The organism is Gracilibacillus salinarum (assembly GCF_022919575.1).
Lineage (GTDB): Bacteria > Bacillota > Bacilli > Bacillales > Amphibacillaceae > Gracilibacillus > Gracilibacillus salinarum.
This window is the reverse complement of the sequence record NZ_CP095071.1, coordinates 1,095,759-1,153,429: the sequence shown is the minus strand read 5'-3', so window position 1 is coordinate 1,153,429 and position 57,671 is coordinate 1,095,759. Positions and strand designations below refer to the sequence as shown.

47 protein-coding genes, 3 rRNA genes, 2 riboswitches and 1 other annotated feature (1 of these 53 only partly in view) are annotated in these 57,671 nt (G+C 39.8%); of the genes, 35 read left to right on the top strand and 15 right to left on the bottom strand.

Annotated elements, in window-relative coordinates:
- Positions 1 to 366 precede the first annotated feature (366 nt).
- From MUN87_RS05680 to MUN87_RS05650, 7 genes are all read left to right on the top strand, one after another.
- Positions 367 to 1,143 carry an alpha/beta fold hydrolase gene (locus MUN87_RS05680; RefSeq protein ID WP_244746704.1) on the top strand — a complete coding sequence of 259 codons (777 nt, stop codon included), beginning with the start codon at positions 367 to 369 and terminating at the stop codon, positions 1,141 to 1,143.
- 2 nt (positions 1,144 to 1,145) lie between these two features.
- Positions 1,146 to 2,717, top strand: coding sequence for a UDP-N-acetylmuramoyl-tripeptide--D-alanyl-D-alanine ligase (locus tag MUN87_RS05675; RefSeq protein WP_244746702.1), 1,572 nt, complete (start codon positions 1,146 to 1,148; stop codon positions 2,715 to 2,717).
- 37 nt (positions 2,718 to 2,754) lie between these two features.
- Positions 2,755 to 3,933 (top strand): D-alanine--D-alanine ligase family protein, encoded by a 1,179-nt coding sequence (locus tag MUN87_RS05670; RefSeq protein ID WP_244746700.1) that lies wholly within the window; start codon positions 2,755 to 2,757, stop codon positions 3,931 to 3,933.
- Positions 3,934 to 4,979: 1,046 nt separating this feature from the next.
- Complete coding sequence (locus tag MUN87_RS05665; protein ID WP_244746698.1) at positions 4,980 to 5,237, top strand: hypothetical protein; 258 nt, start codon at positions 4,980 to 4,982, stop codon at positions 5,235 to 5,237.
- Positions 5,238 to 5,283: 46 nt separating this feature from the next.
- Positions 5,284 to 5,949, top strand: a complete 666-nt coding sequence (locus MUN87_RS05660) for an NUDIX hydrolase (protein WP_244746697.1) — start codon at positions 5,284 to 5,286, stop codon at positions 5,947 to 5,949.
- A complete protein-coding gene (locus MUN87_RS05655) occupies positions 5,930 to 6,388 on the top strand; it encodes a GNAT family N-acetyltransferase (RefSeq protein WP_244746695.1) in 459 nt (152 codons plus the stop codon). The genes MUN87_RS05660 and MUN87_RS05655 overlap by 20 nt, the downstream gene beginning before the upstream one ends.
- 31 nt (positions 6,389 to 6,419) lie before the next feature.
- Positions 6,420 to 6,644, top strand: a complete 225-nt coding sequence (locus tag MUN87_RS05650; protein WP_244746694.1) for a hypothetical protein — start codon at positions 6,420 to 6,422, stop codon at positions 6,642 to 6,644.
- A 17-nt stretch (positions 6,645 to 6,661) separates the two neighbouring features.
- On the opposite strand, the gene MUN87_RS05645 is transcribed toward MUN87_RS05650, so the two are convergent.
- Complete coding sequence (locus tag MUN87_RS05645) at positions 6,662 to 7,528, bottom strand: AraC family transcriptional regulator (protein WP_244746692.1); 867 nt, start codon at positions 7,526 to 7,528, stop codon at positions 6,662 to 6,664.
- Positions 7,529 to 7,670: 142 nt separating this feature from the next.
- Here MUN87_RS05645 and MUN87_RS05640 point away from each other — a divergent pair, with 142 nt between their 5' ends.
- The gene (locus tag MUN87_RS05640) at positions 7,671 to 9,947 is read left to right on the top strand and encodes a glycoside hydrolase family 127 protein (protein WP_244746691.1); all 2,277 of its coding nucleotides are present in this window, start codon (positions 7,671 to 7,673) and stop codon (positions 9,945 to 9,947) included.
- Between the two features lie 74 nt (positions 9,948 to 10,021).
- Here MUN87_RS05640 and MUN87_RS05635 read toward each other — a convergent pair whose 3' ends face one another.
- The 4 genes from MUN87_RS05635 to MUN87_RS05620 all read right to left on the bottom strand — a co-directional run bounded on the left by MUN87_RS05635 (position 10,022) and on the right by MUN87_RS05620 (position 13,115).
- On the bottom strand, positions 10,022 to 10,153 hold the full coding sequence (locus MUN87_RS05635; protein WP_244746689.1) for a YjcZ family sporulation protein: 132 nt from the start codon (positions 10,151 to 10,153) through the stop codon (positions 10,022 to 10,024).
- 369 nt (positions 10,154 to 10,522) lie between these two features.
- Complete coding sequence (locus MUN87_RS05630; protein WP_369414005.1) at positions 10,523 to 11,314, bottom strand: HAD family hydrolase; 792 nt, start codon at positions 11,312 to 11,314, stop codon at positions 10,523 to 10,525.
- A 23-nt stretch (positions 11,315 to 11,337) separates the two neighbouring features.
- The gene (gene lipA / locus MUN87_RS05625; RefSeq protein WP_244746687.1) at positions 11,338 to 12,285 is read right to left on the bottom strand and encodes a lipoyl synthase; all 948 of its coding nucleotides are present in this window, start codon (positions 12,283 to 12,285) and stop codon (positions 11,338 to 11,340) included.
- An 11-nt stretch (positions 12,286 to 12,296) separates the two neighbouring features.
- Positions 12,297 to 13,115, bottom strand: a complete 819-nt coding sequence (locus tag MUN87_RS05620; protein WP_244746685.1) for a lipoate--protein ligase family protein — start codon at positions 13,113 to 13,115, stop codon at positions 12,297 to 12,299.
- 180 nt (positions 13,116 to 13,295) lie between these two features.
- On the opposite strand from MUN87_RS05620, the gene MUN87_RS05615 reads away from it, so the two are divergent.
- From MUN87_RS05615 to MUN87_RS05605, 3 genes are read left to right on the top strand one after another with little or no spacing between them, the layout of a single operon-like run.
- Positions 13,296 to 14,207 carry an AEC family transporter gene (locus MUN87_RS05615; protein WP_244746683.1) on the top strand — a complete coding sequence of 304 codons (912 nt, stop codon included), beginning with the start codon at positions 13,296 to 13,298 and terminating at the stop codon, positions 14,205 to 14,207.
- 37 nt (positions 14,208 to 14,244) lie between these two features.
- Positions 14,245 to 15,048, top strand: a complete 804-nt coding sequence (locus tag MUN87_RS05610; protein ID WP_244746682.1) for an SDR family NAD(P)-dependent oxidoreductase — start codon at positions 14,245 to 14,247, stop codon at positions 15,046 to 15,048.
- 31 nt (positions 15,049 to 15,079) lie between these two features.
- Positions 15,080 to 15,826 (top strand): sulfite exporter TauE/SafE family protein, encoded by a 747-nt coding sequence (locus tag MUN87_RS05605; RefSeq protein WP_244746681.1) that lies wholly within the window; start codon positions 15,080 to 15,082, stop codon positions 15,824 to 15,826.
- 356 nt (positions 15,827 to 16,182) lie between these two features.
- Here the strand turns inward: MUN87_RS05605 and MUN87_RS05600 are convergent, their stop codons facing one another.
- Both MUN87_RS05600 and MUN87_RS05595 read right to left on the bottom strand, forming a co-directional pair.
- Positions 16,183 to 17,358, bottom strand: a complete 1,176-nt coding sequence (locus MUN87_RS05600) for an aminotransferase class I/II-fold pyridoxal phosphate-dependent enzyme (RefSeq protein ID WP_244746680.1) — start codon at positions 17,356 to 17,358, stop codon at positions 16,183 to 16,185.
- Positions 17,359 to 18,444 carry a methionine biosynthesis PLP-dependent protein gene (locus tag MUN87_RS05595; protein WP_244746679.1) on the bottom strand — a complete coding sequence of 362 codons (1,086 nt, stop codon included), beginning with the start codon at positions 18,442 to 18,444 and terminating at the stop codon, positions 17,359 to 17,361.
- A 76-nt stretch (positions 18,445 to 18,520) separates the two neighbouring features.
- Positions 18,521 to 18,622, bottom strand: a riboswitch (SAM riboswitch).
- A gap of 164 nt (positions 18,623 to 18,786) precedes the next feature.
- A riboswitch (SAM riboswitch) is annotated at positions 18,787 to 18,888 on the top strand.
- 122 nt (positions 18,889 to 19,010) lie between these two features.
- Between MUN87_RS05595 and cysP the strand changes: the two genes are divergently transcribed.
- Both cysP and cobA read left to right on the top strand, forming a co-directional pair.
- On the top strand, positions 19,011 to 20,108 hold the full coding sequence (cysP, locus tag MUN87_RS05590) for a sulfate permease (protein ID WP_244746678.1): 1,098 nt from the start codon (positions 19,011 to 19,013) through the stop codon (positions 20,106 to 20,108).
- Positions 20,068 to 20,826 carry a uroporphyrinogen-III C-methyltransferase gene (gene cobA, locus MUN87_RS05585; protein WP_244746677.1) on the top strand — a complete coding sequence of 253 codons (759 nt, stop codon included), beginning with the start codon at positions 20,068 to 20,070 and terminating at the stop codon, positions 20,824 to 20,826. The genes cysP and cobA overlap by 41 nt, the downstream gene beginning before the upstream one ends.
- A gap of 188 nt (positions 20,827 to 21,014) precedes the next feature.
- Here cobA and MUN87_RS05580 read toward each other — a convergent pair whose 3' ends face one another.
- Positions 21,015 to 21,326: a hypothetical protein gene (locus MUN87_RS05580; protein ID WP_244746675.1), complete on the bottom strand. Its 312-nt coding sequence runs from the start codon at positions 21,324 to 21,326 to the stop codon at positions 21,015 to 21,017.
- Between the two features lie 120 nt (positions 21,327 to 21,446).
- Here MUN87_RS05580 and MUN87_RS05575 point away from each other — a divergent pair, with 120 nt between their 5' ends.
- Positions 21,447 to 21,878 carry a cell wall hydrolase gene (locus tag MUN87_RS05575; protein ID WP_244746673.1) on the top strand — a complete coding sequence of 144 codons (432 nt, stop codon included), beginning with the start codon at positions 21,447 to 21,449 and terminating at the stop codon, positions 21,876 to 21,878.
- A gap of 313 nt (positions 21,879 to 22,191) precedes the next feature.
- On the opposite strand, the gene MUN87_RS05570 is transcribed toward MUN87_RS05575, so the two are convergent.
- Positions 22,192 to 23,670: an MDR family MFS transporter gene (locus tag MUN87_RS05570; protein WP_244746672.1), complete on the bottom strand. Its 1,479-nt coding sequence runs from the start codon at positions 23,668 to 23,670 to the stop codon at positions 22,192 to 22,194.
- A 143-nt stretch (positions 23,671 to 23,813) separates the two neighbouring features.
- Here MUN87_RS05570 and MUN87_RS05565 point away from each other — a divergent pair, with 143 nt between their 5' ends.
- Entirely contained in the window at positions 23,814 to 24,965 is a 1,152-nt protein-coding gene (locus MUN87_RS05565; RefSeq protein ID WP_244746670.1) for a serine hydrolase domain-containing protein, read from the top strand.
- A gap of 14 nt (positions 24,966 to 24,979) precedes the next feature.
- A complete protein-coding gene (locus MUN87_RS05560; protein WP_244746668.1) occupies positions 24,980 to 25,756 on the top strand; it encodes an alpha/beta hydrolase in 777 nt (258 codons plus the stop codon).
- A gap of 235 nt (positions 25,757 to 25,991) precedes the next feature.
- On the opposite strand, the gene MUN87_RS05555 is transcribed toward MUN87_RS05560, so the two are convergent.
- Positions 25,992 to 26,996 carry an LLM class flavin-dependent oxidoreductase gene (locus tag MUN87_RS05555; RefSeq protein ID WP_244746667.1) on the bottom strand — a complete coding sequence of 335 codons (1,005 nt, stop codon included), beginning with the start codon at positions 26,994 to 26,996 and terminating at the stop codon, positions 25,992 to 25,994.
- Between the two features lie 205 nt (positions 26,997 to 27,201).
- Between MUN87_RS05555 and MUN87_RS05550 the strand changes: the two genes are divergently transcribed.
- From MUN87_RS05550 to MUN87_RS05535, 4 genes are read left to right on the top strand one after another with little or no spacing between them, the layout of a single operon-like run.
- Positions 27,202 to 28,917 (top strand): pyruvate oxidase, encoded by a 1,716-nt coding sequence (locus tag MUN87_RS05550; RefSeq protein ID WP_244746666.1) that lies wholly within the window; start codon positions 27,202 to 27,204, stop codon positions 28,915 to 28,917.
- A gap of 14 nt (positions 28,918 to 28,931) precedes the next feature.
- Positions 28,932 to 29,627 (top strand): cytochrome c oxidase subunit II, encoded by a 696-nt coding sequence (coxB, locus tag MUN87_RS05545; protein WP_244746665.1) that lies wholly within the window; start codon positions 28,932 to 28,934, stop codon positions 29,625 to 29,627.
- A gap of 32 nt (positions 29,628 to 29,659) precedes the next feature.
- On the top strand, positions 29,660 to 32,134 hold the full coding sequence (locus tag MUN87_RS05540) for a cbb3-type cytochrome c oxidase subunit I (RefSeq protein WP_244746664.1): 2,475 nt from the start codon (positions 29,660 to 29,662) through the stop codon (positions 32,132 to 32,134).
- A gap of 16 nt (positions 32,135 to 32,150) precedes the next feature.
- Positions 32,151 to 33,725 carry an FMN-binding glutamate synthase family protein gene (locus tag MUN87_RS05535; RefSeq protein ID WP_244746663.1) on the top strand — a complete coding sequence of 525 codons (1,575 nt, stop codon included), beginning with the start codon at positions 32,151 to 32,153 and terminating at the stop codon, positions 33,723 to 33,725.
- A 52-nt stretch (positions 33,726 to 33,777) separates the two neighbouring features.
- Here the strand turns inward: MUN87_RS05535 and MUN87_RS05530 are convergent, their stop codons facing one another.
- Positions 33,778 to 33,978 carry a cold-shock protein gene (locus tag MUN87_RS05530; protein WP_018934369.1) on the bottom strand — a complete coding sequence of 67 codons (201 nt, stop codon included), beginning with the start codon at positions 33,976 to 33,978 and terminating at the stop codon, positions 33,778 to 33,780.
- 335 nt (positions 33,979 to 34,313) lie between these two features.
- Between MUN87_RS05530 and rlmN the strand changes: the two genes are divergently transcribed.
- The 7 genes from rlmN (at position 34,314) to rrf (ending at position 46,921) form a co-directional block, all read left to right on the top strand.
- Positions 34,314 to 35,387, top strand: coding sequence for a dual-specificity RNA methyltransferase RlmN (rlmN, locus tag MUN87_RS05525; RefSeq protein ID WP_244746662.1), 1,074 nt, complete (start codon positions 34,314 to 34,316; stop codon positions 35,385 to 35,387).
- A gap of 191 nt (positions 35,388 to 35,578) precedes the next feature.
- Positions 35,579 to 35,790: a binding site (T-box leader), on the top strand.
- Between the two features lie 76 nt (positions 35,791 to 35,866).
- Positions 35,867 to 38,284, top strand: a complete 2,418-nt coding sequence (gene leuS, locus MUN87_RS05520; RefSeq protein WP_244746661.1) for a leucine--tRNA ligase — start codon at positions 35,867 to 35,869, stop codon at positions 38,282 to 38,284.
- A gap of 207 nt (positions 38,285 to 38,491) precedes the next feature.
- Entirely contained in the window at positions 38,492 to 39,775 is a 1,284-nt protein-coding gene (locus MUN87_RS05515; RefSeq protein ID WP_244746660.1) for an IS110 family RNA-guided transposase, read from the top strand.
- Between the two features lie 461 nt (positions 39,776 to 40,236).
- Positions 40,237 to 41,550, top strand: coding sequence for an IS91 family transposase (locus MUN87_RS05510; protein WP_244746659.1), 1,314 nt, complete (start codon positions 40,237 to 40,239; stop codon positions 41,548 to 41,550).
- A 486-nt stretch (positions 41,551 to 42,036) separates the two neighbouring features.
- Positions 42,037 to 43,599: ribosomal RNA gene (locus MUN87_RS05505) — 16S ribosomal RNA — on the top strand.
- 216 nt (positions 43,600 to 43,815) lie between these two features.
- A 23S ribosomal RNA gene (locus MUN87_RS05500) occupies positions 43,816 to 46,728 on the top strand.
- A 76-nt stretch (positions 46,729 to 46,804) separates the two neighbouring features.
- Positions 46,805 to 46,921 (top strand): 5S ribosomal RNA (rrf, locus tag MUN87_RS05495).
- The 16S, 23S and 5S rRNA genes sit together here, the layout of an rRNA operon.
- A gap of 244 nt (positions 46,922 to 47,165) precedes the next feature.
- On the opposite strand, the gene MUN87_RS05490 is transcribed toward rrf, so the two are convergent.
- A complete protein-coding gene (locus MUN87_RS05490) occupies positions 47,166 to 48,425 on the bottom strand; it encodes a BaiN/RdsA family NAD(P)/FAD-dependent oxidoreductase (RefSeq protein WP_244746658.1) in 1,260 nt (419 codons plus the stop codon).
- A 148-nt stretch (positions 48,426 to 48,573) separates the two neighbouring features.
- Here MUN87_RS05490 and MUN87_RS05485 point away from each other — a divergent pair, with 148 nt between their 5' ends.
- The gene (locus MUN87_RS05485; RefSeq protein ID WP_244746657.1) at positions 48,574 to 50,199 is read left to right on the top strand and encodes a putative polysaccharide biosynthesis protein; all 1,626 of its coding nucleotides are present in this window, start codon (positions 48,574 to 48,576) and stop codon (positions 50,197 to 50,199) included.
- An 18-nt stretch (positions 50,200 to 50,217) separates the two neighbouring features.
- On the top strand, positions 50,218 to 50,919 hold the full coding sequence (locus tag MUN87_RS05480) for a pseudouridine synthase (protein WP_244747895.1): 702 nt from the start codon (positions 50,218 to 50,220) through the stop codon (positions 50,917 to 50,919).
- Positions 50,920 to 50,968: 49 nt separating this feature from the next.
- Here MUN87_RS05480 and MUN87_RS05475 read toward each other — a convergent pair whose 3' ends face one another.
- A complete protein-coding gene (locus MUN87_RS05475; RefSeq protein WP_244715884.1) occupies positions 50,969 to 51,187 on the bottom strand; it encodes an HTH domain-containing protein in 219 nt (72 codons plus the stop codon).
- Between the two features lie 141 nt (positions 51,188 to 51,328).
- Here MUN87_RS05475 and MUN87_RS05470 point away from each other — a divergent pair, with 141 nt between their 5' ends.
- The 4 genes from MUN87_RS05470 (at position 51,329) to MUN87_RS05455 (ending at position 54,768) form a co-directional block, all read left to right on the top strand.
- Positions 51,329 to 52,342, top strand: coding sequence for a potassium channel family protein (locus MUN87_RS05470; RefSeq protein ID WP_244746656.1), 1,014 nt, complete (start codon positions 51,329 to 51,331; stop codon positions 52,340 to 52,342).
- A gap of 4 nt (positions 52,343 to 52,346) precedes the next feature.
- On the top strand, positions 52,347 to 52,901 hold the full coding sequence (gene thpR, locus MUN87_RS05465; RefSeq protein WP_244746655.1) for an RNA 2',3'-cyclic phosphodiesterase: 555 nt from the start codon (positions 52,347 to 52,349) through the stop codon (positions 52,899 to 52,901).
- Positions 52,902 to 52,905: 4 nt separating this feature from the next.
- Positions 52,906 to 53,817: an NERD domain-containing protein gene (locus tag MUN87_RS05460; protein WP_244746654.1), complete on the top strand. Its 912-nt coding sequence runs from the start codon at positions 52,906 to 52,908 to the stop codon at positions 53,815 to 53,817.
- A 147-nt stretch (positions 53,818 to 53,964) separates the two neighbouring features.
- Positions 53,965 to 54,768: a phosphotransferase gene (locus tag MUN87_RS05455; RefSeq protein WP_439649660.1), complete on the top strand. Its 804-nt coding sequence runs from the start codon at positions 53,965 to 53,967 to the stop codon at positions 54,766 to 54,768.
- Here MUN87_RS05455 and MUN87_RS05450 read toward each other — a convergent pair.
- The gene (locus MUN87_RS05450) at positions 54,749 to 55,033 is read right to left on the bottom strand and encodes a YtzH-like family protein (protein WP_244746652.1); all 285 of its coding nucleotides are present in this window, start codon (positions 55,031 to 55,033) and stop codon (positions 54,749 to 54,751) included. The two genes, MUN87_RS05455 and MUN87_RS05450, sit on opposite strands and share 20 nt — an antisense overlap.
- A gap of 164 nt (positions 55,034 to 55,197) precedes the next feature.
- On the opposite strand from MUN87_RS05450, the gene trmB reads away from it, so the two are divergent.
- The gene (gene trmB / locus MUN87_RS05445) at positions 55,198 to 55,839 is read left to right on the top strand and encodes a tRNA (guanosine(46)-N7)-methyltransferase TrmB (RefSeq protein WP_244746651.1); all 642 of its coding nucleotides are present in this window, start codon (positions 55,198 to 55,200) and stop codon (positions 55,837 to 55,839) included.
- 352 nt (positions 55,840 to 56,191) lie between these two features.
- Here trmB and MUN87_RS05440 read toward each other — a convergent pair whose 3' ends face one another.
- Positions 56,192 to 56,506, bottom strand: coding sequence for a PepSY domain-containing protein (locus MUN87_RS05440; protein WP_244746650.1), 315 nt, complete (start codon positions 56,504 to 56,506; stop codon positions 56,192 to 56,194).
- A gap of 170 nt (positions 56,507 to 56,676) precedes the next feature.
- Here MUN87_RS05440 and MUN87_RS05435 point away from each other — a divergent pair, with 170 nt between their 5' ends.
- A protein-coding gene (locus tag MUN87_RS05435; RefSeq protein ID WP_244747893.1) for a M42 family metallopeptidase crosses the window boundary here: on the top strand, positions 56,677 to 57,671 show its 5' portion. The gene runs 70 nt beyond the window's last position; only the first 995 of its 1,065 coding nucleotides appear in the window; the start codon lies at positions 56,677 to 56,679; the stop codon falls past the right edge of the window.

The following is a 57,671-nucleotide window of genomic DNA, read 5'->3' as shown; positions in this document are numbered from 1 at the left end:
AGTCGAACATAACACGAAAAACAGACATCGTGTTATGTTCGACTTTTCTCTTATATTTGTAGTATTTATGTGGTGAAAAAGTGTGGAATTAAAATTTGAGGGGAAATCTATCCAGTATACTTGCTTTAGGCAAGTTCCATCATTTTAAAACTGTCATAGAATAGTTTGACGTCAATTGACTAAGAATTAGAGGCTGTTCTGAAAGAAATTGCTTGATTCGTATATTTCAGATATAATATTCTGTGCATTTTATGATATGATTAAAGATGTGTTTCTGAAATTATTTTCTAAATAACGAGTTAACGTCATATAGTAGAAGTGATGTACGAATGTTATAAGTTGAGATTGAAAAGGGAGCGTTCAATTGTGTTTATCGAAGTTGATCAATTAAATATACATTATAAACAAACAGGAGAGGGTCGTCCAATTGTGATGTTGCATGGTTGGGGAACGAGTCTCGATTTATTTGATGACCTGCAGCAGAAGTTGAGTAACCAATTTCAAGTTACTTCACTTGATTTTCCTGGATTCGGGGCAAGTGATGACCCCAGTGAATCATGGAATGTTGATCAATACACAGATTTTTTAGAGAAGTTTTTGCAAAAATTACAAATAACAAATCCAATTTTAATTGGTCACTCTTTCGGAGGGCGTGTATCGATAAAATATGCTGATCGCCATCAGCAAGGTGTGCACAAAATCATCTTGATTGGCAGTGCCGGTATTAAGCCGAAACGAAAATTAGATTATTATGTAAAAGTATATAGTTATAAAACGTTAAAAAAAGTACTTAGTTTACCTGGAATCAACCGTTATAAAGACGATATAATTGCAAAGTATCGCGGAAAAGCTGGTTCTGCTGACTATCAAAATGCTTCTCGCGTAATGCAGCAAACGTTAAGTAAGGTTGTGAATGAAGATCTGCAAAATCATATGCCAAATATTAAAGCACCTACTTTGCTTATTTGGGGAGAAAATGATACCGCTACGCCTGTTAGTGATGCAAAGGTGATGGAACAATTAATCCCTAATGCGGGTCTGGCTGTCATCGAAAATGCTACCCATTACGTGTTTCTTGAGCACAAGCAGCGGGTAGCCATTATTATAGATACTTTTTTAGAAGAAGATAAAGGAGCAGTATGATCATGCAAATCGTTTTAAGCTTATTAAGTGTCATATGGATCGCCTATTTGTATTTTCGAGTTAAACAGGGCCTTCATATGTTGCAATTGAACAGTTATTTTAATAATCGTTTATACAGGTGGATGACAGGGCACCGGATGCGTGTTTTTCCTGTCAATGAATGGCTGGCGCTAGCCGTTGCCATCATTTATTATTTTACGGAAAATTGGATTGTTTTTTTGATCGTGTTATTAGGACTTTTCGTACCAAGAAACAAACAAGAGAAGAAAAAGCTTGTTGTAACAGCCCGGGTAAAACGTCTGATCATTACAATAGCCATTATTTATCTCTTTTTGATTGCTACTAGCTTGCATTTCATCTGGAATAATTATCCATTAAGCTATGCAGTATTCGTGATCGTATTAGGATCATTGTTTACATATGCTATTATTTTATTAGCTAATCTAATAAATCGTCCGATCGAAAATAGAATTAAAGAGCACTATTACCAGGATGCAAAACGGATTATTGATAGTGCCAAAAATACAAGAAAAGTTGGTATTACAGGAAGTTTCGGGAAAACAAGTACAAAATTCATCCTGGATACGATCTTATCTTCTCATTTTAATACATTGAAAACACCGAACAGTTTCAATACAAAAATCGGGGTTACGATTACTATCCGTAATTCATTGAAACCATACCATGATGTATTCATTGCAGAAATGGGAGCAAAAGAGCCTGGCAATATTCAGGAAATCTGTGAGCTTGTTGGTCATAAATATGCGATTCTTACAGCCATTGGCGAACAGCATCTAGAGACATTTAAAACATTAGAAAATATTAAAAAGACAAAATTTGAAATTGTTGAAACATTACCAGAGGATGGTATCGCCTTTTTAAATGGTGATGATGAGAATATTATGTCTTATACACCAAAGAATCCTTGTCGCAAAGTTTATTTTGCGATTGATGATCAAAAGGCTGATTATGTGGCTTCTAACATACGTTTCCACAATAAAGGGACGACATTCACCGTTTCAAATAAAGCAGGAACATTGCATGCTGATTTTGAGACGAAATTGTTAGGGAAGCATAATGTTTACAATATTTTAGCAGCGATAAGTGTTGCTTGGGAAATGGATGTACCGTTAAATAAACTGCAGTTAGGTGTAAAGAAAATTCAGGCAGTTAAACACAGAATGGAAATAAAAAAAGGTTTCGGTAATTTAACAGTAATCGACGATAGCTTCAACTCTAATCCGACTGGTTCAAGAATGGCATTAGAAGTATTAGGTACAATGGAAGGCTTTAAAGTACTTGTGACACCAGGTATGGTTGAGCTGGGCGATAAAGAGTATGAGTATAACAAAATGTTTGGACAGTATGCAGCTGATGCCTGTGATTATGTTATACTAGTCGGTGCTAAACAAACTAAACCTATTCAGGATGGGCTTCGTGAGAAGAATTATCCAGAGGATCAATTGTTTATCGCTACCGATTTAAATCATGCAATATCCCAAATCCAGGCGTTGAATCGTCAAGACGCTATTATTTTATTAGAAAACGATTTGCCGGACACTTACAATGAGTAAGCATACCCGGTCATGAGATTGAAGGAGGAAAAGGACTGTGAAAACAAAAGTAGCCGTCATTTTTGGTGGTGTATCAGTAGAGCACGAAGTATCGGTTATTTCGGCTCTGCAGGCAATTAATGCCATGGACTCATCTAAATATGAAGCAATTCCAGTATATATAAGTAAATCACGTGAGTGGTATACAGGTGAGGTATTAAAAGATATTGAGAATTATAAAAATCTGGATCAGCTGTTTAAAGATGCTGACAAAGTCGTGTTTGAACAGGAAAATGAGAATACGATTGTTTTAAAGAAAAAAGAACGTTCCATGTTTTCAAAAGGGGTAATTACAGACATCGATGTAGTTTTTCCAGTTATTCATGGTACGAACGGGGAAGACGGTTCTTTACAAGGCTATTTGGAATTATTAGGTCTGCCGTATGTAGGCTGTGATGTAGCTTCATCTGCGGCCGGAATGGATAAAGTAATGATGAAGCAAATCTTAAGGGACGCTGGTGTTCCAATCGTAGATTATCAATGGTTTTATGCTAGTCAGTGGCATGAAGACCAGGAGAAAATCAAGCAACTAGCGGAACAAGTAGGCTACCCGGTTATTGTGAAGCCTGCTAACTTAGGTTCAAGTGTGGGTATATCCAAAGCAGCTAATGCGGAAGAATTAGAAGAAGCTGTAGATTTGGCTGTTTCTTATAGTTTCAAAGTAATCATCGAGAAAATGGTAACAGATTTAACAGAAGTAAATTGCTCTGTTATCGGAGATTACGAACAGGTTGAAAGCTCAGTATGTGAACAGGTATTAAGCACAGATGAAATTCTCTCTTATGCTGATAAATACCAAAGCGGAGGGAAAACGGGTGATACTAAGGGAATGGAAAGTGTCAACCGGGTTATACCTGCAGAAATTTCTGAAGAGGCAACGACTAAAGTAAAACAATTAGCTGAACAAACTTTTAAATTATTAAATGCTAGCGGCGTATCACGAATTGACTTTTTACTGAATCCCGACGGTGAAGTATTCGTCAATGAAATCAATACCATCCCTGGTTCCTTGTCATTTTATCTGTGGGAACCAAGCGGAAAGAACTTTGAACAGCTGACGGATCAATTGATTCAGCTTGCCTTAAAGAGGGAAAGAGAACGTCAATCGATTCAATTCTCTATCGATACCAACCTTTTCTCTCTTCATAGCAAAAATGGCGGATCCAAAGGAAAATAAAACGGAGCACAGAAAATCAATATGGATTTTCTGTGCTTTTTTATCATAAGTCAAGAAAGTATAAATTTTGGGCTATATGATGTTCGCTGACAGAAACGGCCACGTCCGGCTCCAGCGCCCAGAGACTAGGCGAATTCCTGCACCGCTCTATGATAAAGAAGATAAAGTTGAGTTCCTATAATATGGATTATGTTAACTAGCCGCTTTATGCTTAGTGTTAATTTTGAAATGATTTATGTGCTTGGATACCGCTCCGTCCAACCACTCCGCGTCCTGCGGGGCACGGCTGAAGCTAACTTTGTGAAGAAGGGCGCTTCACAAAGTGGATCTTCAGCGCCTGCATAATCCCGCGGGAGTCTCCGTGGTTGGCCTACGCTAGAATTGGGATTCTACAATTTTTGGTAGAGCTAGCATATTGATCGTATGCATAAATAATAGTTATTGAAAAATGCCTAAAACCACTGCTTTTTGCAGTTACATCCGTTGTAGCACTTTCCTTAAGCGTAGGAAATAGGCGGAGACTCCAGTGGAATCAGCGCGAGCTGAAGATCCACTTCATTTGTGCCTGTGTCTGCAAGCATTGCTTCGAAGTAAGCTTCCTCGGCACAAGGCAGCAAGGAAGCATTTACAGGTAGTAGCCTAGCTGAAGCCGTGCCCACAGGACGCGGAGCCTATTTCCGGAGCTCTGCTAAGCAGATAAACGATATCAAAATGACCATCTTGAAATACAGCCTTTGTTAACACAATCCATATTATAGGAAGTTGTTTATTAATTAAGTCAATTAGGACCGGGTGGTTTATGCCCGATTTTTCTTATATTTCAAAAAAAGATTAAAAGATGCTTAAAATATACAGTTTAGTTGTGCGGGGATGTCAATCCGTCCGCCTTGCAGGACGTGGGGTATATTTCCGTAGCTTTGTTTCACACATAAAACATTTCAAGATTACCACTAAGTCATACAGTTCTAACATAATCCATAATATAAGAAGTTTAGCGGAATGGATATTTATGTTAAAATATGCTTATGAATGAAAAAGGAGTTTGTATGATGCTGCAAATTATTTTGATTATAGCAATGATTGTTTCCTTCGTGTATACGGTCCGTCAAAGAAAAAAAGCAAGTATCACAGGGTTTAAAACTTACCTGACGCCACTTTGTTTCCAGTTGAATGCAGTTGTCTACCTGTGTGCCTATTGGTTTGACGTTATTGGCATTATCAGCTGGATGCTTATGATTTTTCTATTCTTATTGGCTGCATACTTTATGAAATATTCGGCAGCAGTTACCAGTAGTGAAAGTTAATTAACATAATTTGGAATCGTGTGTGTTGAAAGGAGACGGATAGCTTATGGAAGACGAAGTGTTAAATGTGTTCGACGATAAAGGAAGTTGTACAGGTGTAGCCACTCGTGCAGATGTACATACCTATGGTTATTGGCATGAAGTATTTCATTGCTGGTTTATTAGTAGAGAATCGAATGCAGATTACGTATACATACAATTACGGAGTGACAGCAAGAAGGACTATCCAGGGCTTTTTGATATTACTGCAGCAGGTCATTTGCTGGCAAATGAAACGGTAGAAGATGGTGTTCGAGAAATTAAAGAAGAGTTAGGCGTCACGCTTCGTTTCGATCAATTAAATGCCTTAGGAATCATTACGTATACGAATGTAGTGGAGAACTTTATTGATAAAGAAATGGCAAATGTATTCTTGTACTGCAGTTCCTTGGATTTCGAGGATTTTACGCTTCAGGAAGAAGAGGTAGCCGGCATAGTAAAGGTCACTTTTCAGGATTTTTTCGATTTGTGGGTAGGAGACAGAGAGCAGATCCATATGGAAGGATTCACTGTGAAAGAAAAGAAGAAGAAGTGGATCGAAGGGAACATTGGAACAAACCATTTTGTACCACATCAAACTATGTTCTATCAGTCTGTTGCGGAACGTATTAAAAATTATATTTCGTTTATAGACGTGAAAAGAGGCGAACGACTTGGATATCAAAAAAGATAATTTGCAAGGGGAAGAAATAAAAGAGTTAATTATAGATCATTTAAACAGTATGACTTTGCATTCCCCTCCAGAGAGTATCCATGCTTTGAACCTGGATGAATTACGAAAACCAGAGCTTACATTCTGGACGGTGTGGGAAGGAAGTGAATTACTTGGATGTGGGGCCTTAAAGGAGCTGAGTGCGACGGATGGTGAAATAAAATCGATGAAAACATCGCCTCAGCATTTGCGTAAAGGTGTTTCAACTTGTTTATTGCAATTTATAATCGATGAGGCGAAGCAGAGAGGATATACACGACTTAGTTTAGAGACTGGTTCTATGGCTGCATTTGCCCCCGCGAGAAAGCTCTATGAAAAATTTGGCTTCCATTATTGTAATCCATTTTCCAATTATAGAGAAGATGAGAACAGTGTTTTCATGACAAAAGAAATTTACTGATTAGTAAGATAACATTCATAAGGGTGATTGCATGTTGAAATTAGTACGTCAAATTATCGCAGTTATTGTTTTGTTCATCTGTATTTACGGTTTTTTTTCTAGTATTCAGCCAGTGATGCCTTACATACTGTTTGGTTTGGCCATTATTTTGTTATTGATGGGTGCAGAGGAATGGCGTGAAGGAAAAGCTAAGGCATGCCTCTACTTTGCTACCTCTATTCTTACTATGATTGTACTGATCCAGGTTATTTACTAACATGTAATGACACACCACTATCCCCGATAGATTTGCTTCAAATAAACAGAAGGAGACATTCCAGTAATTTTCTTAAAAACACGACTGAAATAAAAAGGGTTTGCAAAACCTAATAAATCGCTAACCTCTGATACATTATAATTTTCTTTTCGGAATAAATGAATCGCTTTTTCGATTATCCGCTCATTTTGATATTGGGTAACGCTTTTACCTGTCTGTTCTTTAAAAATGGTAGAGAGATAGGCATAATTCATCCCCAGTGTATCAGCGATTTCATCACTGGCTAGTTTATGATCATCATGTTCATCCATTAATTGAATCATTTTCGCTACCATGCGATTCGATTTTTTATTAGTGTAAGCTTCAAGACGCTGTGTGTATAATTCTAAGAAAAATTGGTGAGCATGCATGGATAAGAGCATTGGTCTCATTGGATGCTGCGATTCATACCATTCCATTAACTGGTCAAGCTGTGCTTCCGCGTATCCAGTATGTGCTACTTTACCACTTTTTGGCATCGTTACTTTGGTATGGTATTCATCCTGGTGAATCAGCGACGTTTTTCCAAAGATATTATATTCAGGTAACGATTCTGATGAAGCATTATCATAAAAATGAATATAAAACCAATTGGATCCAGATTGATAAAAGTCATCCCCCCAATGATGAACATTCTTTCTAAGAAAAAGATAGTTACCTTTTGTGAGAATGAATTCCTCGCCATCTTCGATAACTTGAAGCCTGCCCCTTGTTACATAAACAAATACATGTAAATCTGGCATTACACGATCTGGGTGCTTTAAGACCCCATCTCTGTCCTCCATCCGACCGATTTCTTGAATTAATGAAAGAGAATGATTGCAGATTGCTACAGAATGATCCATGAATACCACCCTTTCTTTCGTTGTTAATGTTAGTTTATCATAATTCCAAAAAAAAGATATGTAATTAGATTAATAATGAATGTACTTTTGGAGCTTTTCACTTCATACTAGAGGCAACGTTTTCATTTTGGAGGTAGGTATCATGCAAAACATTCGATTATTAGAAGGTATGTTTAAACAATCTCAACTTAAAGGAAAAGAGTATTTACTCTATTTAGATGTAGACCGTCTTATTGCGCCATGTTACGAAGCTGCTGGTCAACAAGCGAAAAAATCGCGTTATGGTGGATGGGAAGAAAAAGAGATAGCAGGTCATTCGCTTGGTCATTGGCTATCAGCAGCTGCTGCTATGTACCATGTTACACAAGATTTGCAATTGAAAGAAAAAATAGATTACGCATTAACGGAGTTAGCGTATGTTCAATCCTTTGATAAAGATGGCTATATCAGTGGTTTTCCAAGAGACTGTTTTGACCAGGTCTTTACCGGTGAATTTGAAGTAGGCCATTTTAGTTTAGGAGGTTCATGGGTTCCTTGGTATTCAATTGATAAAATATTTGCAGGATTAATCGATGTGTATCAATTGCTAAAGGATGATCGTGCACTGGAAATCGTAAAAAAGCTAGCTGACTGGGCTTATAGCGGATTAAAACATTTGACTGAAGAACAATTTCAAAAGATGTTAATCTGTGAGCACGGTGGGATGATGGAGGTTTTTGCAAATCTATATGTCATAACAGAAGATAAAAGATTTCTAGAATTAGCTGAAAGATTTTATCACCAGGCAGTATTAGATCCATTAGCTAATAAAGAGGATGATTTAGAGGGGAAACATGCCAATACACAATTCCCTAAAGTTATCGGTGCAGCCAAACTGTACAATATTACTGGACAAGATAAATATAGAACGATAGCAGAATATTTCTGGAATCAAGTTGTAAATTACAGAACCTATGCAATCGGGGGCAATAGTATCAGAGAACACTTTGGCCCGGAAAATGATGAAGAGTTGGGGATTCTGACTACAGAAACTTGTAATACTTATAACATGCTGATATTGACAGAATTGCTATTTGAATGGAATCATTCTGCTCATTACTATGATTATTACGAGCGGGCGTTGTATAATCATATATTGGCTTCTGAGGATCCGGATTCGGGGATGAAAACATATTTTGTTTCGTCACAGCCTGGCCATTTTAAAGTATATCATTCACATGATCACTCTTTTTGGTGCTGTACGGGAACAGGAATGGAAAATTCGGCAAGATACAATCGGCGTATTTTTGAAAAGATTGCCGATCGTTTATATGTCCATTTATTTATTGCGGCGGAATGGAATGATGGTGAGCTGATTGTTAAACAACAAACAAAGTTCCCGTATCAAGAATCTACGACCATTCAAATTGAGAAAACAGAGGAGGGAATCAAAGAAATAGCAATTCGAAAACCGAACTGGGCGGCTAAAGATCTAACCATCACGGTTAATGGGCAAGAAGTGGCAACTACCGAAACAGGAGGCTATTTGTTGATTAACTACGATTTTCGTGCTGGCGATCAGATCGACTGTTCGCTCCCAATGAATCTGCATCGTTATGATGCTAAAGATGATGAAACTAAACAGGTTTTGATGTATGGTCCGGTTATTCTAGCTGGTGCATTGGGAACAGAAAACTTTCCTGAGACAGATATTTTGAATGACCACCTTTCCTTGAATCATCATCCATTGATTGACGTACCTACTCTTGTTACAGACAGTGCACTGGAAGGTCAGGTAACTTGCACAGATTCTGACCGACTATATTTCGAAACAGATGCGATTGGATATCCTGGCCAGCAACGAATGAAGTTGAAACCTTTCTATGATATTCATCATGAGCGTTATACGATTTATTGGTACGTAATGTCTCATGCGCTCTATAAAGAACGTGGTGATGCAGAATTAAAGCAAAAGGCGAAAGAGCAGGCGATTATTGTGGATGAAGTGACTCCTCATGAACAACAGCCAGAGGTTGAACATCACCTGCAAGCAGTTCATTCAACATCTGGCTATAACAATGATGTCCACAGTGGGTGGCGTGATGCACGAGATGGTGGATTTTTTAGCTATCAATTGAAAGTAGAGCAAGATCGAGATATGTATGTATATGTTACGTATAACCGGAGTGATTTTACCATAGAGGAAAATGGTCGAGAGTATCAACGCCATTTTGATATACTGGTAGAGGGAGAAGTAATTGCAACGGAGCACTTTACAACGCCAAACATTGGAGCACTTTACGGAAAAAGCTATCCCGTGCCAGCAGCTCTAATGAAAGATAAAGACGCCGTAACGGTGACATTTACTGCAAGGGAAGATGCTGTTGCGGGAGGAGTTTATCATGTTCGTATGCTAAACGAAGCATCTTTCTCATCATAAGAAAATAAGAAGATCCCCTTAATAAAAGGGGATCTTCTTTTTAGGTGGAGTAGGGTACCCTGCCTCTATTTATATTAGCTATAGAAAGAAGCACCAACAATAATTAACAAAATGAATAGTACAACGATTAAGGCAAAACCGCTGCCGTATCCACCGCCATATCCACTACCATACCCACCGCATGGATTGCATCCGTAGTAACTCATCTAAAATCAACCTCCTTGTGTGTTATCACTATATAATGTATGTATGTCATGGAAATAAGTTAGGGTATATGACCATATTTTTTAAAAATGGGCGGTGAATAAGCCTGAAAAAAACATTGTTAGATATATTAACAAAAGAGTATTGGCATGCAGGAACCTTTGTTATATTATATGTAACTTATTAATTAGTGAATGTGGAAAGTTCATTAATTAATACAATACATGTAAGCCTAAAATTTAGTCCACTTTAGCCTGCTTATATGTATGATAGCTTGTTGCTCCCCTATCCATTTAAGGTGTCTGTTTTCACAAAACACAAAGAAACCAGCTTTTTAAAAGCTGGTTTTTTTGTGTTCATGATAAATTTCTCTACACAATACCAAGCTTTGCTAGTCCGTTGTGAATGCCGGAGTCTTCAACGGAGGTTGTCTTGTGTTTCGCATAGGCAAATAATTCCTGATTGGCATTTCCCATGGCAAAGCTGTGTTCGACTGCTTGTAGCATTTGTTTATCGTTCAGGCCATCACCAAATGCAATGGCCTGTGAGGGTTCGATAGCTAATTGCTTTAACGTATGCTGAATGGCATGGCCTTTATTGACACTTTCGCGGATGACATCATAGTTGTGTTCAAGACCCTGAACATTGACCTGAGAAAAATAGATGCTCTCGTTAGGCAGCTCATATAGCACTGGTTCTTGAGGTTTCACGTTCATAACGGTAATTCCCAGAATATCATCGCGATAACGTTGATCATACAGTTGATAATCTTTAAGATGGAAGTAATCGATAAATTCCTTCACATAATCTTTTGTCCTATTGGTTAAAAGATTCAACTGATTTGTATACAAGATCATTTCATGCTGCTGTTGCTTGGCCACTTCCAGATAATGATCAATTATTTCACCATCTAACGGTTCATTAACAATAGTTTTGCCATTATAAACAGCATAAGCACCATTGTAACCAATTAATGACTCAATTTGTAAGGTCTCGGCAATTTCATCAATTTCATGAAGTGGGCGACCAGTCGCAAGGAAAACTTCAATACCTTGCGACTGAGCTTGTTTTACTGCTTCTATCGTTGAAGCTTCGATCGAGTGATCCTTCCTTAAGATCGTGCCATCAATATCTAAAAATAAAGCTTTAAAGTTGTTCATCATTTTCCCCTCAATTGTTGGATGTACTAAAATGTAAAGTTCTTTAACTGCTCTCCGCTCGATTCTTCATAGCCTTTCATATATTTGATGCGACGTTGCGCGGATGATTGGTTGACCTGTTCATCAGCATGGTAGGAAGAACGGACAAGTGGTCCTGCTTCACAATGCTTAAAACCTTTTGTTAAAGCGATCTGTTTTAATTCCTCAAACTCATCGGGGTGATAGTACCGTTCTACATTCAAATGTTTCTTTGTTGGCTGCAGGTACTGACCGATAGTCATGATATCTACGTTGTTTGCACGCAGATCATCCATTGTTTCAATGATTTCTTCTTTTGTTTCTCCTAATCCTACCATAATACTTGATTTTGTTGGTGTATTAGGAGCTATTTCCTTCACGCGGCGTAATAATTCCAAAGAACGATCATACATGGCAATAGCCCGTACTCTTTTTGTCAAACGTCGAACGGTTTCAATATTATGATTAAAAATATCTGGAGCACTGTCCATTAATGTATGTAAGCTTTCATAATCTCCCTTCATATCAGATGGCAGAATTTCAATTGTACATCCTGGCACCTTCGCTTTGATTTGTCGGACTGTTTCAGCGAAAACAGCAGCACCACCGTCTTTTAAATCATCACGTGCAACTGCAGTTACAACTACATGCTTTAATTCCATAATTTCAACAGATTCAGCAACTCTAGCAGGCTCTCCCCAGTCTAACTCGTTAGGAAGACCAGTTTTTACTGCACAGAATCGGCAGCCTCTTGTACAAGTATCGCCTAAAATCATAAATGTAGCGGTTTTTCTTTCACTCCAGCATTCATGTATATTCGGACATCTTGCCTCTTCACATACAGTATTTAATCGTTTATCTCTCATTAAATGCTTCAAGCGGTTATAGGATTTGTTGGTATTAATTTTAATTTTCAGCCAATCAGGTTTACGAACATGTTCTTCTTTCTTTGCCATGTTGCTCACTCCTATCTCGAAAGATTCCAATCATTTTGTAAATATTTTTCATGCAATAACGTATCGATTTTCTGTTGCTGTTCTTCATTAAAATGAAAAGTTCTCAATTGTATATCCAAGCCTTTTTCGAACCCATTCTTAAAAGCATTCTGCGCCTCACTCATTGAAATAGTACGTTTTGCTGCATCATTTAATGAGATTGCTTTTCCTTGAAATGCTTCTCGTGCTCTTTGTTTGACTTGTTCATTCCGGTAAATAAATAGATCATAGAGCTGGTGGTTATCGACCGTGAGAGGGATCGAACCATGCTGTAAGATCACACCATTTTTTCTTGTTTGGGCACTTCCGGCGGCTTTCTTATTATCGACTACTAATTCATACCAGGAAGGTTCTTCGAAACAAACAGCAGATTGGGAGGATGACCTTTTGTCTTTAGGTATCGAAAAATCTGCTTCAATTCCTAATTCTTGAAAACCATTTAATAAGCCTTTGGAGAGCACTAAGTATGCCTCTTTAACCGATCGAGGCATTTTAGGGTGATCTTCTGAGACTATAATGCTGTAAGTTAATTCATTATCGTGCAGCACTGCTCTGCCACCAGTAAGTCTTCTGACTAATCCTATGTTGTGACGATTGACGGCTTCCAGATCTATTTTATTCGTTGTCTTTTGGAAATATCCAATCGATAACCCAGCGGGCTTCCATTGGTAAAACCGAATAATGGGCGGAAGCAGCTTTTCACTGTGCCATCGTAATAAACATTCATCCACTGCCATGTTATATGCTGGTGATTGTTTGCCTGTATCAATAAAGTACCAAGTCTCCGTCATCGTATTTTTATTTTTTCTCCAAAAATATAGAGAAAAAAATGTGCCTCCCTTCCTTTAATTATCAAATAATTCCATAATTTATGGTACATCCTTGATAAGATTCTGTCAAAAGATTGCGATCATTATGAAAATAAAGTCAATATGTTATAGTGAAAGAGTCAGAGATGGGAGATAGAGAAGATGAGCGGCTTTAATGAACAATTTTTTATATCGATTGTTATCATTGCAATTGGTTATGTATTAAAAAGAATGAACATTGTAAAAGAAAAAGATGGGGAAGGCATAGCGCGAGTGATTTTTAATTTGACATTACCTTGTCTTATTATTGTCACTTTTAGTGATATGGAATTTACAGCTTCTTTATTTTATTTAATTGTTATCGCCTTTATTTATGGGATCCTCAATGCGTTTGCAGGACTGTTTGTTTTCCGAAAACATAGTAAGGAGATGAAAGGTACTTTTGGCATGATGGTACCTGGTTTGAACATCGGTTTATTTGCTTATCCACTTGTGGAAGGCTTATTTGGCTTTGAAGGACTTCAATATTTTGGTATGTTTGATGTGGGGAACGCCTTTATTGTATTTGGTCTAAGCTATATCATTGCAGGTGTCTATGCCGGGAATGCGGGGATGCTGGAGACACGATCGATTATTTTGAAGTTAGCTAAATCGATTCCACTGCAAACGTATCTCATTATGTGTTTGCTTAATATTTTCGACTTTTCCTTACCGAACGCGGTATTAGATGTAACAAGTGTTATTTCTGTGGCAAATATGCCGCTTTCCTTATTATTGCTAGGACTTTATTTGAATTTTTCTTTTGCTAAAGGTTATGGTAAGTTGCTTAGTAAATTTTTGTTAACTAAATATGGTATTGGATTAATTACCGGGTTCGCTTGTTATCTATGGCTGCCGGTCGACGATATGTTTAAGTTCACATTATTAATCGGTTTTATCTTACCCACGCCTGCATCGGTATTGCCCTATGCGATCATGTTTGGCTATAACCAACGAATGGTTGGTACTGCTTCTAACCTGACAATGATGATTAGTTTTGTGTTAATCTGGTGCATCGTGAATATTGTAGTTTAATAGGTTCGTGGAATAATGAAATCCGGAGGTGAAGAGGATGAAACAAAAGCGTATTATTTTCATTACTGGTGCGACAAAAGGAATAGGACGTAACATGGCGATTTATTTTGCCAAGAGAAACTATATTGTAGTAGGAGCAGGCCGTGATGAACAGTTGTTGAATGAAGTTAGACAGCAGCTCCTGATGTATTCGGAAGAACATCGTATGGTAGCCATGGATGTGACGAACCTGGAGGAGGTTCATACTACGCTATCTTATGTATTGGACACTTTTGGCAAGATTGATGTATGGATTAATAATGCTGGATCTTTTCATGCAATAGGACCAACATGGGAAGTGAACCCTAATGACTTCACGCAGGATATGATGACGAATGTGATAGGGACGTATTATTGCACTTCGGTTATTACACCAGTTATGATCGATCAACAAGCTGGTAAGATCGTTAACCTTGTCGGTGCTGGTACGTTTACAGATTTTCCTTATGGAAATGGTTATAGTACATCAAATACGGCTATTGCAAGATTCACAGAAAATTTAGCAGCTGAATTAATGGATACAAATGTAGAAGTATATGCTTTCGATCCGGGCTTGAATGATACCGATATGACCAAGCATATAAGAGTTAGTGAAGAAGGGAAACGGTATTTATCAAAGGTTAGTGGATGGTTTGCCGAAGAGAAAAATGTGTCATGTGAAGCAGCACCTGCTTGGATAGAGAGAATAGTAGATGGTCAAGTAGTCGCATTTCAAGGCAGAATTATTTCTGTTTATGATGAACCGGAACAGCTACTCGAAACCCTGAAGAAAAACGAGGCGAAATACCGGTTGTTAAGATAGTGTCTCAAAAGTAACTAGTGAGGTGTTGTACATGTTTGATTTAACGGTTATGGAATGGATTATTATTATTTTTTCTGCTTTATTAATTGGGTTTGCCAAAGCGGGTGTAGCAAGTATGGGAATTCTGGTAGTTACCATATTTATGATGCTTTTCCCTGCGCGTGAGTCAATAGGCATATTGCTGCCATTGCTTATCGTTGGTGATTTATTCGCGGTGATCTATTATCGCAGAAACGTTGTATGGCGATATTTATTTTCCCTTGTTCCTTGGGTATTGATCGGAATACTGCTTGGATATGGTGTATTATTTTTCATTAGCAGTTCACAATTAAAGCCATTGATTGGGGTACTAGTACTTGCATTAATTGTCTTACATATAAGTCGTGAGAAAATGGGTGAGCGGTTCGTGGAACTGCTCCCAGAATCCAGGCTCTTTACTTTCCTAATGGGGATAACAGCTGGTTTTGCCACTATGATTGGTAATGCGGCTGGAGGGGTTATGGCGATTTATCTGATTGTGAAAGGGTTACCGAAGAAAGAATTCGTCGGTACCGGCGCATGGTTCTTCTTATTTGTGAATCTAGTGAAATTACCTTTTTATTTATCATTAGGAATCGTTACATGGGAAACATTATCGTTTAACAGTAAGCTTATCCCAGCCATCATTATTGGGGCGCTAATAGGAGTTAAGGTAATCAAAATCATGCCGCAAAAAGTGTTTCAAGTACTTGTATTAGTATTTGCTGCATTGGGTGCTATTCGGTTGATCATGGGATAAGGGTGACTGGGCGGATTATGATAGGATTTTTTAACAACGGAAAAGCTCTACGTAGTGAAAATTTAGTATTACTAAGTAAAAGAAAAACTCGGCATTCGCTAATAGATGAAGCGAATGCCGAGTTTTTTCATAAGTCAAGAAAGTATAAATTTTAGGCTATATGATGTTCGCTGACAGAAACGGCCACGTCAGGCTCCAGCGCCCAGAGACTAGGCGACTTCGCGAAATCGCCCTACGATAAGTCATTATCGATTCGCAAGCTCACCGTGATTCCTTTATCTCAGTTGATTCGCTCCACTTGCTACGTCTCTAAACGGGCGCTTGCGCCTTTGTTCATGTATCCAGTATGTCTTGGATTATTTTGAAATTGATTCTTTCACACTTGCTTTCAGACTGTTGGTGATGTCTGCTAGTAAATCGTTGACGTCTTCTACCCCTACCGATAAGCGGAATAATCGATCACTGATACCTCTGGCTTCTCTTTCATGTGGAGGCATTGCTGCGTGTGACATGGTGGCCGGATGGGACAAAATTGACTCGACTGCACCTAAACTGACAGCGAAGACAGGTATTGTCATATTGCTTACAAATTGTTCTGGATCGATTTGTTCGTGTAAAGTAAACGAAAGTACAGCTCCTGCGCTTGTAGATTGGCTGGCATGGATGTCTGCTCCAGGATGGTTCTTCAATCCAGGATAATAGACATGTTCAATGCCTTCGAGTTCTGTTAAGTTAGATGCAATTTTTTCTGCTGAACTGGCGCTTTTTTGAAAACGTGGTTCTAAGGTTTTCATTCCTTGCAGTAATTGATAACAATCCTTTGCACCTAAGATAGCGCCGTACGTATTTTGGACAAATTTCAGTCTGCCAGCGAGTTCTTCGCTTTTTGTCACAGCTAAGCCCGCTACAATATCACTGTGTCCGGATAAGAATTTTGTAGCACTGTGTAACACGATATCGACACCTAAGTCTAAAGGCTGCTGATATAAAGGTGTCATAAAAGTATTATCCAAATAAGTGAAACAGTCGTTTTCTTTCGCTAATGATACAACAGCACGAATATCTGTTATCTGTAATAAAGGATTAGCGGGTGTTTCGATGTATATCACTTTCGTGTTTGGCTGGATTGCTTCTTCCACCTCTATTATATTTGTCATGTCGACAAATGTATGATCAATCGAAAATTGCGCTAATAATTTGGTGACAAACCTGAAGGTACCACCATATACATCTTTACTGATGACTATATGATCTCCTGTTTCTAACAGCATAAAGGCAGAAGATATAGCCGCCATTCCGGAAGAGAACGCAAAGCCGGCAATTCCATTCTCCAACTTGGCAATCGTTGCTTCAAGCTGATCACGAGTTGGATTACCTGAGCGGCTGTAATCATATGGACCGAATTCGTGTAACTCTTGCTGGTGGTAAGTGGAAGATACATAGATTGGCGGATTTACTGCTCCTGTATATTTTTCATGATATCCTTGCTGATTTCCTCCATGTGCTAGTAACGTTTCTTTTTTATGTGTCATTTATTTCCCTCCTAATGCTTGGTCTAAATCTGCTTTAAGGTCTTCGATATTCTCAATCCCTACGGAAAAACGTAGTAATGTGTCGCTAATTCCACGACGCTCTAATTCATCTTTGGGGATATCCGCATGTGTCTGGGTGGTTGGATAGGTGATGAAACTCTCCACACCACCGAGACTTTCGGCAAAAGAAATGACTTTTAATTGTTCGAGAAATGGTGCAATTAAACTGTTATCAGTAACCCGAAAACTGATCATTGCTCCTTTGCCTGGATATAAGACATCATTCACTTGACTGTGCTCCCGCAGGAAAGCTGCTAAAATCTGAGCGTTTTGTTGTTGACGTTCTAAACGTAACGTGAGGGTTTTCATACCTCTAATCAGTAACATACTATCCAGGGGAGATAACACGGCTCCTATCGCATTATGTAAATAGAAGAGCTTCTCGCCAAGTTCATGGTCCTTGACGACGACAAGTCCAGCTAAGACATCGTTATGCCCGCCAAGGTACTTCGTTGCAGAATGTATTACTATATCTGCACCTTCCGTCAATGGCTGCTGTAAGTATGGCGTATAGAACGTATTATCGACAATTAACAGGACATCATGCTTTTTGGCAATGGCAGCCATATACTGGATGTCAATCTCCATTAATAATGGATTAGTTGGAGTTTCGATAAAGATTGCTTTCGTATTTTGGGTGATATGTCGTTCCATATTCTCTGGACTGACATATACTGGTGTAACACGATAAGATTGCTGCAAGTGTTGAAATAATCGGTAACTGCCACCGTATATGTCTTCCGTTACGAGAATCTCGTCTCCATGTTTAAATAAGGAGAACACTAATTGGATGGCCGCCATACCTGAAGAACAGGCAAATCCTTGAACGCCTTTCTCCAGTGACGCAATTGCTTCTTCGACAATTTCCCGTGTGGGGTTGGCGGTACGCGTATAATCGTATCCAGTCGACTGTCCAAGCGTTGGATGCTGATACGCAGTAGATAAATAGATTGGTGCTTCTACTGCACCTGTTCGTGGATCTTTTCTGTTGCCAATTTGGGCAAGAATAGTTTCAATTTGATTCATATTATGTACATCCTTTCTATAAATAAAAAAAGAGGTCTTCGATAAGTAGAAGACCTCCTTTATATCAGGCAGCATTCTCTTATCTTTGGCAAAAACCATCTGGAATTAGCACCATACAATATGCTTGCTGGTTGCTGAGGTATCATCGGGCCAGTCCCTAAACCTCTCTTGATAAGATTATATTTTTAATGGAAAATTAATACATTAATTGTACCTTATTTAGGAAGAAATTACAACAGTAATACAAAAAAATATTTTTATGGAATCCATTGACAATCCTTGTTCTATCTATTATAGTAAGTACAACACAAATTCAGTGGAAAATTATGAAAATAGTATAGCATCTTATCGAGAGAGAAGGAGGGAACTGGCCCTGTGAATTCTCAGCAACAGGCTTTATACGCACTGTGCTAAATCCAGCAGGTATATCTTGACAGATAAGTGGAACAGCCTCCTACTTCATCGTCAAGTAGGATTTTTTATAGGTATTAATCCGAGTTTTCAGATGGGTAATAGTGTAATAGTAATAAAATTTGACAGACAATAGCTGAAAGTTGGGATGAAAGATGTTAACGATAGTAGCGGTTTTAGCTGCATGTTTGTTTGCTTTTAATATTGGAGCAAGCGGATCAGCAGCAAGTATGAGTATTGCTTATGGATCAAAAGTAATAAAAAAGCGGAAGCATGCATTATGGATTGCTGGAGCAGGTGCCATAACAGGTGCTGTTTTAGGAGGAGAGCATGTAACGAAGACGCTCGGTAAAGGAATTATTCCGGAATCAATATTGGATGTGAAAGTAGCCTGTATTATATTAGTCGTATCTGCTTTCACATTACTCATTACAAATTACATCGGCATCCCGCTATCAACTAGTGAAGTGACTGTAGGAGCTATTATTGGTGTTGGGATAAGCTATCAACAATTGCATTTCCAGAACATATTGATGATTGTTTCATTCTGGTTGATTGTTCCTTTAGCAGCTTTTTTGATCACATTATGCTTAGAAAAATTAAGAAATAAAATTGCCAAACGATTTACGATTCGGCCACCGGTAAAGGTATTAGCCTTTTTATTGATTATAACTGGTGCGATCGAAGCAGTTGCAGCCGGAATGAATAATGTTGCAAATGCATTAGGCCCGCTAGTGGGGGCAGGTATTGCATCTATGGAAACAGGCTTACCATTAATGGCGCTAGTTGTAGCGTTGGGAAGTATTTTTTTCGGTGGCAGAGTGATCGAAACCAACGCAAAAAAGATTACTTCCTTGTCACTGGGAAATGGTGTTGTCATTTCAGGAGCTACTGGTGGACTCGTCATTGGTGCTTCGTTACTCGGTATTCCGATTCCGATGACACAGGTAACGACATCCGCGATTGTAGGTATTGGAGCAAGCAAAGATGTTTCCTCCGTTTGGAAGCAAAAGGTGATTCATCAAATTGCGAAAGTATGGGTCACTTCACCGATTGTCTCTCTAGTTATCTCTTTTATATTGACAGAGATTCTTGTACAACAAAGTTTTGAACAGGTCGTATTAGTAGTATTAGCGATCGTAGCAACTTATATTTTAGTAAGATACAGAGAAAAACCTGCAAAAGCAATGACAGGAAAAGGATGGGATCAACATGGGGAAAGTGTATTTAGTGGGAGCCGGACCAGGAGATGAAGAATTAATTACAGTAAAAGGCGTTCGAGCGATTAAAGAAGCAGATGTGATTCTGTATGATCGACTCGTTAATCATTCATTATTAGATTATGCCAAAGCAGATGCTGAACTGATTTTTTGTGGAAAGATGCCTCGAAAACATGGATTGATACAAGAAAAAATAAACGAGCAATTGATTTACCATGCCGGAAAAGGAAAAACGGTTACGAGATTAAAAGGAGGGGACCCCTTTATCTTCGGACGTGGAGGGGAAGAAGCACTGCATTTAGAAGAACATCAAATAGCGTACGAGGTAGTGCCAGGCATTACGTCTGCTATAAGTGCTGCTGCTTATGCAGGGATCCCGCTTACCCACAGGACAATCAGCGGTTCAGTCAGCTTTATCAATGGTTCTGATCCAGATGGAAAAACCGATGAAGAATGGCGTCACTTAGCACTGGGTGCTGATACACTTTGTTTTTATATGGGTGTGAGAAAATTTCCGATTATTTGTGAGAAATTAATGCAAGCTGGTCTGAAAGAAACAACGCCAGTATCGATCATTCACTGGGGAACATTCTCGCATCAAAAATCAATTGTAGCTGATTTGATTACGGTATCTGACAGGTTAGATGAGATTAGTAATCCGTCAATGATAGTAGTTGGGGAAGTCGTACGATTAAGAGAAAAAATCCGTTGGTTTGAAGAACAGAAGGAATCGATTCAATCTTTCAGTTAAAAAGGATGACTAGTGATTTTATCATTACTAGTCATTTTTTTGATAAGTCAAGAAAGTATAAATTTTGGGCTATATGATGTTCGCTGACAGAAACGGCCACGTCCGGCTCCAGCGCCCAGAGACTAGGCGACTTCGCGAAATCGCCCTACGATAAGTCATCATCGAATCGCAAGCTCACCGTGATTCCTTTATCTCAGTTGATTCGCTCCACTCGCTACGCCTCTAAACGGGCGCTTGCGCCTTTGTTCTGCATTTCTAAGTTGTTCCTGGTCTTTATCCCAGTTCCATGTTGGATTTAGTCTTTCAATTAGCTGCTGGAGCTGTGCTTCTGTTAAATCCTGTTGACCGGTGGAATGATTAAGATAGGACTTTAATTCCCATTCTCCGCCTTTCTTATTTTCGAGTGCTTTCCACTTTACTGTAAATACATATTCCTGATTGGCAATGATGGCGTGGAATAGTAAGATGTCATTATGCAGAATAAAATTACTTAATTCCATCTAAAACACCTCCTTATCATCAGTATAGCATATACCGGAACCGATTACATAGGAAGTTGGCCATTGGACATTCATCATTTTAGCACCCTTGAATATAAAGGGAATAGAGGAGGTATTCTAATGGCAGTAATTAAGGCGAATGATGCAGACGTCAAGTTGTTGGCAAGATTAATGAGAGCGGAAGCTGAAGGTGATGGCCAGCTTGGCATGTTAATGGTTGGTAATGTTGGCGTTAACCGTGTAAGAGCAGCTTGTTTAGATTTCACTGACATTAATTCGATTAATCGGATGGTATATCAGAGTCCAGGAGGATTTGAAGCGACGCAGAAAGGCTATTTTTATCAAAGAGCCAGGGAGAAAGATATTCGCTTAGCAAGAAGGTCTATCAATGGCGAACGTACACATCCCGCTTCTAACTCTCTGTGGTTTTTTAGACCTGAGGGGAGTTGTCCCGAGCAATGGTATGGTCAATGGAATACAGGCCGGTATAAAAGTCATTGCTTTTTTTCGCCAACCAATGCCGATTGCCCAACTGTTTTTCAAACATTTTAAATGTAGAACTGGGATACGCCAATCCCAGTTCTTTTCGTCAGTCAGAAAGTATATAAGCACAGTCACAGCAGTGATCATATGAACATGGAGCTGAGTTCCTGTAATATGGATTCTGTTAACTAGGTCTGTATGGCAAAATGGTCATTTTGATATAGATTATCTGCTTAGCAAAGCTCCGGAAATAGGCCCCGCAGGACGTGGACGCTTGGCTGAAGCGGTATCCCAGTATATTAAATATCTCAATATGGATGCTTGGCTAGCGATGGCTAGACATAATCTATATTATAGGAAATTGTATTGAGAGCTCCTTTATTCAAGATGATTTATTTACGTTGACGTGAGGGAAAAACCAGAGAATAATGAAGGTTAACGTTCCGATCACGAATAATCCTGTATAAACAGTATGTAATGCATAAGTTAAACCTTCTTGCATCGCTTCAAGTGTGTCTGCAGGAATGGAATCGCGCATACCTTCATCTAACAATACATCTGTACTGGCAATTTCGAGCTCTTCTCCTTTTTGCTGATAGTAACTTTTTAATTGAATGTTTAGAATACCACCTAGTAAAGCTGCGCCAACTGCACTGCCGATAATTCGCATAAACATATTAAGGCTTGTTGCCACTCCACGAGCACGCCAGGAAACGGTATTTTGAATGGAGACAATGAAGGTGGTAGACGATAACCCCATTCCAACACCGACGATAAAGGAACTTATTCCAGCATAGATAGGCCCCTTGTCTGCATCTAAAAGAAAAAACAGGAATGTGCCAATAAATAATGCGAGTCCACCTGCGAATGCTGTAAATCGAAAGCCTATTTTAAGTACGAGATGTCCTGCCAGCGTCGCTGAAATGGGCCAGCCAATTGATAGTGTGCTTAATGTAAATCCAGCCACAATAGCTGACTCTCCCATAACACCTTGTACATATGTTGGAAGAAAACTGGACAAACCTAGAATAATCATTCCTGATAATAACGTGGCCAAATTAGCGATTACAATCAATTTATTTTTCCATAAATAGAGCGGCATCATCGCGGCCTTTGCTCGTCGCTCTTGCCATATAAATAAGCAAATAGAAAGGAAAAACAAGATGATCAAGCTAATATTTTCAATTGATAACCAAGCCCAGCCTGAACCTGCTTGTACAAAGACGATAATTAATGCAGAAATGGCCACGAAAAATAGACTGGAACCAAGATAATCGACATCCTTCTGTTCGCTGTCCACCTTCTCATGAAAGAATAACACTACACCGAGTAGACCTATTATTCCGATCGGAATGTTCATCCAGAAGATCCAAGCCCAATCAATAAATTGTACGATAATACCGCCGATTAAAGGCCCCACTACTGAGGATATGCCCCAAACACTAGCGAGATAACCTTGTACTTTTGCTCTTTCTTCGACGGTATACATATCACCGACAATGGTTGTAACAATAGGCTGAATGGCACCGGCGCCGAGTCCTTGTATAAGACGAAAAACGATTAGTGCTCCCATGGTCGGGGCGAAACCGCATAAAATAGTTCCAATTAAAAAAATAAGTACACCAATGATAAATACAGGTTTTCTGCCAAATAAATCTGCTAGTTTTCCATATATCATAGTCGTTACTGCCTGCATTAACAGAAAGCTTGAAAACACCCAGCTGTACAAGCTGAATCCACCAAGATCCGCTACAATATTAGGCATTGCCGTTGCGACAATGGTACCTTCAATAGCAGCCATAAACATGGATAACACCAGTGAAGCAAGTACCAATGGTCGTTTTGTTTGCTGATCTACCATTAAGCATCTGTCCTTTATTTATAGTCTTTTTCTATTGTAACAGAAATTCACCAATATATAGCTGTTGAAGTAATTTAAAGGCTATGCAGGAAAGATTTATGATATGATAAAGAAAGCGATATCAAAGAAGAGGAAGGATACATATGTTACAGACACGATTAGACGATTTACTGAAGAAATTTGTTGCGAACGGCCCAACCGGTGTCGGTTTATCTGTTCAAAAAGAAAGTAAGATCATGTATGAGAATTATGTCGGTTATGCGAATCTGGATAAAGAAAAAAAGATCAATGCTCAAACGATTTATCGAATTTATTCTATGTCCAAAATTGTAACTTGTGTAGCAGCACTTCAACTGTGGGAGAAAGGTGAATTTCTGTTGACAGATCCGTTATCGGATTATTTACCAGAATTTAAAGACATGAACGTAATGGAGGGTGACAAGCTAGTCAAAGCGGAAAGCCCGATAACGATTAAAGATTTGTTTATGATGACATCCGGTATTACCTATGGCGGAAATGGAACAGAGGTGGAGCGGATGACAAGCCAAGTTATGCAGGAAGCACATGCTGCCGAACAGACAAAAGGAGTATCACAACTGCGGTTATTTGCTGAAAAAATCAGTAGTAATCCACTTGCTTTTCATCCTGGTACTCATTGGAGGTATGGCTTAAGTCACGATATTTTGGGGGGGTTGATTGAAGTGATAACAGGGCTATCCTTTGCGGATTATTTACATACGTACATTTTTACGCCACTGCAAATGAAGAACACATTCTTTCGGGTGCCGGTTGAAAAGATGCATCAGCTTGCGACTTTCTATCAGCGTAATGAGCAAGGCATTCTAATAGAAAATACTTGGATTGATGAGCAAGCAGAGCCTGTGCCTATTGCGGAAAGTGGTGGGGCGGGCCTTCATTCCACGCTTGGTGATTATCAAAAGTTTGCTCATTGCCTAGCGCTTGGAGGTAGTTATAATGGAATAAGAATTATAAGCAATGCGACGCTCGATTTAATGGCGCAGAATCACTTACCCGAAGAGATGTTACCTGAATTCGGCCTTCATTATCAACATGGCTATGGCTATGGACTTGGTGTACGCGTGATGATTGACCAGACAAAGGGCGGCAGCAATAGTTCAATCGGTGAATTTGGTTGGCCTGGTTTTGCAGGGACATATACGTTTATCGATAGAAACAAACAAGTGTCAGCTGTCTATATGCAACAAATGCTCCCAAGTCTGGAATTCTATCATCAGCCAAGGATTCGCAATGTGATTTATAGTGCAATAGAATAAAAGGAGGATATTAAATGGCTCTATTAAAATGTGATTTTTTCTCAGAAGTATTAATGATAAGTACGTCAATGACAGTGATATTACCAGAAAACACGGACAATCAGATTGGTTTAAATAATAATAAATACGCTGGTAACATTCCTGTACTCTATTTGCTTCATGGTTTAAGTGATGATCATACAATCTGGACCAGAAGAACTTCGATCGAACGGTATGCTGCAGAATATGGAATTGCGATCGTCATGCCACAAGTTGATCATAGTTTCTATACTGATATGGCATTCGGGAAGCAATATTGGACCTTTCTTTCCGAAGAATTGCCGAAAGTCGCGCGATCGTTCTTTCCGATTTCTGCGGCACGCGAGGATAACTTCGTGGCAGGATTATCGATGGGAGGATATGGCGCGTTTCGTTGGGCATTGCGCAAACCAGAACAATTTGCAGCCGCTGCCAGTCTGTCTGGCGTAATGGATATAGCTTCTCATGCAAAGTCCAAACAACCGGATGAAAACCCGGTGGCGAATGTGATGTATCTGGCATTTGGCGAACGTGATCTAGCCGGTACAGACCACGATTTATTTGCTTTAGTAAGAAAAAAAGAAGATTTGCCTGCATTATTTCAGGCTTGCGGGACAGAAGATTTCTTGTGGGAGGAGAATAAGAAATTCGCTCAATTCACAAAAGATCATCATATCCCTGTAGCTACATCTTTTTCAGCTGGAGCACATGAATGGGGATTCTGGGATGACAAGATTCAAGAAGTACTGGCATGGTTACCTTTGAAACAGTAAGCGGTTTTTATTCGTGAGGAGACTGGACCCCAGGACGCGGAGCATATTTCCGAAGCTTTGTTACGCACTCTAGGAATGTCAATATTTCCAAATCGTGATACAGATCCAACACAGCACATGTTACAGGCATTTTTATTATATAGTTAAACTATTGATGTACAGAGTATACGAAAAACATCGGACTCGCTAAGACGAAGCGAATTCCGATGTTTTTCGTTTTTTAGCGATCAGCTGTTTATTTTTCGTTAAAAATATCTGCGACAATCTGATAGGAGTTTTTTCTTGCCTCATGATCATAAATTTGAGAATTAACGATTACTTCATTTGCTTCTGTTTCTTCAATGAAAGCAGCCAGTTTTTCTTTTACTTGCTCCTTATCACCAATAATCGTCGATTTACTGTTCACGGATTTTTCTACAGATGCTTTTTCGTAAATGGACCATTCGTCGTCAATATTATCAATAGGAGGCATTAGTTTGGATGGGGCACCTCTGATTAATGATAAAAATTGCTGTTGCTGTGACGTTGCTAACCATTTTGCTTTCTCTTCTGTTTCGGCAGCGATAATATTTACGCCTACCATTGCGTTCGGTTTGCTTAGCTGGTTAGAAGGCTTAAAACGGTCGCGATACAAGCGTAGAGCCGGTATCGTATAATCTGGTGAGAAATGGCTGGCGAATGCAAATGGTAAGCCTTTTTCAGCGGCAAGTCGTGCACTGAAATCACTGGAGCCCAATAACCATAACGGTACATTTGCCCCCATGCCTGGAACGGCCTTCACTCGTGCTTCACCAGCAAAATATGCTTCAAGCTCTTCCACTTGATTTGGAAAATCATCTGCACTGCTATTTAATGTTCTTCGTAAAGCGTAGGCTGTTGCTTGGTCACTTCCTGGAGCACGACCTAGTCCTAAATCAATCCGGTCCGGGTACAAAGCATCCAGTGTTCCGAATTGTTCTGCGATTACTAATGGTGCGTGATTTGGCAGCATAATACCACCAGAACCAACACGGATTTTACTGGTATGACTGGCGATATGACTGATGATCAAAGAAGTAGCGGAACTGGCAATACCAGGCATGTTATGGTGTTCTGCTAACCAATAGCGGTGATAACCCAATGCTTCTGCGTGTTGCGCAAGATCAGCACTGTTTTGGAAGGATAATCCTGGTTCATGTCCTTCGAGCACAGGGGCTAGGTCTAACACAGAAAATGTTACATTTGAAAAAGGATGAGACATTATGATCACTCCTTATCGATGAATTGTATATAGTATGAAACTTTTACATTGTAATTTGTCTCAATGTAAAAAATGATACGCCTGTTTCGATTCTTCGTCTAACAATCTGCTTGATCCCGTTGTTCATAAATGTTTTATACCACATGAAACGGGTACAGCTTATATATCAATCTAATAAATTAATGCTCAGACAAGGAGAGGTAGAATGAAAGCATCAGAAGCTGTAATTGATATATTCAAAGAATGGAATATTAAACATGTATATGGGTATCCAGGTGACTCGATTAATCATTTAATTGAGGCTTTGCGTAAAGCAAAGGATGAGGTGAAATTTATACAAGTTCGCCAGGAAGAGGTTGGTTCGCTTGCTGCATCAGCAGAAGCAAAATTAACCAATCAAGTTGGTGTCTGCTTATCAATTGGAGGACCTGGTGCTATTCACTTATTGAACGGAATGTATGATGCCAAAGAAGATGGGGCTCCATTAGTAGTTATTACCGGACAGGTTTCCCACGATTTAGTAGGAACAGAAAATTTTCAAGAAGTTAATTTAGAAAGAATGTTTGATGATGTAGCAATTTTTAACAAAAGGGTAACATCACCTGAATTAGTACAGCCGCTGTTAAAGCAAGCCTTCAAAGAAGCCTATACCCAAAAAGGGGTAGCGGTACTAAGTATTCCAGACGATGTATTTAGCCAAACCGTTAAAAAAGATAAATTGCGTTCGAATGTGCATAGTAATTATCGGCTGTTTCCAGATAAAGAGGATGTAAAACAAGCTGCTATGCTTCTGCAACAAGCTAAAAAGCCAGTAATTCTAGCCGGAAAAGGAGCGCTATCGGCACGTAAAGAGTTAGCCGAATTCGCTGAAAAAATTGCTGCGCCTGTTGTTGTTTCACTACGAGGAAAAGGTGTTTTACCTGATGAACACCCCTATAATTTAGGGAATTTAGGCCAGATAGGGACCAAGCCAGCTTATGAAGCAATGGCTGAAACAGATTTGCTGATTTTAATTGGTACGGCCTTTCCATACCGTGAGTTTCTACCAGATGATGTATCAGCTATCCAAATCGATATTGATCCAAGTAAAATTGGAAAATGGTATCCAACTGATGTAGGGCTTGTAGGATCTTCTAAAGAAATATTGGCAAGGTTTAATGAGCAACTTTTTTATACAGAGAATCGTTCATTTTTAGAAGCTTGCCAAGAGAATATGGCTAATTGGTGGAAGCATTTAGATGGAATTGTCGCTGACAAAGAAGGAAAAACATTGCAAGGTCCTCAAGTTATTCACCAATTACACGATTTTGTGGAAGATGATGCCATTCTTTCTGTTGATGTAGGAAATGTCACTTCATGGTCTGCACGATTCCTTAGGATGACTAATCAACAGTTTGTTATTTCAAGCTGGTTGGCTACCATGGGATGTGGATTGCCTGGTGCTATATCTGCAAAATTATCAGAACCTGAAAAACAGGTGTGGGCAATATGTGGAGATGGCGGATTTTCGATGGTCATGCAAGATTTTCTGACGGCTGTCAAATACCAGTTACCTATTACAGTTCTTGTACTAAACAATGAAAAAATCGGTATGATCAAATACGAGCAAGAGCTAATCGGTAATATTCCGTATCAGACAGATATTGAACCGATGAATTATGCCGCATTTGCTGACATTTGTGGTGGAAAAGGTTATAGAGCAAGTACTCAAGACGAACTGCGGTCTGCGCTCGCAGCGTCAAAAGAAAATCAAGTACCAACCATTATTGATGTGGAAATTGAAGATCGTGCTCCATTACCAGGAAAAATTGATTGGAATCAAGCAAAGGGTTATTCCAAACATCTGTGGAAAAAGCTTGTCGAACGTGAAGGAGATTTGGATATGCCTTCATTAAAAACAGTACTGAAGCGATTATTTTAAAGAGGAGTAATGAAATGAAAAGCTGTACTTATCTTTTGTTCATTACCAGTCTATTAGTAAGTGGCTGTGACATTCGCGTTTTAAATCCACAAAGTGATACAGCAGAGGCGCAAAGTAATCTGATTTACTTCAGCTTTCTGCTTATGCTTCTGGTTTTGATCATTGTATTTGTTATGATGTTCCGTTTCGTTTCCAAGTATCGCGAAGAAAAAGTATCCTATGAAATCCCGAAGCAAGAGGAAGGTAATCGAAAACTGGAGTTAACCTGGACGATTCTTCCTGTCCTATTACTAATCATCTTGGCTGTGCCAACGGTTATTGTAACCTTTAATCAGTCTCCCAATGGTGATGTGCAGGACGGACAATATAAAGATGCCGTTCATATCGAAGTAACAGCTAAAAGATATGAATGGCAATTTACGTATCAAAATGGAATGAAAACTGTGAATGAATTATATCTGCCTGCAGAGGAAACAGTAGTTTTTCACTTGCGTTCAGAAGACGTTATTCATTCATTTTGGGTTCCCTCGCTCGGTGGGAAAGTAGATGTTCGACCTGATCAGGAAAATACACTGGTGTTAACTAATATGAAGCCAGGAAGTTATAGAGGGAAATGTGCTGAATATTGCGGTACAAATCATACACTAATGACGTTTACGACAGAAGTAATGCCGGAAGATGAATTTCAGAATTTTGCAGAGTCTTCATAAACCATAATAAAGAAGGAAGGTATTGGCATAGTATGGAAATCGCTGGGCAATCTTTATATCAACAATCAGATGTGATCGCTGCATGGGCGTTCTCCATTATCGGTTTTGCATGTATACTTTACTACCTTACAAAAAAGAGAAAATGGGGTATGATATGGGGCTATGTAACGACTACGAATCATCGGAAAATTGGGATGATGTATTTGCTTAGTGGTGTTATTTTCTTTTTGCGAGGCGGGATCGACGCTTTATTAATACGAACGCAATTAATAGCTCCTGAGATGAACTTTTGGGTTTTTCAAGGTGATAAATACAATGGGCTTTTTACCACGCATGGTACTATTATGATCTTTTTTGTGGCAATGCCTTTGTTAATTGGCTTAATGAATGTTGTGATACCGCTTCAAATCGGTGCTAGTGATTTAGCTTTTCCGGTGATGAATTCCTTAAGCTTCTGGCTTTTTTTTAGTGGGGCGGTACTTTTTAATTTATCTTTTTTCTTTGCTTCACCTCCTAATGCAGGGTGGACAGCATATGCACCCTTAAGTGTTACTGAATTTACTCCTGGAGCTGGTAACAGTTTCTACATATTCAGTCTGCAAATTTCAGGTATAGGTACACTGTTAACTGCCGTTAATATGATGGTTACCATCTTAAGGTTAAGGGCTCCGGGGATGAAAATGCTTCGTATGCCATTATTTACGTGGGCGACTTTTGTGACATCTGCGTTAATTATTATCGCTTTTAGTGCATTATCTGTTGCGCTCTATTTATTGATGTTTGACCGAATGTTTGGTACAAGCTTCTTCGGATCTGATGAAGGTTATCCTCTATATTGGCAGCATTTGTTTTGGATTTTTGGTCATCCGGAAGTATATGTATTGGCTCTTCCTGCTTTTGGAATATTTTCGGACGTTATATCGACATTTTCAAAAAAACAGATTTTTGGCTATTCGTCCATGGTTCTCTCTATTATTTTAATAGGGTTTTTAGGATTTATGGTCTGGGTTCATCACATGTTCACAGTAGGACTGGGACCAATGGTAAATACTTTCTTTGCGATTACAACAATGTTAATTGCAGTACCCACGGGTATTAAAGTATTTAACTGGTTATTTACAATGAGAAATGGAAGGATTCAATTTACTGTGCCCATGTTATTTGCTATTGGCTTTATCCCGTCCTTTGTGATGGGTGGGGTGACTGGTGTAATGCTAGCAGTTCCAGCAGCGGATTTTCAGTTTCATGACAGCTATTTTGTAGTAGGGCACTTTCACTATACTATTCTAGGCGCTACTATTCTCGGGATTTTTGCTGGCATTTATTATTGGTATCCTAAAATTACCGGCAAAAAATTAAATGAGACATTAGGAAAATGGCATTTTTGGTTATTTGTGATCGGTTTTCATTTAACTTTTTTCCCGATGCATTTCTCTGGATTGCAAGGGATGCCACGTCGAGTCTTCACTTATACAGAGGAAGATGGACTGTTTATATTTAATTTCATCAGTACAATCGGTGCATTCTTGATGGGAATAGGCATGTTGTTTTTTGTCTGGAATATTTATAAAACCTATCAATCTGAGAAAAACGTACAAGCTGATTGCTGGGATGGACGAACGTTGGAGTGGACAGTTCCATCACCGCCTACTGAAAAAATATTTGATCCACCACCAGTTGTGTCTGCAATTGATCCGCTATGGGAGAGTAAAATCAATAACAAACCATTATTTCAAGCTGATCAGATGCGTCCAAGTCCTGTCTCATCAGGAACCATGATTCCCCCGTTACTGGCAGGGATGCTTTTTGTCTTCAGTCTCTCCATGATTTATCACTGGTTTTATCCAGCTATTCTGACAGCAGCAGCGACATTAGCTGTGATCATTATCTTGTCATGGAAGGACAAACGTAAACAGGTATTCAAAGAAATGAACAGAGATGATAATAAGGAATTGTTCCAGGATAAACGAATTGGTTTCTTTTTATATCTCATAATTGATGTCACAATGTTTGTGATGCTATTTGCTACTTATTTTATCTATACGCCAGGATCCACTGGGCCAAAACCTGAAGAGGTGTTTGAAATAAAAACAGTGGTGCTTTCCAGTATCTTTCTACTGTCCAGCAGTGCTACATTGTACTTTGCTGAAACGCAATTTAGAAAGAAACAGAGTAGGCATTTTTATATAGGCTGGTCGCTGACAGTATTATTAGGCTTAGCTTTCTTAATAGTGGAGATTGGTGAGTTTTATAAATATTGGACAGAGGGCTATCAACTAGACAGCAATGTGTTTTTAGCCTCCTTCTATGTGCTGGTTGGACTGCATGCTGCACACGTAATGTTTGGTTTAGGGTGGATGTTACAGCTGTTTATCCAGTGGAAGCAAAAGAAATTACCTTCAGGTTTATACAAGGAAAAGCAGATAATTATCGGTTATTATTGGCATTTTGTAGATATTATTTGGGTGTTTATTGTGTTGATTGTTTATCTGCCATATCTTATTTGAATGGAAGTGAAAAAAATTGAAAACTGTACTTACGATTATATTAATTTGCCTCTTCATTATCATAATTGCTATTCCTGCTGTCATGTTAATCCGGTTATATTTACATGATAAGAAACAAGAGGAACATTCTGTCTTGCAAAATTATCCTATTCTCGGGAAAATGCGCTATATCCTGGAGAAGATGGGACCTGAATTAAGACAGTACCTGTTCAACAATGACAGGGAAGGAAAGCCATTTAATAGAAAACAATTTGAATACGTCAGTAAAGCGGGGAAATATCAAACGAGTTTAATGGGCTATGGAGCGGAAAGAGATTTTGATCAAGATGGTTACTATCTTGTGAATCATATGTTCCCGAGCTTGGAAGAGGAAATGAAAATAACACAGGAACCTACTATTACAACAAAAGTATATGAGATTAGTGAGGAGAATTTATTCAGCAGAAAGGAACAGTCGCAAGAGATCGAAATAAATCCAGCATACTTGGCTGATGAAGATATGGTTGTACTTGGCAAACACACGGTTCGCCAACCATTTTGGCTAAAAGGGATAATCGGTCAATCTGCCATGAGCTATGGATCACTTGGCGAGCATGCTATTACGGCATTGTCAGAAGGTTTAGGAATGGCTGGCGGTACGTGGATGAATACAGGTGAAGGAAGTGTTTCCCCTTACCATCTAAAAGGGAATGTTGATATTATTATGCAAATTAGTCCTGGATTGTTTGGTGTGCGAGACCACGATGGTCATTTCTCTTGGGAGGAATTCAAGCATCATGCTAATACGGAACAAATAAAAGCATTTGAACTTAAATTAGGGCAAGGTGCTAAAACGCGCGGAGGACATGTTGACGGTGATAAAATAACAGAAGAAATTGCCGAAATTCGTAAGGTGGAAGTGGGGAAAGATATTAATAGTCCGAATCGCTTTCCTGGAATTAGTAATCCGGAAGAACTACTTTCATTTCTGCAACAACTTCGAGAAACAGGAGGAAAACCGGTAGGTATCAAAATTGTCGTCGGTAATCAGAAAGAAGTGGAACAGCTTGTGCAGGCAATGAAAGAAACAGATATTGTGCCTGACTTTATTACGATCGATGGCGGTGAAGGAGGAACAGGAGCTTCTTTTTATGCACTTGCCTATTCAGTAGGATTACCTGCGTTTGCAGCGATACCTATGGTCGATGATTGTCTGACAAGGCATCAGTTGAGACACCGGACAAAAATAATAGCATCGGGCAAATTAATAACGCCTGACAAAATTGCAATGGCACTTTGTCTTGGTGCAGATCTTATTAATATCGCAAGAGGATTTATGATCAGTGTAGGTTGTATTATGTCGCAAGTATGCCACAAAAATACTTGTCCAGTAGGAGTAGCAACTACTGATGAATCTTTACAAAAAGCCTTAATCATTGATGAAAAGAAATACCGTGTATGTAATTATTTAGTGACACTTCGGCAAGGATTATTTGACCTGGCGGCCGTCGCTGGTTTGGATAGTCCGACTAAATTCAATCGACAGCATTTAAACTATCAGGCAGATTTTAAACAATTTAATGATTGGCATACAATAGAAACATCAACATAAAGAAAAAAGCACCGATGCATTGCATCGGTGCTTTTTTGTATTAGCTACATAATTAGTTTTTAACTACGTTAGCAGCTTGTGGTCCACGGTTACCTTCTTCGATATCGAAAGTTACACTTTGACCTTCTTCAAGTGTTTTAAAGCCTTCGCCTTGGATAGCAGAGAAGTGTACGAATACATCGTCTTGTCCTTCTACTTCGATAAATCCAAAACCTTTGTCAGCGTTGAACCATTTTACTGTACCTTGTACCATATTAATTTCCTCCTAGTGTGAACCGTTCACACAAATGTATTACTATTCTTGCTCTTGCCCCAAAACGAAAACTTAACGTTACGATACTTGAAGGTGTCATCGAACAAAATAGCTAAGGCAATTATAGCAAGCGTAATATTAAAATGCAAGTCTATGTTTCACAAAATCGTAATTTTTTCCTTTTAATAAGGCGAGGATTGGAACTGGCAGTATGTCTCAAGGTGTATCTTAAAAAATCAATTCCCTGTAGCTGTATAAATCATCTTGCCAATGCCTATTATTTTTAGTATGATGTTATGATGGAAACAAGAGCTAACATGAAATGAGGGATTGTAATGAAAAGCTCCATTTACTCGTTGACTTTTGATCGATTACAAGAATGGCTGGTAGAACATGGACAGAAGAAATTCCGTGCAAAGCAAGTCTGGGATTGGTTATATAAGAAAAGAGTCGATACATTTGAAGAAATGTACAATTTAAATAGAGACTGTCAATTAGTGTTAGAAGAGAATTTTTCGATGGGGACGTTAGAACAAGAAATCAAACAGGAGTCAAAAGACGGTACGATTAAGTTTCTGTTTAAATTGACAGATGGAAACTTGATTGAGACGGTATTAATGAAGTTTAACTACGGCTATTCCGTTTGTGTGACAACACAGGTAGGTTGTAATATCGGTTGTTCATTTTGTGCGAGTGGATTGCTGACAAAGAATCGTGATTTGTCTTCAGGTGAAATTGTTGAGCAGATAATGAACGTACAGAAACACTTGGATACCAAAGGTAAAGAAGAGCGTGTTAGTCATATTGTTGTAATGGGGATAGGAGAACCGTTTGATAATTATGATAATACAATGGATTTTCTGCATATCGTAAATGACAAACAGGGATTATCGATCGGTGCTCGACATATTACAGTATCCACCAGTGGTCTGGCGAAGCGGATTTATGACTTTGCTGATGAGAATTTGCAAGTAAACCTTGCTTTGTCACTTCATGCTCCGAACAATGAGTTGCGTACAAGAATTATGAAAATCAATAAAGCATTTCCACTTGAGAAATTGATGCCTGCCATCGACTATTATTTAGAGAAAACGAACAGGCGAATTACATTTGAGTATATATTGCTTAAAGATGTGAATGACCATAAAGAAGAAGCGCAGCAACTAGTGAAGTTATTAAAAAACAAACGTCACTTATCCTATGTCAATCTGATTCCGTATAATCCTGTCGATGAACATAACCAATATGACAGAAGTGAGAAAAAGGCTATTTTGGATTTCTATCAAGTGTTGCTAGAGAACGGAATTAATTGCGGTGTCCGTGTAGAACATGGTACAGATATTGATGCAGCATGTGGTCAATTACGGAGTAAACAAATCAAGAAAAATAAGGACAAACAAACTGTTTAAAAAGCATCCATTGGGTGCTTTTTTTGGTAGTACAGCACATTAGTGCAGACACAGTAGAAGTTTTTTGATCTGATTAGACATTCAATATTATGATGATAAAGATGTGTGAGCGAGACTTTCTTGACAAATTTCAGACATTTCTTTAAACTATCAGAAAGTATAGTAGACAAAACAAACGTACTCATATATATGAATGAACGATGAAGAGGAATAGTAATAGAAGAAACAGGTTAAGAGAGATGGCGGTAGGTGCGAGCCATTCCTGTTCTTTTGTGAACTCGCCTCAGATGTTACAAAAGTGAAGGCATAGTAGCTTTTGTCGTAATCCGCGTTAAGGATGTTAAGTGAGTGTTTAACAACACTAATGTTGGGTGGTACCGCGGGAATCTCTCTCGTCCCATTTTGGGATAAGGGAGATTTTTTTGCGTTTTAGAACATATGATCGCGTTTTAGTTAACTGTTTAAGGAGGAAGTAGGAAATGTCATTTGACCATAACAAAATAGAAGAGAAATGGCGCAATTATTGGATTAACAATAAAACTTTTGCGACCAACACGCAATCAAATAAAGATAAGTTTTATGCGCTGGATATGTTTCCGTATCCGTCAGGGGCGGGATTACATGTTGGGCACCCTGAAGGCTACACAGCGACTGATATTTTATCAAGAATGAAACGTATGCAAGGTTTTGAAGTGCTGCATCCAATTGGTTGGGATGCATTTGGCTTACCTGCTGAACAGTATGCGTTGGATACGGGGAATGACCCGGCAGTTTTTACGGAGCAAAATATTCAAACGTTTCGCCGTCAAATTCAAGAGTTAGGCTTTTCCTACGATTGGGATCGTGAAGTGAATACGACAGATCCTGGATACTATAAATGGACGCAATGGATATTCTTAAAACTGTATGAAAAAGGTTTAGCTTATGTGGACGAAGTTCCGGTAAACTGGTGCCCGGCACTAGGGACTGTACTAGCTAACGAAGAGGTTATTGATGGTAAAAGTGAACGTGGTGGTCATCCTGTCGAACGAAAACCGATGAAACAATGGATGTTGAAAATCACCGCTTATGCAGATCGTCTTTTAGAAGACCTAGATGACTTGGACTGGCCGGAAAGCATTAAAGATATGCAAAGAAATTGGATTGGCCGTTCAGAAGGGGCAGAAGTTACCTTTGAAATTGCGGATTATCCAGGAGATTTTACCGTTTTTACTACGAGACCTGATACACTATTCGGTGCTACTTATGCAGTTCTCGCTCCTGAACACCCATTAGTAGATAAAATTGTCTCCGCTGAGCAACAACAAGAAGTAACGGGATATATCGATAAGGTGAAAACAAAGAGTGATTTAGAAAGAACGGACCTTGCCAAGGATAAGTCAGGTGTATTTACGGGTGCATATGCGATCAATCCAATAAACGGCAATAAATTACCGATTTGGGTAGCAGATTATGTACTTATGACATATGGGTCGGGTGCGATTATGGCGGTTCCTGCTCACGATGAACGTGATTTTGAGTTTGCTAAGAAATTTGATTTAGATATTATTCCTGTTTTAGAAGGAGGAAATGTAGAAACAGAAGCCTTCACAGGGGATGGTAAACATATTAATTCCGGGTTTTTAGATGGATTGAATAAAGAAGATGCTATTAGCAGAGCAATCGACTGGTTGGAAGATAAGAATGTAGGTAATCGTAAAGTAACCTACCGTCTTCGTGATTGGTTGTTTAGTCGTCAACGTTACTGGGGAGAACCAATTCCGATTATCCATTGGGAAGATGGTTCTATGTCGGCAGTTTCTGAAGATGAATTACCAATTGTATTACCAAAAACTAGTGAAATAAAACCGTCTGGAACTGGTGAATCACCATTAGCTAACATTGATGAGTGGGTTAATGTGGTTGATACTGAAACAGGGATGAAAGGTCGTCGTGAGACAAATACAATGCCGCAATGGGCTGGTAGCTGCTGGTATTTCTTGCGTTATGTCGATCCTCATAATACTGAACAGCTTGCAGATTATGAAACGCTCAAAGAATGGTTGCCTGTTGATGTTTACATCGGTGGAGCAGAACATGCGGTATTACACTTGCTGTATGCTCGTTTCTGGCATAAATTCCTTTATGATATCGGAGTAGTACCTACGAAAGAGCCGTTTCATAAGCTGTATAACCAAGGTATGATTTTAGGGGAAAACAATGAGAAGATGAGTAAATCAAAAGGTAATGTTGTAAACCCTGATGAAATCGTCCAATCACATGGAGCAGATACACTTAGACTGTACGAAATGTTTATGGGACCACTAGACGCATCTGTGGCCTGGAGTACAAACGGGTTAGATGGTGCCCGACGCTTTTTAGATCGCGTATGGCGTTTGTTTGTTACAGACAATAACACGCTTTCTGATAAAATAACAGAGGTGGATAGAACGGATGCTTTAGAAAAGTTCTATCATGAAACGGTAAAAACTGTGACACAAAACTTTGAGGATTTACGTTTTAATACAGGTATTTCTCAAATGATGGTTTTAGTCAACGAAGCATATAAGGTTGATGAGATTCCACGTAGCTATGTGGAAGGATTAGTGAAACTGTTATCTCCTGTTGCTCCTCATTTATCAGAAGAATTATGGCAGTTGTTAGGACATCAAGAGACGTTGGCTTATGCGCAATGGCCAACATATGACGAAGCTAAATTAGTTGAAAACGAAGTCGAAATTGTCATTCAGATCATGGGGAAAGTAAGAGCGAAAATAATGGTGGATAAGAACGCATCAAAAGATGAAATTGAACAGAAAGCATTGGAAGACGTAGCAATTAAGGAACGAATTGAAGGTAAGACTGTAAGAAAGGTAATTGTTGTACCTGGCAAATTAGTTAATATTGTTGCAAATTAACACAAAAAGAACGACTGCTGAAACTAGAAGCAGTCGTTCTTTTTAATATCTGATCAAGTACTTCTGCGCAACTTTTTTATGAGTAAAGAAAGCATTCCTGTAATAAAGCAAAATGAGGATTGAATAAAAAAAGCCCTCTTGGTATGATACGAGGTGTCCAGAGCTGATCAGCAAAAAGGACCCTTAAATAAACCAAGGAGGACTATCATGCATTATAAACAAAATGAAAAGATATTACAACTGTCTGAACAAACTCTAATTATTGGAGTGGATATAGCCAAAGAAAGGCATGTTGCTCGCGCTCAAGATTACCGAGGCATACAATTTGGAAAAGTGCTGTACTTTGACAATAGTTTGGAAGGCTTTCAACGATTCGAGTGTTGGAGAAATGAGTTAGCGGGACAGCACAATAAAAGTGATTGGATCATCGGTATGGAACCTACCGGCCACTATTGGCTGCCACTCGCCTATTGGTTAGTGGAAAAACAATATAAAGTAGTGGTGGTTAATCCGGCACACGTGAAGAAGTCAAAAGAGCTGGATGATAATTCGCCAACGAAGAATGATGTAAAAGACGCTCGAGTGATTTCGCGCTTGATTCAAGATGGACGATACGCTGATCCTCACTTACCGGAAGCCATTTATGCAGATCTTCGGGAAGGGATGAATATGTATGAGCAGTTAATGAAAGATCTTCAAGCTGTTCAAGGGCGTGTTCATCAATGGTTGGATCGGTTTTATCCAGAATATACGAAAGTCTTTGCGAATTGGGAAGGGAAAGCATCGATTCAACTATTAAAACTAGGTTTATTCCCTGAAGAGGTAGCCAAAATGGATGAAGAACACCTTCTACTAGAAATACGCAAAGAAGTGAAACGCGGAATTGGATTGAAAAAGATCCGCCATCTAAAAGAAGTATCAAGTGAATCCGTTGGGATTAAAGAAGGAAGAAAGAGGGCGAGGGTGAAAATCCACACCTTGATGGATCAATATGCCCTCCTCCATCAAAAAATAAATGAAGTGTTGGACATGGTAAAAGAATTAATTAGACCGATTCCTGGTGTGAAAGAAATGACCGATATAAACGGAATAGGCGAGGTAACCGTTGCCTCATTCCTAGCAGAAACCGGGGATCTAAACAAGTATACTCATCCTGAACAGATCATTAAGTTAGCGGGGTTAAACTTAAAGTTAGCTACGTCAGGTAAATATAAAGGCCAAACCGTGATTACGAAGAGGGGATGTCCTAAATTACGATCCCTATTGTTTAAAGTCGTGTTGCCTTTAATTAATCATAACCCTGCATTTAAAGCATTATATGGTTATTTTACGACCAGGAAAGAAAATTCGTTGAAGAAAAAGCAATCCATGATAGCACTATGTTGTAAGTTGATTCGCATATTATTTACAGTTGGAACGAAAAAAGTGCCATTTAGTCCCGAAAAGATGTTGCATGATATTCCGCATTTTCGCTTACAGCAAGTAGCCTAAAGATATAACGATGTCACCTGTACGAAGTGAAGCTTAATTAGACGTTTATGTTGAATGAAATTTCCCAAAAAAGAAGCACGGAGCAACCGGCAAGTTTTTATACAAACGGGCTATGACCCTGCAAGAAAGCATCGCCGAGCCCACTTCATGGATAGACCGAACGAAGGAATGTATGCGCAATGACGCTGTGAGATGTGGGAGGGTTTGTCGCCATGAGTAGTGTGGGAATATAGGTGCGATCATATCAATAATTACCATTATTTCTCAAAAGAGAAGTATGGCTTATTAACTGCACCCTTCTACACAAAAAACGTTCTCTATATCCATAAAAAGGGAAAAGATTCTTCTTGAATAAACTGAAATCCTAAGCTAAACAGAGGAAACAAGAGATTTCGTTAGAATAAAGAGGGAGTATATAATCCGCGGTATCAAAGGATTTTGAACTGTGATAAGGTGTTTGTATGGAGACAAATATACTAAAAGAAATGCTATTTGATGATCATCAACATTGGGAAACCTTCAAGGAAACGTATGGAGATAGAATCCGCCCTGTCGTGATCAAGGAGGTAGAAAAATTTAGAGACTGTGGGGATATGAAAAAAGGATTTAAGCTCTTTGTTTGTGAAGGTTGCCATGAGACAAAGCACGTTCCCTATCGATGTAAAGGACGCTTCTGTACGACTTGTGCTGTGGGGGAAAGTGAAGAGTGGAGTCGTTTATTAAGCGAAGGTGTGTACCAAGTGAACCATCGCCATGTGATTCTCACTATTGATGAAGATTTACGAGATATATTCCTGTTGCACCGAGAGTTGTTAAAACCATTGATGGACGAAGGGGTACGATTGATTCGTGAATTCTTTGAAGAAAAAAGCAAGGTAACTCCCGGCATTATCGCTGGACTCCATACGTTTGGTTCCACATTGAATTTCAATCCACATGTACATATGTTAGTAACCATGGGCGGGATAACGAAACGGGGAGCGTGGAAAGTGTATGACTATATTCCTTATACAAGGTTACGAAAGCAATGGCAAACTGTTGTGTTAAAAATGATTCGTGCTTATTTGTCTCCAAAAGAAAAGAAGAAAGTCCAAGGACGATTACAGAAGGCGTTTAGTGCTAATGGAGATGGTTTTTATGTGTACGCACCGAAAAATCGAGGAAATGTAACCGAACAATTACGCTATATCGGGCGTTATATGCGACGACCTGCGATTGGTCTGAACCGGATTGTGGCATATGATGGTGATTTTGTGACGTTTACATATATGGATAAGAAAACAGGGGAAGAAGAAACCGAAACCATGATGGTAGAAGAGTTCATCAAGTGTCTCATTCGGCATATTCCGGATGAACAATTTAAAGTCATTCGTCATTATGGCATCTATTCACGCAGAAGTAAATCTATCTGTAGAAAGCTGATCGAAAAGTGGCAGGAGAGAGTAGATCGCATCCTCTTGAAAGTAAAAAAGACACTTCGTCGTCAAACATGGAGAGAGCGCGTAATCGCTAGTGGTGGGAAAGACCCTATGGTTTGTCGTCATTGTGATAATTATTATGAATATATGGGAGAAGTGTGTCTCGATAACGAGCAGTTAGACATAAAAGTAGCTATCAATCAAGAAGCCCAAGCCTATTTAGAAAGGATGATACGTTATCTCACGAGTACCGAAAAACCAAAAAAAGAAAAAACAGAAGAAACAAAAAGGAAGAGATCATTTACAGCCATCCAAAAGCCAACAAGCCGTCAACTATCATTGTTTGGCTTGTCATGAAGAAGAAAAAATCCCGTACAGTGTGGTACGAGATTTCGATATCATGGATGGAGGAGATCCAAATGTTCCCCCACAGTTTAGTTGTGAAAAGTGCGGAGGAGAAATGTATCCGGAGTATTACAAAGGCTTTCGAGGCCAGGAATACAGACTTTCGGATGTCCTCTCATCTTGACAAAGGACCGGGTGGGCTTTCCCGGTTTTTCTTAGATGTTCGTGAGACGGCGCATTAATAGTTGGTCGGGTAGGATGAATTTTTAAGTTTATTTTTTGATAAAAGTTATTGACTTTTAAATAGAATGTCTGTAATATAGTTTAGGTCGCCTCATAAAAGATGATTTAAAACGTATTGACATAAATTAAGCTTTTTGCTATAATTTATTTGTCGCTTCAATAGGCGATTTAAACATTTTGATCTTTGAAAACTGAACAAAACAACCAGTATGAATTAATAAACAAGCTAGCTTATAGAAGCGAGCGCAAGTCAACTTTATTGAGAGTTTGATCTTGGCTCAGGACGAACGCTGGCGGCGTGCCTAATACATGCAAGTCGAGCGCGGGAAGCTAACTGAATCCTTCGGGAGGACGTTAGTGGAACGAGCGGCGGACGGGTGAGTAACACGTGGGCAACCTGCCTGTAAGACTGGGATAACCCCGGGAAACCGGGGCTAATACCGGATAATACATTGCTTCGCATGAAGGAATGTTGAAAGATGGCCTTTGGCTATCACTTACAGATGGGCCCGCGGCGCATTAGCTAGTTGGTGAGGTAACGGCTCACCAAGGCAACGATGCGTAGCCGACCTGAGAGGGTGATCGGCCACACTGGGACTGAGACACGGCCCAGACTCCTACGGGAGGCAGCAGTAGGGAATCTTCCGCAATGGACGAAAGTCTGACGGAGCAACGCCGCGTGAACGAAGAAGGTTTTCGGATCGTAAAGTTCTGTTGTTAGGGAAGAACAAGTGCCGTTCGAATAGGGCGGCACCTTGACGGTACCTATCGAGGAAGCCCCGGCTAACTACGTGCCAGCAGCCGCGGTAATACGTAGGGGGCAAGCGTTGTCCGGAATTATTGGGCGTAAAGCGCGCGTAGGCGGTTTCTTAAGTCTGATGTGAAATCTTGCGGCTCAACCGCAAGCGGTCATTGGAAACTGGGGAACTTGAGTGCAGAAGAGGAGAGTGGAATTCCACGTGTAGCGGTGAAATGCGTAGATATGTGGAGGAACACCAGTGGCGAAGGCGACTCTCTGGTCTGTAACTGACGCTGAGGTGCGAAAGCGTGGGGAGCGAACAGGATTAGATACCCTGGTAGTCCACGCCGTAAACGATGAGTGCTAGGTGTTAGGGGGTTTCCGCCCCTTAGTGCTGCAGTTAACGCATTAAGCACTCCGCCTGGGGAGTACGGCCGCAAGGCTGAAACTCAAAAGAATTGACGGGGGCCCGCACAAGCGGTGGAGCATGTGGTTTAATTCGAAGCAACGCGAAGAACCTTACCAGGTCTTGACATCTTCGGATGTCCCTAGAGATAGGGAGTTCCCTTCGGGGACCGAATGACAGGTGGTGCATGGTTGTCGTCAGCTCGTGTCGTGAGATGTTGGGTTAAGTCCCGCAACGAGCGCAACCCTTGATCTTAGTTGCCAGCATTAAGTTGGGCACTCTAAGGTGACTGCCGGTGACAAACCGGAGGAAGGTGGGGATGACGTCAAATCATCATGCCCCTTATGACCTGGGCTACACACGTGCTACAATGGATGGTACAGAGGGCAGCGAAACCGCGAGGTCAAGCAAATCCCATAAAACCATTCTCAGTTCGGATTGCAGGCTGCAACTCGCCTGCATGAAGCCGGAATCGCTAGTAATCGTGGATCAGCATGCCACGGTGAATACGTTCCCGGGCCTTGTACACACCGCCCGTCACACCACGAGAGTTGGCAACACCCGAAGTCGGTGGGGTAACCTTTGGAGCCAGCCGCCGAAGGTGGGGCCAATGATTGGGGTGAAGTCGTAACAAGGTAGCCGTATCGGAAGGTGCGGCTGGATCACCTCCTTTCTAAGGATTATAGGAACACCTTTTACAAGGTGACAAAATCATACTTGGTTGTTTGGTTCAGTTTTGAGAGATCAATTCTCTCTTGAACTTGTACCTTGAAAACTAGATAAGAATAATCAGGACGTGGAAGCAACTGCTGGTCAGCTGTGGAAACGAAACTGATGACAAGACATCAAACAATAACCAACGACTTTTTCATTGAAATGAAGTAATAATAGTTAAGTGAAGAAGGGCGCACGGTGGATGCCTTGGCACTAGGAGCCGATGAAGGACGGGACAAACACCGATATGTCTCGGGGAGCCGTACGTAGGCGTTGATCCGAGAATTTCCGAATGGGGAAACCCTCTGCTCGTCATGGAGTAGAACATTTATCTGAATCCATAGGATAAATGAGGCAGACCCGGGGAACTGAAACATCTCAGTACCCGGAGGAAGAGAAAGCAAACGCGATTTCCCGAGTAGCGGCGAGCGAAACGGAATTAGCCCAAACCAAAAAGCTTGCTTTTTGGGGTTGTAGGACACTCCTTTGGAGTTACAAAGAAATACATTAGACGAAGTGGTCTGGAAAGGCCCATCACAGAAGGTAACAATCCTGTAGTCGAAAATGTATTTCCTCCGGAGTGGATCCTGAGTACGGCGGAACACGTGAAATTCCGTCGGAATCCGGGAGGACCATCTCCCAAGGCTAAATACTCCCTAGTGACCGATAGTGAACCAGTACCGTGAGGGAAAGGTGAAAAGCACCCCGGGAGGGGAGTGAAATAGTACCTGAAACCGTGTGCCTACAAGTAGTCGGAGCCCTTTTATGGGTGACGGCGTACCTTTTGTAGAATGGACCGGCGAGTTACGATCCCCTGCAAGGTTAAGTGGAAGACACGGAGCCGCAGCGAAAGCGAGTCTGAATAGGGCGTTTTAGTAGGTGGTCGTAGACCCGAAACCGTGTGATCTACCCATGTCCAGGGTGAAGGTCAGGTAACACTGACTGGAGGCCCGAACCCACGCACGTTGAAAAGTGCGGGGATGAGGTGTGGGTAGGGGTGAAATGCCAATCGAACACGGAGATAGCTGGTTCTCTCCGAAATAGCTTTAGGGCTAGCCTCAAGGCATGTATGTTGGAGGTAGAGCACTGATTGGACTAGGGGCCCTTACCGGGTTACCGAATTCAGTCAAACTCCGAATGCCAATCATATTACCTTGGGAGTCAGACTATGGGTGATAAGGTTCATAGTCGAAAGGGAAACAGCCCAGACCGTCAGCTAAGGTCCCAAAGTATACGTTAAGTGGAAAAGGATGTGGCGTTGCACAGACAACCAGGATGTTGGCTTAGAAGCAGCCATCATTTAAAGAGTGCGTAATAGCTCACTGGTCGAGTGACGCTGCGCCGAAAATATACCGGGGCTAAACGTATCACCGAAGCTACGGATTGATCTACGATCAATGGTAGGAGAGCGTTCTAAGTGCAGTGAAGTCAGACCGTGAGGACTGGTGGAGCGCTTAGAAGTGAGAATGCCGGTATGAGTAGCGAAAAAGAAGTGAGAATCTTCTTCACCGAATGCCTAAGGTTTCCTGAGGAAGGCTCGTCCGCTCAGGGTTAGTCGGGGCCTAAGCCGAGGCCGAAAGGCGTAGGCGATGGACAACAGGTTGATATTCCTGTACCACCCAATTCCGTTTTGAGTGATGGGGGGACGCAGAAGGATAAGGAATGCGCACCATTGGATGTGTGCGTTGAAGCAGTAAGTGAGTCAGATAGGCAAATCCGTCTGGCAATCACAAGCTGTGATCAGGAGGGAAATATAGTACCGAAGTTCCGGATTTCACGCTGCCAAGAAAAGCCTCTAGCAAGGAAAAGGGTGCCCGTACCGCAAACCGACACAGGTAGGCGAGGAGAGAATCCTAAGGTGATCGGGAGAACTCTCGTTAAGGAACTCGGCAAAATGACCCCGTAACTTCGGGAGAAGGGGTGCTTCTTTTGCGAGAAGCCGCAGTGAAAAGGCCCAAGCGACTGTTTAGCAAAAACACAGGTCTCTGCGAAGCCGTAAGGCGAAGTATAGGGGCTGACACCTGCCCGGTGCTGGAAGGTTAAGGGGATGCGTTAGCATTAGCGAAGCGTTGAACCGAAGCCCCAGTAAACGGCGGCCGTAACTATAACGGTCCTAAGGTAGCGAAATTCCTTGTCGGGTAAGTTCCGACCCGCACGAAAGGTGCAACGACTTGGGCACTGTCTCAACGAGAGACCCGGTGAAATTATACTATGCGTGAAGATGCGCATTACCCGCGACAGGACGGAAAGACCCCGTGGAGCTTTACTGTAGCCTGATATTGAATGTTGGTACAGCTTGTACAGGATAGGTGGGAGCCTGAGAAACGTGAGCGCTAGCTTACGTGGAGGCACCGGTGGGATACCACCCTGGCTGTATTGACCTTCTAACCCAGAACCGTGATCCGGTTCGGAGACAGTGTCAGGTGGGCAGTTTGACTGGGGCGGTCGCCTCCTAAAATGTAACGGAGGCGCCCAAAGGTTCCCTCAGAATGGTTGGAAATCATTCGCAGAGTGCAAAGGCAGAAGGGAGCTTGACTGCGAGACCTACAAGTCGAGCAGGGACGAAAGTCGGGCTTAGTGATCCGGCGGTACCGAATGGAAGGGCCGTCGCTCAACGGATAAAAGCTACCCCGGGGATAACAGGCTTATCTCCCCCAAGAGTCCACATCGACGGGGAGGTTTGGCACCTCGATGTCGGCTCATCGCATCCTGGGGCTGTAGTCGGTCCCAAGGGTTGGGCTGTTCGCCCATTAAAGCGGTACGCGAGCTGGGTTCAGAACGTCGTGAGACAGTTCGGTCCCTATCCGTCGTGGGCGTTGGAAGTTTGAGAGGAGCTGTCCTTAGTACGAGAGGACCGGGATGGACACACCGCTGGTGCACCAGTTGTTCTGCCAAGAGCATCGCTGGGTAGCTACGTGTGGAAGGGATAAGTGCTGAAAGCATCTAAGCATGAAGCCCCCCTCAAGATGAGACTTCCCATCACATAAGTGAGTAAGATCCCTCAGAGACGATGAGGTTGATAGGTTCGAGGTGGAAGCATGGTGACATGTGAAGCTGACGAATACTAATAGATCGAGGACTTATCTATATAACATGTTTCAACGGTGTTGTTGATGTCAAAAATTCTTATCTAGTTTTTAGGGTGCAACCCTAAAATACAATAGTCTGGTAGCGATAGCGAAGAGGTCACACCTGTTCCCATACCGAACACAGCAGTTAAGCTCTTCAGCGCCCATGGTAGTTGGGGCTCGCGCCCCTGCAAGAGTAGGACGTTGCCAGGCAACTAAACCCCTTAGTCAATTGACTAAGGGGTTTTTAAGATTTAACAATTACTGATGAATGGAGTTGTTAAAAAACGCCAATGGAGAAAAGAGTGTATTAGATAAATGTCCATAACGCAGGGGATCTTACGTATGTTGATTCAGGAATCTATTATGAAATAGACATAAAAATTCTAGTAAATAGTATCATTATATAAATAAAGTTAAAAGAAAGGTGTAGACGAAATACGTCTACACCTTTCTTTTAATTCAATGATTCCCAGGCAGCGTGCATCCCTGCTACACGTCCCGTTACCATAGCAGATGTAATATTGTAGCCTCCAGTATATCCATGGATATCAAGCACTTCACCACAAAAATATAGCCCGTTCATTAATTTTGATTGCATAGTATTTGGAACAACTTCTTTAATAGAAACACCACCACCCGTAACAAATGCTTTCTTCAATGGCAGACTACTGTGTACATAAAATGAAAATCCCTTTAGATCATCTATAAAACCTTCAAATTTCTCACGGGAAATATTGGCATTTTTTAAAGTGAGCGATATATCACCTCTATCTAATAGAAAGTCCAGATATCGCTCGGGTACCAGCCCTTTTACTGTATTTTTAAATGTTTTCTTCGGACTTTCCTTCATTATTTTTGTTAATTGTTCAGTTAGACTATGCTTTGTTTGATCTGGGAGCGCATCAATAGTTACATTAACTGCTTTATCACCACTCATGAATTGTTTTACAATGTATTGCGAACAACGTAAAACAGCCGGACCTGAAATGCCGAAATGCGTAAATAACATATCCATTTTGTGTTCAATAATTTGTTTACCTTTATGGTTATAAACAGACAGACCAATATTTCTTAAAGAGGTACCTTGTAATAGGCGCTTTTGGATAAAAGATTCATTAGACGTAATCGGTACCTCCGTTGGATATAATTCAGTGATGGTATGTCCCGCTTTTTTTGCCCATGGATAAGCATCCCCGGTTGAACCAGTGTGGGGAACGGCTTTACCCCCGGCAGCAATGATTACAGCTTTCGTCGTTATTTTTTCTTTGTCTTGTAATATAATTTGATGCTCTTTATCTCCATAATCAATAGCTTTGACCGTCGTGTTTTTTCTTACGGTCACATGCAGCTTATCAAGCTGATTAAGAAGAGCATTAACTACATCACTAGCCTTATCACTTACCGGAAACATTCGACCATGGTCTTCTTCCTTTAATCCTACCCCTAATCCTTCAAAATAGTCGATGATGTCATAATTATCGAAAATAGAGAATGCGCTATATAAGAAACGACCATTTCCAGGTATGTGCTTGATTACTTCATCTGCGGGCAATCGATTGGTGACATTGCATCTGCCGCCTCCCGATATCGCTAATTTCTTGCCTAATTTATTTCCTTTATCTATTAATACGGTGTTGGCACCCTGTTCAGCGGCAGCTATTGCCGCCATTAAACCCGATGGACCTCCACCAATTACGGTAACATCTACTGTCATTCTGATACTTCCTTCCGAAAAATTACTGTATTCAAAGTTTATCTTAAATGGGTCAGATTCACAAATTATCTGTCGAATATTTATACATTCAGACCATTGCTATGTTAAAATAGTAACGTTATCTATCTAAAAGAATTAAGGTGAATGTATGTCAAGCTCTAACTTCCTACGTGGAACACTCTTGCTGACAGTAGCAAGTTTTTTGTCGAAATTCCTGGGAATGATTGTTGTTATTCCTTTAACTAATATGGTGGGCGAAACGGGAATGTCTCTGTATCATATCGCTTATACCCCATATACGATTATGCTAAGTGTTGCAACTGTCGGCGTACCGATGGCTGTTTCTAAATATGTAGCCAAGTACAACGCAATTGACGATTATTATACAAGTATGAAAATGTTACGGGCTGGTACGCTGTTAATGTTTATCACCGGCTTTATTGCTTTTCTGATTATGTTTTTTGGTGCAGAACTATTTGCAAAATGGACATTAGGTTCAGAGGGTTCTGAAAATATAACGGTTGAGGATGCAACATCAGCAATCAAAATGGTTAGTTTTGCTCTCATCATTATCCCTGGAATGTCCATTATGAGAGGGTTCTTTCAAGGGAATAACTCGATGGGACCAACCTCTGTATCACAGGTCATCGAACAATTAGCCAGAGTTATCTTTCTCATTTGTTCGGTGTTTATTATATTAATTATTTTTGATAAAGAAATACCAACTGCTATTAATTTTGCAACCTTTTCCGCTTTTATCGGTGCAATCGCAGCATGGGTGGTCTTACTCATTTATTGGAAAAAACGTAAGCCATCGTTAGATATGGCTGTCGAACAGCAACGGCATATTAATGATATTCCCATTAAGGAAATGTTTAAGGAATTATTCCGATACTCAGGTCCTTTTGTGTTGGTCGGAATTTCCATCCCGTTATATCAACAAATCGATCAATTTACATTTTACCATGCGATGGAGAAAATCGGGCGGGGAGACATTGCTGATATAGCCTTTTCTGCATTTGCCAGTCAAGGCCATAAATTAGTGATCATCCCTGTTACTATTGCAACAGGGATGTCCTTAGCGCTCATCCCTGAGATATCTAAGGCGTATAATACTAATCAAATCGATAAATTAAAAGGGCAAATCAATCAAGCCTTACAAATTATTATGTTTTTTGTCTTACCAGCAGTAGCCGGTCTTGCAATTCTTGCTGATCCAATTTATGGTTCTTTGTTTGGGGTGGATCAACTGGATATTACTGGTCCCTTGTTTGCCTGGTACACGCCATTAGCGATAACTTTTGGTTTATTTACGATAACGTCATCGATTTTACAAGGGATCGAAAGACAGAATTTCACATTAATCAGTTTGTCTGCGGGTCTATTAACAAAAATCTTATTTACTTCATTATTCATACAGATTTTTGATGCAAAAGGTGCGATTATTGCGACCATGCTTGCGACCAGTATTGCGGTATTGCTGAACTTATGGCAAATTAAGCGATCTATTGAAATTAATTATCGGAAATTTTACAAATTATCGTTTTTAATGTTGATATTCACAACGATTATGATTATTGTCATTATGATTATCAAGTTTATATTAGGTTTATTCCTCGATTATCAAACTGTCCGCAGTCATGCCGTCATCGTGATGATTCTTGGCGTCAGTATTGGAGGAGGGATATACTTATATTTAGGTTATGCCTCTACATTGTTCGAGCGCATTACCGGAAGAAGAATTGCAATCATAGACCGATTGCTTGGCAGATAAAAAGAGGAGGTGCTGACCATCCGACTGGATAAGTTTTTAGCCAATATGGGGTATGGAAGCCGCAAAGAAGTAAAAATATCTGTTAAAAAGAAAAAGATTACGGTCAATAACGAGGTTGTCCGAAAAGCGGACATTCATATTGATCCTGATAAAGATGAGGTCGCCTTCAACGGTACAATCATCGAATATAAGGCCAATATTTACATTATGTTAAATAAACCAGGAGGCTATTTATCAGCAACAGAGGACAGTAAGCAAAAGACGGTGCTTGATCTGATTGCGGAACGGGATAAGGTGTTAGAACCTTTTCCTGTCGGCCGCTTAGACAAGGATACAGAAGGCTTACTGTTATTAACTAATGACGGTCAGCTGGCACATGATTTATTATCACCAAACAAACACATTACGAAAACATATATCGCTAAACTGGATAGAGATATATCAGACCATGATGTACAGTTGTTTGAGAAAGGTATTACGTTAGACGATGGGTATATCACGAAGCCGGCGGTACTTCGAAGGATAGAGGATAAAGAAGTAGAAATTAAGATAACAGAAGGCAAGTTTCACCAGATTAAACGAATGTTCGAAGCTCTAGATAATAAAGTGTTATATTTAAAACGAGTGGCAATGGGGAATGTTCAGCTGGATGAAAGCTTAAAGCTAGGAGAATATCGGGAATTGACGGAAGAGGAATGGCAGCAATTACAACAGAAATAAAATACCAGTATATGAATTATACTGGCAAAGGATATATAGTCATTAATTTTTAAGATATTTTTACTTTTTTATTTGTGATTTTCCAACTTCCCCGATTTGGACTGTTTACAAGCCCGTTGTATGCTAGCAAATGTAAATCTCGCTGCACGGTACGATCTGTAATACCAAACTCTTCTGCAATTCGACTCGTCGTGACAGGTCCATTCTCTCTAATGAACAAATATACGGCCTTCACACGAGTTAGCATGCGGGTGGTTGATTGACTCAAAAAATCACTCCTTCAAAGTATTCAGTGAAACTTTGTTAAAGTATATTCATGATGTACTTATTATTTTACACTTGAATGAATAAATTTTCTACAGATAAGTTGCGAATTTACAGATAATTTAAAATTCCGGAGGTGATCAGGTTGTTTATTTTGAGGCAGGTACTTAAAAAAGTGATAAAAATTCCGAATTATTTATTATTTTTTTCCAGTGTTTTTTTAGTTGTCGGCGCTTCCTGGCTGATTGTTCTGATTGAAGAGGAGACGTTCCACACTTTTTTCGATGGTTTCTGGTGGGTCATGACAACTGTAACAACGGTAGGATATGGTGACTTGTATCCGGTAACAGTAGCAGGAAGATGGCTTGCATTGTTTTTGTATATTATTGGAATAGGACTTATTGGAGTTGTGATCGGTAAAATTATTGATGGTTTAGCGATCTACCGAAAAAAACGACAAGAGGGTGATATCGTGTATAAAGGAAAAGGTCACTATATTATTATCGGATGGTCACAAAAAGCAAAATTTGCTATTAAGGAGATGCTGGCAACAAATGAACATATCGAAATAATCATTATTGATCAGTTAGAGAAAGCACCGCTACTTGATTCGAATATATTTTACATAAAAGGAAATGCTTCAGAAAAGGCACCACTCGAAAAAGCAAATATTAAAGAGGCTAAATCTGTACTTGTCTTTGCTGATGATACGATACATGATGGGCAGCTGGCAGATGGAAAATCATTGTTGATTGCCTCTACTATTGAAGAGATGGCACCTGAAGTTCATACAATTGTGGAAATAATGGAGGAAAGTCATATTAAAAATTTCCAATACATGAAAATTGATGAGTTTATTATTTCAAATGAAACGATTTCATCATTATTCGTTCGATCCGCTTTCCAAAAGGGAATTTCTAATATCTTTGGACAATTGCTGCGACGTTCAGAAGGGGACGATCTTTTTCATGTTCCGAAAGCACCTGAGTGGAAAACGTATCGAGATGCTTTCGAAGCTTTGTTAAGCCAAGGGGCCACTCTAGTGTCTGATCGTCATCAATTAAATATTAATCGCATGTTAGATCAGCCTCTTCCTGATGATGCAGAATTATACGTCATTTGTGATCAAGTGACGTTTGAGCAAATTATAAGGAGTTGACTTCATGTCTTCCTATCAAGAGAAACATTATTTCATTGCATTTGAATTGGATCAGTCTGCAAAAGACTGGCTGCATCTAATTCAACAACGGTTGGTACCACATCTTTCCTATAAACAATGGGTGCATTCAGATGATTTTCATATCACATTGCAATTTTTGGGTAGTGTAACGGAAGAGACTTTAGAATCCGTATGCTTACAATTAGAAAAAATCAATCCAGCCCCATTCACGCTAGAAATCGGAGGCATAGCTACGTTTGGTAAAGAAGATATGCCGCGAGTTTTGTGGGTGGGGGTAGAGAAATCCGAAAGCATATTGCAAGTGCATCAACATGTAACTACAGCTATTTCTCCGTATGTCAAAATAGACGAGCGAGCATACACGCCACATATAACCTTAGCAAAAAAGTGGGCTGCAGCTACACCAATTGCAGATAAGCACGTTTTACATGAACCAACCGGATCTAGAAAAGTTTCGATCACCAAGGTAGTTATTTATGAAATCAATCCTGAAAAAAAACCGAAATATCATGTGTGGCGACAGTTTGAATGGAGGTGAAGCTATGTCACAATTGATAAAACTTGACAACTATATTTCACGATATGAACGAGATATCTTTCATTATCCAAGCCAGTTTTCTCGACTAAAAACAGAGAACTGGCAACGGCTTAAACAATTATGGCAAGACCAGGTACTACACAATGTAACAACAACAGAAATGGAACAAGAAGCGTCTCAAGCCAGTTATTTTACGAAGTGGCGCTCGTTTTTTAACAGCCGGTCCGATATGGAAGAAGAGTCAGATGAGATTGAGGTACTTCCAGAGACAGAAGAGGCATTAAAGCAATACTTCCTTGATGCGTTATTTCCTTTTCAATTAAAATGGGCTTCAACAACAATTGATCAAATGTCATTCATCGACAATACGTATAAGCAGGATTTTCTGCTGAAATATTTTCTGCAACGGATACCGGACACACATTTATTGTTATATAGGCCTGTCTTCCGCTTGAAAAATGGTCCGATAGAAGGCGAAATTATACTGATTAGTCCATTAGAAATAGAAATCATCACTTTAATTGAAAAACCGAGTACGCAACGTATAATCACTGGTGATTCACGAACATGGTATCTGGAGGAGTTCCATATTCAGAGTAAAGCTCTTAGTCCAATGATTGCAGCGAAAAGAACAGAAACGATTATTCATAGTATATTAAAAAAATATCAGCTGGATTTTCCGGTGAAGAAAGTGATCCTGTCACGTACTAATATAATGGATTTTCAAACAGAGCCATATCGAACGAAATTTGTAGATGCCAATCAGCATGAAAATTGGCTTAAGCAAAAGCAAACATTATACACACCATTAAAGCATCAACAATTAAAAGTAGCGGAAGCTTTATTAAAGCATGGTGATTCAATAGCTGTTCCGAGACCGGAGTGGCAACAGCAGGAATCGACACAAATTCTATGAAATAGACAATAATATTAATATTTTTTGTCGAAAATTAAATTTTCTCTTGAAATTATACCTTATTTTGCGTTAATCTATTATTACTAGTCCCTTTTTAGAGAGAGAAAGAGATTACCAGATTATCAAGAGGAATTGAGGGTGACAGCTTTGGAACACATTCTAGGTGAAGATTGGACAATTATACCTGCGGGCGGTTCAACTGGCGCGGCTTATTATGCCCAATCGGATCAGAAGAAATTATTCTTAAAACGCAATTCATCTCCATTTTTAGCTGTTTTATCGGCTCAGGGAATTGTTCCTAAATTAGTTTGGACAAAACGTTTAGAGAATGGTGATGTCGTTACAGCTCAACAATGGCTAGACGGAAAAGCTTTAAATATTGAAGAAATGCAGCACCCTAAAGTCGCTAAATTGTTAAGTAAGATCCATCATTCCTCTGAATTGTTAGACATGTTATTGCGTATTGAGAAATCAACGATCATTCCGGATCAAATGTTAGTGAGAGTAAAACAGTTTGTGCAAGGAAGTAAACAGGCGCGTCGTTCACTAACCATTTATAAATCGATAAAATATTTAGAGAAACGCTTATTTGATGTTTATTGTGATCAACAGGTCGTTTGTCATTGTGATTTAAACCACCATAATTGGATGCTTTCTGATAATGGAGAGCTCTATTTAATTGATTGGGATAATGCACGTGTTGGAGATCCTGCAATGGATATCGGCCGTATCTTACAATCCTATATTCCACAAGAGGATTGGAAACAATGGCTTGATCATTACGGAATTGAAAACAATCGTCATCTTATGCAACGGATGCACTGGTATTTAATTATTGAAGAAATTATTGGCTATGTTTGGGCCGAAAATGGATATCATAGTGAAGAAGCTAATTCGCATCTTCATGAATTGAATCAGCTTCTTGAGCAGATTAATAATTGGAATCTTTAATTACCTGTAACCATTGTTTAATATCGGACTGGTAGCTTGTTATATGATCATCTAAGTTAGCTGAATTTGCTCCCTGTGAGCCATATTGATTAATACCGTCTAATATTTGACTCAAATCATTTTTGGGAAGCGATGGATTCTGTTGAAGAGAGTTAATTATTCTCGATATTTGTTCACATTCGGAAGTACTGCCACAGCATTCTTCCGCATGAAGGCTTAAAATATCATGTAATAAATCTAATTGATTATTGATAGTTAACGACATATTATCAACCCCACCTTTACCGTTAGTATAACGAGATGGGTTAATTTTATACGATGAACAATTAACTTGGCTTTTGCTTATAAACTGGCAAAAGCCAATTTCATGTATGACCACAAATAACGATAGACAAACTAAATTAGACACTTCTTAAAAGGAGCGGAAACATGAGAGCGAGACATAAACCATGGGCAGATGATTTTTTAAAGGATAACACAGAAATAATCGAATTAAACCCAGCAGCATGCAAGGGGAATTGGAAACAAGAAATAAGCCAGGGCAGACCGATCCATCTTGAAATCGGAACAGGTAAGGGAAGTTTTATCGATGGCATGGCCGCCAATCATCCTTCTGTACATTTTGTAGGTATGGAATTAGTGAAAAGTATTATCGTTTCTGCTGTGGAAAAGGTGAAAAATACAGAGCGTTCCAATGTAACGTTTATCAATGATAATGCAGAGAAATTGACGGAAATATTTGCTGAAAATGAAGTGGATCAACTATACTTGAATTTCTCTGATCCATGGCCAAAAAATCGTCATGAAAAAAGAAGGTTAACCTTTCATACCTTTTTGTCACAATATCAGCAAATTTTAAAACCGGGCGGACAATTGGTGATGAAAACAGATAACCGTGGTCTTTTTGAATATTCACTAGTTAGTTTATCCCAATTTGGCTGTACATTGGAGGAAGTAACTTTTGACTTGCATCAATTGGAGGACCCGATGAATGTGATGACGGAATACGAGGAGAAATTCTCGGCAAAAGGACAGCCAATATATCGCTGTTGCGTGTCATTCCCAAAATAAATAGTAGAAGGCTGAAATGCAGTGAGGTGTGAAACAACTGTATTTCCGCTTTTTTTATAAGTCAAGAAAGTATAAATTTTGGGCTATATGATGTTCGCTGACAGAAACGGCCACGTCCGGCTCCAGCGCCCAGAGACTAGGCGACTTCGCGAAATCGCCCTACGATAAATCATCATCGATTCGCAAGCTCACCGTGATTCCTTTATCTCAGTTGATTCGCTCCACTCGCTACGTCTCTAAACGGGCGCTTGCGCCTTTGCTCTCGATAATAAAATAGCGGAAAGGCGTCACTTTGGCGTCGCTGTTTTCCGCTAAGAATGAAATATTGACTACTTTAATTACATAAGTAAGTTTACCCATGTTGGGGAAAGATCTCGATCAATGTACCTGTATAGGCATCTACAAAAAATTCATATGGTACGTCTTTGCCGTCTATTTGCTTGGTTATACCACCATGGTAGACATCATATTGGATATTATTTTTTTGATGCAATTCAGGTTTCATATAGATCCATGATCCACTGACTTCAAATTGTCTCTGATAAATTGCCTTCACCATCTTTAAGACATTCTCTGGTTTCAACCGCTGTTTTTGGTCTAATTGTTTTCCCAGTATGTAACCAACAATAAAAGCAAAAACCACTATAAATATGTTTTTTCTATTCATTTTTTTCACTCCATCCATTTATAAAATGAAAAATTATGTATATTCATCATAAGAATAATATGTTCGAAAATGCAAGTAATATGCCAAACCTCATTCTAATTACTTAGTGTATTTGCTTTTCGATTAAAGATGAATCATGGTATAGTGATTAGTAGAAAGGGTGACGTATGATGAATAAGGAAACATTACAATTATTTCGAACATTAACAGAATTACCAGGCGCTCCTGGTAATGAACATCAGGTCCGAGCATTCATGAAACAAGAATTAACGAAATATGCCGATGAACTGGTACAAGACCGTCTAGGTGGTGTTTTTGGTCATAAGAAAGGAAATGGACCAAAAGTGTTAGTAGCTGGTCATATGGATGAAGTAGCATTTATGGTGACACAAATTACCGCGAATGGCATGATCCGTTTTCAGCCTTTAGGAGGCTGGTGGTCTCAGGTGTTGTTATCACAACGAGTGGAAATACATACGGAAGAAAAAGCAGTCATCGGAGTAGTTGGATCGATACCACCACATAATTTAACGGCTGCAGAACGATCAAAGCCGATGAAGCAAGAGAATATGTTGATCGATATAGGCGCTGACGACAAAGAAGATGCTATTAGAATGGGTATCAAACCAGGCCAATCAATTATTCCGGTTTCTGCATTTACTCCGATGGCAAATGAGAAGAAGATTTTGGCCAAAGCATGGGATAATCGTTATGGTTGTGGTTTAGCTATTGAATTATTACAAGAATTACAGGGACAAACCGTGCCTAATGATTTATATAGTGGTGCTACTGTTCAAGAAGAAGTAGGGTTGCGTGGTGCCAAGGTAGCCGCTAATATGATTCAGCCTGATATTTTTTATGCATTGGATGCCTCACCAGCGAATGACATGTCTGGCGATGAAAAAGAATTTGGTCAATTAGGAAAAGGAGCACTGCTTCGTATCTTTGACCGTTCAATGATTACTCATCACGGTATACGAGATTTTGTATTAGATACAGCAGAATCAAATAAAATTCCGTACCAGTATTTTATTTCACAAGGTGGTACAGATGCAGGTAGTGTTCATTTATCTAATTACGGTGTACCATCGGCCGTAGTCGGCATTTGTTCCCGCTATATCCATACACACGCATCGATCATACATGTCGATGATTATCAGGCTGC

Coding starts and splice junctions, on each gene's coding strand:
- MUN87_RS05675 (WP_244746702.1), top strand. CDS start 1,146: ATGCAAATCGTTTTAAGCTTATTAAGTGTCATATGGATCGCCTATTTG.
- MUN87_RS05665 (WP_244746698.1), top strand. CDS start 4,980: ATGATGCTGCAAATTATTTTGATTATAGCAATGATTGTTTCCTTCGTG.
- MUN87_RS05660 (WP_244746697.1), top strand. CDS start 5,284: ATGGAAGACGAAGTGTTAAATGTGTTCGACGATAAAGGAAGTTGTACA.
- MUN87_RS05650 (WP_244746694.1), top strand. CDS start 6,420: ATGTTGAAATTAGTACGTCAAATTATCGCAGTTATTGTTTTGTTCATC.
- MUN87_RS05645 (WP_244746692.1), bottom strand. CDS start 7,528: ATGGATCATTCTGTAGCAATCTGCAATCATTCTCTTTCATTAATTCAA.
- MUN87_RS05640 (WP_244746691.1), top strand. CDS start 7,671: ATGCAAAACATTCGATTATTAGAAGGTATGTTTAAACAATCTCAACTT.
- MUN87_RS05635 (WP_244746689.1), bottom strand. CDS start 10,153: ATGAGTTACTACGGATGCAATCCATGCGGTGGGTATGGTAGTGGATAT.
- MUN87_RS05630 (WP_369414005.1), bottom strand. CDS start 11,314: ATGATGAACAACTTTAAAGCTTTATTTTTAGATATTGATGGCACGATC.
- lipA (WP_244746687.1), bottom strand. CDS start 12,285: ATGGCAAAGAAAGAAGAACATGTTCGTAAACCTGATTGGCTGAAAATT.
- MUN87_RS05620 (WP_244746685.1), bottom strand. CDS start 13,115: ATGACGGAGACTTGGTACTTTATTGATACAGGCAAACAATCACCAGCA.
- MUN87_RS05615 (WP_244746683.1), top strand. CDS start 13,296: ATGAGCGGCTTTAATGAACAATTTTTTATATCGATTGTTATCATTGCA.
- MUN87_RS05610 (WP_244746682.1), top strand. CDS start 14,245: ATGAAACAAAAGCGTATTATTTTCATTACTGGTGCGACAAAAGGAATA.
- MUN87_RS05605 (WP_244746681.1), top strand. CDS start 15,080: ATGTTTGATTTAACGGTTATGGAATGGATTATTATTATTTTTTCTGCT.
- MUN87_RS05600 (WP_244746680.1), bottom strand. CDS start 17,358: ATGACACATAAAAAAGAAACGTTACTAGCACATGGAGGAAATCAGCAA.
- MUN87_RS05595 (WP_244746679.1), bottom strand. CDS start 18,444: ATGAATCAAATTGAAACTATTCTTGCCCAAATTGGCAACAGAAAAGAT.
- cysP (WP_244746678.1), top strand. CDS start 19,011: ATGTTAACGATAGTAGCGGTTTTAGCTGCATGTTTGTTTGCTTTTAAT.
- cobA (WP_244746677.1), top strand. CDS start 20,068: ATGGGGAAAGTGTATTTAGTGGGAGCCGGACCAGGAGATGAAGAATTA.
- MUN87_RS05580 (WP_244746675.1), bottom strand. CDS start 21,326: ATGGAATTAAGTAATTTTATTCTGCATAATGACATCTTACTATTCCAC.
- MUN87_RS05575 (WP_244746673.1), top strand. CDS start 21,447: ATGGCAGTAATTAAGGCGAATGATGCAGACGTCAAGTTGTTGGCAAGA.
- MUN87_RS05570 (WP_244746672.1), bottom strand. CDS start 23,670: ATGGTAGATCAGCAAACAAAACGACCATTGGTACTTGCTTCACTGGTG.
- MUN87_RS05565 (WP_244746670.1), top strand. CDS start 23,814: ATGTTACAGACACGATTAGACGATTTACTGAAGAAATTTGTTGCGAAC.
- MUN87_RS05560 (WP_244746668.1), top strand. CDS start 24,980: ATGGCTCTATTAAAATGTGATTTTTTCTCAGAAGTATTAATGATAAGT.
- MUN87_RS05555 (WP_244746667.1), bottom strand. CDS start 26,996: ATGTCTCATCCTTTTTCAAATGTAACATTTTCTGTGTTAGACCTAGCC.
- MUN87_RS05550 (WP_244746666.1), top strand. CDS start 27,202: ATGAAAGCATCAGAAGCTGTAATTGATATATTCAAAGAATGGAATATT.
- coxB (WP_244746665.1), top strand. CDS start 28,932: ATGAAAAGCTGTACTTATCTTTTGTTCATTACCAGTCTATTAGTAAGT.
- MUN87_RS05540 (WP_244746664.1), top strand. CDS start 29,660: ATGGAAATCGCTGGGCAATCTTTATATCAACAATCAGATGTGATCGCT.
- MUN87_RS05530 (WP_018934369.1), bottom strand. CDS start 33,978: ATGGTACAAGGTACAGTAAAATGGTTCAACGCTGACAAAGGTTTTGGA.
- rlmN (WP_244746662.1), top strand. CDS start 34,314: ATGAAAAGCTCCATTTACTCGTTGACTTTTGATCGATTACAAGAATGG.
- leuS (WP_244746661.1), top strand. CDS start 35,867: ATGTCATTTGACCATAACAAAATAGAAGAGAAATGGCGCAATTATTGG.
- MUN87_RS05515 (WP_244746660.1), top strand. CDS start 38,492: ATGCATTATAAACAAAATGAAAAGATATTACAACTGTCTGAACAAACT.
- MUN87_RS05510 (WP_244746659.1), top strand. CDS start 40,237: ATGGAGACAAATATACTAAAAGAAATGCTATTTGATGATCATCAACAT.
- MUN87_RS05490 (WP_244746658.1), bottom strand. CDS start 48,425: ATGACAGTAGATGTTACCGTAATTGGTGGAGGTCCATCGGGTTTAATG.
- MUN87_RS05485 (WP_244746657.1), top strand. CDS start 48,574: ATGTCAAGCTCTAACTTCCTACGTGGAACACTCTTGCTGACAGTAGCA.
- thpR (WP_244746655.1), top strand. CDS start 52,347: ATGTCTTCCTATCAAGAGAAACATTATTTCATTGCATTTGAATTGGAT.
- MUN87_RS05460 (WP_244746654.1), top strand. CDS start 52,906: ATGTCACAATTGATAAAACTTGACAACTATATTTCACGATATGAACGA.
- MUN87_RS05450 (WP_244746652.1), bottom strand. CDS start 55,033: ATGTCGTTAACTATCAATAATCAATTAGATTTATTACATGATATTTTA.
- trmB (WP_244746651.1), top strand. CDS start 55,198: ATGAGAGCGAGACATAAACCATGGGCAGATGATTTTTTAAAGGATAAC.
- MUN87_RS05440 (WP_244746650.1), bottom strand. CDS start 56,506: ATGAATAGAAAAAACATATTTATAGTGGTTTTTGCTTTTATTGTTGGT.